This is a genomic window from Verrucomicrobium sp. BvORR034 (genome assembly GCF_000739635.1).
Taxonomy (GTDB): domain Bacteria; phylum Verrucomicrobiota; class Verrucomicrobiia; order Verrucomicrobiales; family Verrucomicrobiaceae; genus Verrucomicrobium.
In genome coordinates, this window is sequence record NZ_BATQ01000082.1 from 1 (window position 1) to 57,671 (window position 57,671).

A 57,671-nucleotide genomic window follows, 5' to 3' on the forward strand; every position below is an offset into this window, starting at 1 on the left:
CACTGGGACATGTCTCCCTACCTCCTGGAACTAAACCTCCGCGTGCTGGATCCCAAGACGCGCAGCCTCATCGTCAAGACTCGCAACTACCGCACCTCCCTGGCTCGCCGCAACCCCAAGACCATGGCCCAGGAAGCCCTCCGCTCCACCTTCGGCCTGCCCAAGAAGCTGACCGTCTGGGTGCCGAGCAAGGAGTGATGGAGTGATGGAGTGATGGTTGGGGCGGGGAGGGGAGAGGTGTGCGTTGGCACCGGCTCATCTCCTCGCAGGCTGCTGGCATGGCCTCCCTTCCTCTGTCCCGCCTATTGCTGCTTTGGCAGAAGGGCCAGAACTTCCTTTTTGAAGTCGGCGACCGGAATGACCCGCCCGCCAAAGTCAGGGGTGGGGTCGGAGTTCATGCCGAAGTCGGACACCTTGCCCTCCTTGATTCGATGCGTGGAGGCTGGATCCAGCGGGTGATACAGGTTGGCCCCCATCGCCTGCAGGAAGACCACGTAGCTCTTGCCCTCCGTCAGGCTGGAAGGGCTTTCATCGTACGTGTACTGGCAAGGCACCATGATCGTCTTGGGCAGCGAGAGGGTCCTGTCCTCGGTGGGCGAGAATGCCGTCTTCCTGCCAGTGTTTTTCCAAACCTCCTCGAGCTCCACGGTCGCAATGCACAAAGGACCGTTGTACAAGCCCTGCGTCTTCTGATCCGCCCCTTCATTGGGCTTCTCCGGCATGATGCGGGTCACCTTGCGTACCGTCACCTTCGCGATGACATCGGCTTGCGAGACCTTTTCGTCGAGACTCAGCGGAACGAAGAAGCCCAGAGCGAACTGGCAGAGCAGGAGGGAGGTGAGGAGGATGGGGACGGGGAGTTTCATTGAGCAATTGGGGTGGCGATCTTTGCCTTTTGGGGATCTGAGATGGCAGGTGCCAAAAAGGGACTTCAAGACAAGCTGTATTGGGGCATGTCCCTTTATCTACTGGTGGTGGGCGTAACCCCAAGACCATGGCCAAGGAAGCCCTGCGCTCCACCTTCGGCCTGCCCAAGAAGCTGGCCGTCTGGGTGCCGAGTAAGGATTGATCAAGGAAAAGTTATTGATGTCTGGAACTTCATCACTATTCTGCGTTCGCGAAAAATTCGATCACCTCCCAAAATGAGCACTAGCTCCTCAAACGAGTGTTGTTATCTTTGTGGTTCAGTTTTTGAACTCACTCGTGACCACATACCCCCTAAGAATTTGTTCTTGCGGCCGCGTCCTTCTAACCTGGTGACGGTTCTGTGTTGCAGGAAATGTAACAATTCATTCTCGAAAGATGATGAGTATTTCCGTATGGCTGTTAGTTCAATGATTAACCGGTCAGGGGATGGTGAGAGGATTTGGTCTGAGAAGGTCGTTGGCTCTACATTAAGAGACAGACGAATCGGTCCCCTGATCGATGAGGTGGTCTCTGAATCTCAACCTTCGTTTGTTAAGACGGAGTTTGGTGCGTTGCCCGCACTGGTGATTCCGTTTCGGTGTGATGAAATTGAACGCGTTCTTATAAGAATGACGAAAGGATTCCTGCGAAAAACATACCCTGATGTTGATGCTTCTCACTTCCAGTTTAAGGTGGGGATGGTTCAGCAGTTCCAAGTTGAAGAAGTGTACGGAAGTTTGAGGAATCTGCACTATTTTGAATTGGGGAATGGGGTGTTCCGAATGTGGTATGGCATTTCCCGAGAGTATGCTGGAATATGGGCCTACCTTTTTTACAATTCTGCCGGGTACTTTGTGTCGCACTGAACAGCACCACGGCGAGGGAAATGCATCACATTCAGAATTCTTTGCGCCCTAACTGCCTCCAATAGCTTGAATGTGTTCTGGGTTCGGCGCTTCGGGTTGAATTGCGGCAAGGACTAAGTGATTGAAAAGCAACGTCAACATTGAAAGCGGAATAGACTGGGCATCTTTTGAGGCCAGGCTGTGGAGCGGATGGCGTGAATCACAAAGTGACTTCAGAATGTCCACTATGCGAACTTTCCCAAGTGTTTTCTGTATCTCCGGCGGAATACTGCGGTTCCGAAACGTCTTGTTCAATTGGTCGAAATTCTGGGAGAGCATGGGGGCATCTCCTACTGTGATATCATGTGCATTAAGTGAGCGTGCTGTTCTCAGCATTTGTGAAATAAGATTTTCAACCGCAAAGTGCTGACGTGCTGGGAGCTTCGGTGAGGGAGGGGGAGTGGCGTTTAGCTTGCAAAGCAGCCTGACAGCCTCATCAATATATTCAAGCCGTTCAAGTATTGAAGGTCCTCTGGTGCTATCGCGTAGTGCTGCGTCGGTGCGATCGGCCGCAGTAAGTATGGAGTTCGCAAGGTCCTCACAACTTACGTCGAGATCATTCACCAATGAATATTCCTCTCTAGAATCTGAGCTTGTTTCAGCTATGAGAATCCTGCTATCTGGAATGGTCGTCTGTATAGGAGACTCGGGGATATCTTTGTCGGTGAGCTTGGGTTCAGTAGACTCTTGGATGGCTGAGCGCGGGTCGGCCATCTCTGTGGAAACTGGGTCGTTGATCTGAAATTTGGCGTTGCCAGTTCCAAGCATCCCGAAATAGTCCGCTCTTCCTCGTAGAATTAGCACCGAAGATAAATCATCTAAAGAGCAACGAAGCAGCTCGATCCGTTGCTGATCATTGCCATCGGCTATCAAAAGGTTGGCTTGAACCTTGGGTTCACCTTTGTCGCGATCCTTGCTGGTTGGGTATGGCACAGCGAGCCAACGTCCGTAGTCGAGGGCGGCTCGGGACGCGTGCAAGCTTCCACCCTTAACATCTGACTGGATCATCACAACTCCTCGGGCCAGACCGGCCTGAGTCCTGTCCCGTTTTACGTATTGTTGATTTTGAACATTTCGCCCAAAGGGATACTCGCTGACAAGTGCTCCGTTGGATGAAAGTATTTCTTCGGCGAGCTTTTTGTGCCTAGAAGGGGCAATCATGTGGAGGCCATGGGCCATAACCGCAACTGTGTGTCCGCCTGCGGATATTGTTGCTTTGTGTGCGACTGCGTCGCAGCCAATCGCCAATCCACTTACGACGCTCCAACCTTGATCGACGAAGAAGTGAGCAATGCGTTCGGTAATCAATTCGCCATGTGCCGTGGGCTCACGAGTTCCAATTATTGCCGCACAATCGCAGGGAGAAGGTGAAAATCTTCCCTGCACATAAATGACGCAAGGATCGTCATGGGTTGCTCGCAAAAGTTGGGGGTATTCATTGTCGCATCGCGACAATATTCTTGCGCCATAGGTACAAGCTTCTCTGATCTGCTTCTCAGCTGCAAATTGGGCGCTTGACCAAGCACTTTCATCTGCCAAAGCCCGCGCCACCTGCGGAATTGTCGCGGCGACGTAGTGTAGGGGTTCAGTCCAGAACTCTCCGATGGAGGCTATCTTGCGCAGAGCGGCTGGACCAACCCCTTTGAGCATCGAGAGCTCAAGTAGTTTTCGAGTTTGCTCCGAGATTGTCATTCTCCTAAGACATTACTGATATTCTTCGCCATGGAAAGACATTTAACATCGCGGGCACCAGCCTGCCTCAAATACTCACGGGCATAGATTAAGGACGCCCCTGTTGTTGTGACATCGTCGATTATCAAGAAGGAATTCCCAGGAGCTGCAAGTTCAGGCTTGGCCACGATCAGGTGATCCCTCACGTTGGCGAAGCGAGTGGGCCTGTCCAGATGCTCGGTGTGATGAGAGCGGACTCCGTCAGTGTACCTGAACATCCCAGGCTCAACCGAGATTCGAGAAGTCCGCATGGGCTTGTCGATTAGCGATTGGCCAAACTGGGCGAGAAATTGCTCCAACCTTGGAGTTCTTCCCGGGCGATGTGGGATTGATGTTACTATCAGTTGCGTTGAGGCCCCAAAGTGCAATTCTATAAATTCTAGGGAAATGAATGAACGCACGGTCTGTATCCAAGAGTCGGGGAATTTGTTTGCATCCTTATGTTCAGCAATTGCCTTCGTCAGTGGATGCCACTTCTTGCGTTCCGCTAGTGACGGGTAGTTGGCAAATGATCTGCCACTTGCGAAGATAGGGTAGGCAGTGGTGTCTCCTCCGATTGATTTCGGTATGAAGTGGTTGATTTTATCGAATCGCGAATGGCGAGGGTATTTAGCTTCCTCCTCAACCATGATTGACTCTAGTTTTGGGAAAAATGGAAAAGGCTCTTCCAGGAAATGTGATAGAGATTCAGAGTCACTTAGCAGTGCATCTGGCATAAGGCTCAAGGCGTTCCAGTTATCCGTTGACCTTTTTGGTGGCCAAGCCCTGCTTTCTAATGCGGCATAGCAGCCGCAATTGTACGATGCCTTAATGTCAACGCTGGAATCGCCCACAAGTACCACATTGTCTAAGTATTCCAAGTTGAAGTGGTCCATAGCTTGGATGATGCCATCGCCGTGAGGCTTGGTGTTTTGTACATCCTCATGTGCAATAACAATGTCCCAGGCGAAGGTGGGGTAAGCCAATTCGAGTATGAGATTTGTGTAGCTTCTTGGCGATCGCGTAAAGACTCCCATCTTCAGTTGAGGGAACTTTTGGCGTATCGCAAGCAGTTCGTTCGTGCTATACACTGCACGTTCTTGGGTGCCAAATTGAGATCGGACTCTATCTAGGTTGCTGCGATCGGCGTTGTTGGCGCATGCTTCTCTAAGGCCCTGAAGGTCTCCGGTCCGTAGAAGCGTGTCATCGAGGTCAAATAGACATAGTTCGATCATCTCAATATCCTCCGGTGATAGTCACAGCTGACTTGTTGTTGATTAGAACTTGGCGGGAGTTGACCTCCAGAACAAGGGGATGCGATGGGTTAAAGTAATGTTGTCCAGTCGTTTCCCGCAGCACTGTAGCAATCCCAACAGACAGATATGCCTGCAATTGTTGGTTTGCCGCAAAGTCGGCAATGTGAAGGGATTGACCCAAATTTGGAGATTACCCAGTCAGAGAGTACTGGGAATGGGTGACCATAGTCGAGGCTGCGAGGTGAGATAATGCAGCAGCCTGATACAGGCATTGGTCCTACCGTTGTGTAACGAGAGACGCCAGACCCGATAATCTCGGGTATGAATGTAATGCAGACGTCATTAGTATGTTCGCGTGAATTTACTGTGTACCAATTGCCATAGTTTAAGGTGAACTCCACAAGTTTTTGGATTTTGCTATGCCCAACTACGTCAAATGAGCAGTTCCATCCTTTTCGTAGCAGAGGAACGTTATTGCCGCTTACGAGTGTCGTGTGCTCATCCCACTTGTCTTGTTGCCATGAGTTTAAGGCTGTTCCGTCCAAATGAGAAAGATCTGCGCCACATTGCGAACAGGGATAGTGGATCGGAGTGTCGCTTGGATGTTGACACGAGAAGCAATAGAACGTCATAAGGGAGTGGTCGGACTGTGATAGAGTGTGCGCAAACCATTGCGTCTGCCAACTTGTTTTTTTGGCGAGCGTTTTACAAGCGGATGAAAATGAATGCCAATGGGCGACGATCCTCGTCACAATGGCGGCAGGGTATACTGCTAGGCTGACTGATCGCCGGCCATTCTTTTGCAACTTTCGATGCCCGTGTTTGGCGAGGTAAATTCCTGTGGAGAATTTTTCCAATGAGGCTAGGTATTGTGGTTCACTTGCCGCATAGGCAAAAGGTCACCGGATGGAAGCGTTGATAATGAGCACATTATGAAGAAAAGCGGCAAAAAGGTCACCACCCCTTCGATCCAGGGGCAAGCCCTAATGAACCTGGGGTCAGTGCTAGAGAAGGAGATTGACGGCATTGGCATGGGGGTTATGCCGGACGGGTCCGCTTATTTGACGGCTCGTGGGTTAGCGAGGATGTGTGGCATCGACCATACCATCGTCCTTGATTTGGCAAACAATTGGGAGTCCTCCCAGTTTAAGCCGCGCGGCACCAAGATCGCCAACCTTCTTCAGGACCAAGGCTATGAGGCGAGCTCCTTATTTGTAGAAGTTGATGCCAACGGATCTAGGCATCATGCTTTCCCTGACGCGGTCTGCATGGCTTTTCTTGAGTACTACGCGTTTGATTCCGGTGCCCAAGTGCAACCTTCGGTGAAGGAACATGCGTTGAAAAATTACCGGCTTCTGGCTAGGTCATCGCTCCGCGTATTCATCTACACGCAGGTCGGCTACGATCCCAACCATAAGATTCCCGACGTTTGGCGGGAATTTCATGACCGGGTTTCTGCAGCTTACAATAGCGTGCCAGACGGCTGCTTCAGTGTCTTTAAGGAGATCTCCGACATGGTTGTAACTATGATTCAAAGTGGAGTGCCGGTGAATGAAAAGACCGTGCCCGACATCAGTGTTGGAAAAACTTGGGCGAACTTCTGGGCGGATCGCTGCCTTGAGAAGCTTCATGGCGAGCGAATTCGATACGAGCACAACTACCCCGACTACTTCCCACAGGCAGCGTCCAATCCCCAGGAAAGCTGGGCTTACCCAGAAGGCGCTTTGGGCTTGTTTAGGAAGTGGATGAGAGAGGTGTATTTTTCGGAGAAGTTCCCAGCCTATATTACTGGGCAGGCTAAGAAGCATGGGCTCCCTCCATCAATCGCCACATTAGCCATCGATGCAGTGAAACCGAAGGCACTCAGAGATTCCGAGTAGCAAACTGCCCTTGCGCATCAACTGCCTGTTAAGCGATGTCGAGTCGTGGATCTGGACGAGAGGGTTGGGCCTGAGGATGTCTCTCGCGGCCCTTCGAGCAGCCGCTCGTGGGGGTGATTTACCCAGGGGCTCCGTCCATTTCTTGGCCTTTGCCCCAAGGGCTGGACTCTTTGGGGCCTTCAGGCCAGAAGCATCTTTTCGACTAGTCGTGATTGGCAGCGGTCAGCGGTTATGGGATGCAATCGCCGGGCTGCCCGGATGCGCTCCGGTCACCCGCGGGGCTGGGAACCCCCGCCTCCTTTAAGCTTCCCGGCGGGCGCTGCGTTGGGAATGTAGCAGAGCCGTCTCGGCTCTTGGAGGTGCTGGGTGATTTGGGGAACAAGAACCGAGACGGTTCTTCTACGTTGGCGGCAGGTGCTGCGTTGGGAGGGGAGAAGCGCCGTCCCGGCTCTTGTGGGCGCTGGGTGATTTGGGGAACAAGAACCGAGACGGTTCTTCTACCTTGGCGGCTGGCGGTGCGTTGGGAGGGTAGAGGAGCCGTCCCGGCTCTTGGGTGTGCTGGGTGATTCGGGGAGCAAGAACCGAGACGGTTCTTCTGCCTTGGCGGCGGGTGCTACCTCGCCGGAACGGACCGCGGCGCTCTTTTCGCGCACGATCGTGTGATGGCGCATGCGGTGCGGTGCTCCTTTCGCACGCATAGAATCGGCAACGAAATCTCCCTCTCTCTATGCCCATGCGCTCTCGATTTGTTCTGCTGTTCCTCTCTGTTCCAGGCTGGCTGGGATGCGCGGTGTTTGCGCTCCTCTCCACAATCGTCGCCCATTCCGCAGATCCAAAAGCAAAAGCAGCAGACGCAGAACCGCCCGTGGCCCAGTGGAAATTCGAGGGCGGGGATGGACTGGGGGTGTGGCAGGGGAAGGGCTCTCGCCAGGTGCCGGGCCCGCAGGGGCCGGGGTATCCGACGTTTGCGGCAGGCAACCGGGCGATGGAGCTGGCTGGGCAGGATGCGGCGTTGGTGGTGCCAGACATGCCGGAGCTGCGATTTCAAAAGGGCAACTCCATCACGATCGAGATGTGGGTGAAGGTGCGCAAGATCCGCGACGGACAGATCGTGCATCTCATGGGCAAAGGGCGCAATGGAACCAGGGAGTTTGGCGACAACAACCAAAACTACGGGCTGCGACTGAGAGGTGGGCAGGGGAGTGCGGCGATCGGGTTTATCTTCACCAGTGCCGCGGCGGACGGGCAGGCGGCCAAGTGGCACCGCTGGTGGAGCAACGCGACGTTTCAGACCGACACAGGATGGCATCACCTCGCGGTGACTTACACGTTTGGCAAAAAGGACAGCCTGCGGGGATACATTGACGGCGTGGAGGTCAAGGGCGCCTGGGATCTGGGCGGTGCGACCGATGCGGGGCCGGTGCGCGATGGCGATACGCTGGTCATTGGCACCGGATACACGCGCGGCACGGCGGAGACGCTGGATGGCTGGCTGGACGAGGTGGCCATCCATCGCACCGCGCTGTCTGCGGCCACCTTGAAAACGCGCTTCGCGGTGGCTCCGGCACCGGCTCCAGAGATCGATCGCAGCAAGCTGCCGGGCGGACGAGTGCTGGTGGAGCTGTGCGAGAAAGGCGTGCCCCAGAAGCCCATGTGGCCCGCGGAATCGCCTGTCGCGACGGAGTCATATGTCGAGGAGGTGTTCGGCTTCTCCGAGCTGCCGCAATACTATGTGGCGACCGGCGTGCGCGGGGATCGCGCGGCGACCTTTATGCTGCGTGCTTCAGCGATGGTGCGGCTGCCGAAGGGTAAAAACCGGCTGCTGCTCCGCGGGCTGGGTGCCGCCCGGTTGTTCATCGATGGCCAGGAGGTGTTGAAGACGCCATTTCCGCAGCGCGACCGGGCAGGCTATGCCCCTCTGACAGATCAGGACAGCTATCTGGAGCTCGGCCCCGATTTCCGCTTCGCGCCGCCGGGAAACAGCGAGGTGACGGGCACCTTCACCGGTGATGGTGAAGAGCGCATGGTGGTGTTGGAGACGGTGGTGGGCGGTGGCTCCGCGGGCAATCCCTTCAGGCCGGAGTTAGGGGAGACGGTGGTGGCCGTTTGTCCAGAGGGAGACACCACCTGGTCTCTGCTGTCCCCTGGTTCGCGGCAAGTACCCTACACCGACGCGGGCTGGGCGGCCTACGAGGCGGAACGGAGCGCCCACTTCGTGAAGGTGAATGCCGAGGCACGCGCAGCGCGACGCCACGAGCATGCGCCCTACTGGAATGCACGACGGGATGCCGCGGCTAAGTGGCTGGCTGCCACGCCAGAAGTGCCGGTGCCGGATCTGCCGCCGGGGTTCCCCATGCACAATACGATTGATCGGTTCCTCGCGGCACGCATCGCCGGGATCGCGGAGGATCGCTCCGCCACACCGGCTGACGGGGTGGACTACTACCGCGATGTGCAGCCGATCTTGGAGGCCAAATGCTACAGTTGTCATCAGGGTGGCAGTGCCAAAGGCAAGCTGGGGCTGGACACGCTCGCGGCAGCGCTGAAGGGCGGCAAATCCGACGGCCCGGCCATCGTGCCAGGCAAGCCTGCGGAGAGTGCCTTGTTCATCCGTGCGACAGCGGATCCGGATGAAATCATGCCCCCAGAGGGCAAAGGCGAGCCGCTCAATCGTGCGGAGCTGGCAACCCTGGAGCGCTGGATTGCCGAAGGGGCACACTGGCCGGACTTGCGCTTTTCCACGCTGAAGATGACGCCGCTTGCCGACGATCTGACGTTTCTCCGCCGCGTGACGCTCGATACGGTGGGCCTGGTGCCGAGCGAGAAGGAGGTTCGCGACTTCACCGCGGATGAGTCGCCAGACCGGCGTGCGAAGGTGATCGATCGTCTGCTGGCGGACCCTCGCTGGGCGGATCGCTGGATGGGCTACTGGCAGGATGTGCTGGCGGAGAATCCTAATCTCCTGAACCCTACACTGAACAACACGGGGCCGTTCCGCTGGTGGATCTACGAGTCACTTCTGGATGACAAGCCGATGGACCTGTTCGTGACGGAGCTGATCCGCATGGAAGGCAGCAGACTCTTTGGCGGACCAGCGGGGTTCGGCATGGCTTCGCAAAATGATGTGCCGATGGCGCAGAAGGCCATGATCGTGAGCAGCGCCTTTCTGGGGGTGGAGATGAAGTGTGCCCGGTGCCACGATTCCCCGGCCAACCTGACCAAGCAGCAGGATCTTTTCGAGCTGGCGGCGATGATGGGGAGAAAGCCGATCAAACTGCCGGAGACGAGCAGTGTGCCGCTGGACAGGATTCATCAGAGTGGGCGTGAACCGCTCATCAAGGTCACGCTCAAGCCGGGCAGCACCGTGGAGCCCAAGTGGCCGCTGGGCCAGATGAGTTCCGAGAGCGCGGCGGCCTCGCTGGCGATGAAGCCGGATGATTCGCGCGACCGGCTGGCGGCACTGCTCACCGCGCCGCAGAACACCCGCTTTGCCCAGGTGGTGGTGAACCGCTTCTGGCAGCAGCTCATGGGGCGCGGCATCGTGGAACCGGTCGAGGACTGGGAGAAGGGGAGGCCTTCGCATCCCGAGCTGCTGGAGTGGTTGGCGCGTGAGTTTGTGCGCTCTGGCTACAGCGCGAAGGCGATCCAGCGTCTCATCCTGAACTCGCACGCCTACCAGCGGCAGGTGGATCCCATGCTGGCTGCCCAGGAGCCCCTCTTTGTCTCGCCTGCGCCACGCCGACTGGCAGCAGAGCAGATTGTTGATTCCCTGTTCACCGCCACGGGCAAGCCCTTTGCGCTTGAGGAGATGAGCCTGGACGTTGATGGCGACCGTCGAGCGGATTTCGCACTGGCGCTGGGCAAGCCGCGCCGTGCCTGGATGCTGGCCTCCACTTCGAATGAGCGTGACCGCCCGAGCCTCATGCTGCCGCGCATTCAGGCGGTGGCAGATGTCTTGGAGATCTTTGGCTGGCGGGGAGCTCGCGTGGACCCGGTCAGCAAGCGGGAGACGGCGCCCAATGTCTTGCAACCCGCGATCATCTCGAACGGCACCGTGGGGGGCTGGCTGACGCGGCTCAGTGATGATCATGCACTCACGCAACTGGCGATGGAAGATCAACCCGTGGATGCGCTGGTGGAGCGGCTCTTTCTGCGATTGCTCACCCGCAAGCCTTCGGCGGAAGAGCGCACCCTCTATGTCTCTCTGCTAACGGCGGGTTATGCGGAACGCATAGTTCCTGTGGAAAAACTTCCCAGAGCAACCCCGCCACCTCGCGTGCGTGAGAAATATGTTAGTTGGTCGAACCATGTGGATGCCGCAGCGAATGTGCTGCGCGAGAAGCACGCCGAGCTGGCCCGCCGTGGCGATGCGCCTACCTCACGCCTGGAGGCTGACTGGCGGGGCCGCCTGGAAGATGTGGTGTGGGCATTGATCAATGCGCCGGGCTGGATCACCGCCCCTTGATGCAGACACACACACATACACACACTCTCTTTCTTTTACTCCTTCCCCCTCGATCATGAATACCACCTCAACCCGCCACCTCAGCCGTCGCCGTTTTCTACAGCAGAGCGCCGCGTTCGCGGCCGCTCCCTTGTTGCCGGGCCTGATGAAGGCGGCCGCGCCGATGCCTGTGGGCAAAGCGGAACACTGCATCTTTATCTGGCTGGGCGGCGGCATGGCGCAAGTTGATACCTTTGACCCCAAACGTCGTGGTAACCCCAAGGCGTCGCCAAAAGTAGCAGGCTCGGATTACGCAGCGATCGACACCTCCGTGCCCGGCGTGCAGTTCACCGAGCATCTCCCCCAGCTCGCCCGTATGGCGGAGCGGATGACGGTGGTGCGTACGGTCAATCATCATGTGGTGGATGAGCACGCCTTCGCCACCAACCTGGTTCATACAGGGCGGATGATCAGCGGCACGGTGATCTATCCTTCCATCGGCTCCATCGTGGCCCAGCAACGCGGCGCGGCCGATCCGGACGTGCCTGCCTACATGCTCATGGGATTCCCTAGTGTGAGCCGGGGTCCGGGATTTCTCGGGGCGCGCCATGGCTATGTCTATCTCACGGACACGGAGTCTGGACCGGCGGGATTCACACGCCCTGAATGGGTGAACATGGATCGCACCGCGCGGCGGCAGGCCTTGCTGAAACCGTTGCTGGAAAAAGCGCCGGAGGGCACCATGGCCGGGGAATACGAAGAGGCGCAACGTGAAGCCTTGCGGCTGGCGGGACCGGGCTTCATGCGGCACTTCAAGCTCGATGAAGAGCCCGGTACCCTGCGGCAGCAGTACGGAGGCGAGTTCGGCCAGCGCTGCCTGCTGGCTCGGCGGCTGGTGCAGGCTGGAGTGCGCTTCATCGAGGTGTCGCAAAATCTGAATTTCATCAACGGCACCGGCTGGGACACGCACAACGAAGGTCAGATCAATCAGCACACGCTCATCCGTGATCTGGACACTGCCGTCTCTGCCTTGCTCCTGGATCTGGAGGAGAAGAAGCTGCTCGACAAGACCCTGGTCGTGATGGCCACAGAGTTTGGCCGCCCTCCAGAGTTCGACGGACGCGGTGGGCGTGGACATCAGGGCACCACCTTCAGCATGGTGCTGGCGGGTGGCGGATTGAAACACTGCGGCGCCTATGGCGTGACGGATGAGCTTTCTAAAAACATCGCGGAGAATCCGGTGTCGATCCCGGACTTTCACGCGACGATTCACGCGGCCATGGGCATCAATCCCCATCGGGCGCTGATGGACGGTTCGCGCCCCATCCCCATCACGGATGAAGGCAAACCTATTGCCTCGCTGTTCGGTTGATGTGTAGAGTGCCTGAATGCCTCCGCGCCCCTGCATGATCGCAATCCGCCTGCCAGCCTTGAGCTGGCTGGCCGTGCTGGGAAGCAGTCTGGTGTGCGCGATGGCGTTCGGCGTGGAGACGCCCTTGAGAACCGCTCTGGAGGTGCGGTCACTGTCGCCGGAGGAAGCGGAAAAAGAGCTGCCCGTGGCGCTGCAGGGGACGGTGATCTTTGTGGACCCGCGAGGATCGGTGCTCGTCCAGGACAAGACGGCGGGAACGTTCTTTCGCGGCTCAGACGTGATGTCGCTGCGGGTGGGGGATGAAGTGGGGGTTCGAGGTGTCACCTCGCCGGGCATGTATCTGCCGGGCATCCAAAAAGCCACTTTTGAAAAGCTGGGGCATGGGGCGACGCCACCTGCTGCCCTGGTGTCCTACGCTGATCTGCTCTCCGGCCGCTATCACTACCAACTGGTGGCGGCGGAAGGCATCGTGCAGTCCGTGACGGCCAGTGGAGACGGGGATCACACGATCCTTCACCTGGCGATGGATCAGGACCTGCTGGAGGTGGATGTCTACGCGCCGCCGAAGGAAAGGCATCTGCTGGTGGACAGCCGGGTGCGAATCGAAGGGCTGGCCGCCGGGACGATCAATCACCGGCGGCAGCTCCTCCAGCCCATCTTGTGGTTGCAGGACTGGAGCTGGCTCAAGGTGTTGAAGGCTGCTCCTCCCGTGCAGGATGTGCCGACCATCTCCGCCAGCAAGCTGCTGGCCTTCAGAGTGGTGGGTCAGAACGGACATCGCGTACGCGTCGCGGGCACGGTCGTCGCTGCCTTTTCAGACGGCACGGTCTTTATTCGCGATGGGACGACGGCGCTCGGTCTGCAACTTCACCCACCCATTTCGTTGAGTGCAGGCGCATGGATCGAAGCCGTCGGCTTTCCGAAGATACAGCGCTTTGGCGCATCCCTGGTCAACACGCACCTCATTCGACAGGGGCCTGGGCCAGAACCTCCCGCGATTGAGTCGAGCCTGACCGATCTCTTGAACGGTGCGCATGACAACGATCTGGTCGCTGTGACCGCGACTCTCACCGGCAGCTTCAGAGCGGAGGAGGGGCAGGTGCTGGTGCTGCAGGAGGGCGGCATCACCTTTCGCGTCTCGGCACCGCTGCTGGAGCATGAGCCGCCAGTCGGCACACGCGTACGTGTCACCGGAATTTGCCAGGTGGACTCTATCAAGATGACTCCTTCAGGCATCCAGTCAGTGCCACGTACGGTAAGCCTGCGCTGCCGCCGTGCTGATGACGTGGCGGTGCTCAACTCGCCCTCATGGTGGACGGTGCGGCGGTTGGCCCTGGTGGTGGGCGTGCTGCTGTTCGCGATGGGGCTGGCGGGGCTGTGGATCACGGTGCTACGGCGTCAGGTGCGGCGTCAGACGACGGCATTGCGCTGGCGGATCGAGCGCGAAGCCGCGCATGATGAGCGGCAGCGGATCGCGCGTGAGTTTCATGATACCCTGGAGCAGGGACTCACCGGGCTGCTGCTGCGGCTCGAGGCCGTGCAGGCACATGGTGTCAATGAAAAAGGGGATCACCTGCTGCGCGCCTCTCGCGGCCTGGTCTCGCAGATGCAGGTGGAGACGCGCAGCCTGGTCTCCGAGTTGCGCGTGCCTTCCCAGGAAAACGCGGACCTCGTGGCGGCGTTGCAGGCCATCGTGGACGAGCACCCTCTGGGCTGTGGTCCCGTTCTGAAACTGGAAGCCAGCGCCCCCATGCCTCCACTTCCATCCCGCACCGTTCATCATCTGCGCATGATCGCGCGAGAGGGGGTGACCAATGCGCTGAAACACGCCCGCGCGGGCTGCATCCGCCTCGCTCTGGCAGTGGAAGGGAGCCGCTTGCGGATGACTATCGCGGACGATGGACAAGGCTTTGACTCCGAGGCGCTGCACGGCGGACAAACGGGACACTTCGGCTGCATTGGGATTGAGGAGCGTTGCGCAAAGTTCGGCGGTATCGCCCTCTGGCGTTCCGCATCAGGGCAGGGCACCACCCTGGAGATCGAACTGACGCTGGAAACCTCCGCCGCGGCTGCCCATGGGCACGCCGCCAAACATTTGCTGCTCCATTCATGACCACTCCGCTGACCGTTCTCATTGTCGATGATCATTTCGTCGTGCGGAGCGGTCTGGCCGCGGCGCTCGAGGTTGAGAGCGACGTCAAGGTCGTCGGCGAAGCGAAGCGTGGAGAAGACGCGCTGGAGGTGTACCAGCTCCGGCGGCCTGGTGTGGTGCTGATGGATCTGCAACTGCCTGGGATCACCGGCGTGCAGGCCACAGCCGTACTGCGGGCTCATGATCCACAGGCCCGCATCCTGGTTTACTCCACCTTTGCCCACGATGACGAAGTGCAGATGGCGCTGGACGCCGGGGCGGCGGGCTATCTACAGAAGACTGCCTCTCGCGACGAGCTGCTGACGGCGCTGCGGCGGGTGGCCGCGGGCGGAAGCTATCTTTCGCCTGAACTGGCGCAACGCCTGGCGGATCTGCGCCTGTGCGTCGGGATCTCCATGCGTGAGCGGGAGATCCTGGAACTGATCGCGAAAGGACACGCGAACAAACAGATCGCCGCATTGTTTGCCATCTCCGAAGACACGGTGAAACGCCATGTGAGCCACATCCTCGAGAAACTCGGTGTGCATGACCGCGCGCAGGCCACTGCGGAAGCCATCCGGCGTGGGATTGTGAGAGTCTGATCCCGACCTCGTCCTTGCGGACGGTTATCCAGGTCTCACGAGCACTTGGGTATGCCGTCAGAGGTGATGAGAAATGCCGGGAAATTGCAGCAATGGATTTTGTCAAGGGACCAGGTGTCCCCAAATGGTGCATGATGAGAGGGAGACGGGGTGGGGTGGTTTTGCCATGATCTTGATCAATATCAAGCAGTGCTTCCACTCCAAAGCGTTCTATGAAACTATCTTTTGCGACCTTGAAAACGGCCAGACCGGCCACATCACGATTCTCCGGTGGAATGAAGGGCAAAGGCTCCTTCTGCCTGACGTTGCTGGCTCTGGCGTGTCTTGTGGTACCGGCTCAGTCTGCGGTGACCCTTGGACTGTGGGATTTCAATAATGCGGCGGAGCTAAATTTCCTGAATACGGCACAGGGGGCTGGACCCTATGCTGGAAGCACCTACTCGAACGCTGCTGGTGCCGTACCCCATCTGACCGTATCGAGCCTCAGCGTGGGTTCGGGCTTGAGAACCAACGGTGGAGCAGGAACGATTAGCAGTGTCGGCACAGCGGTTTCGCCCAGCTACAACGGCGTCATGGGTGTAGGGGGCAGCAATCCGTATGTCTTTCCTTCAGCAGCGGCAGCGACAGCATCGCCCGCCGCCGCGATGACGGCGAGCGACTATTTCTCCGTCACGTTGACCCCTGAGAGCGGCTACGCGCTTAACTTGACCGAGATCAGCTTCTACGCTTGGGCAAATCAAACCAACACGTCAGGCAGCTATACCTATTTTGTGCAGAGCAGCGCGACGGGCAGCACCATCCTTGGCACCACGACCAAAGCCTACAATACTACGGGCGCGGTGGTGGACAATAGCACCGCGCCATCCTCCTCCAATCTCTACTCCTTTGACCTGAGCGCCTACTCGGCTGATCTGATGAACGTCAGCACCCCGATCACGTTCACCGTAGGCGTGTACTCAACGACCAACGGCAGCCTGCGTCTCGACAGTCTTCAGATTCAGGGAGACGTCGTTCCCGAACCCTCCCGGGCTCTCCTCCTCGGCGTGGCCCTGGGCTGCTGCCTGCTGCGCCGCCGTCGTTGAGGGCTGGCTAGGTCGATGATCTCCCTTTTGGCCCTCCTGACGTGGGTCCGGTTGCCGTGCTCCCCACTTTTTTCACCTTTCCGCCAAAAAAGTGTCGACACTTTGCGTCACTTTGTATTTATAGTGTCGACACTTAATGACCCCCATGACAAAAAATCTGCCTCATCCCCGCCGCAATCTGGCCAATGAGATCGTGTCTGTGCTGCGTAGCGACATCATCTCCGGCGTGATCAATCCTGGTGAAGCTCTCGCGGAACCGGTGCTGGCCAAGCGTTTTGGCGTCAGTCGCGCACCGGTGCGTGAGGCCATCATCGAACTGGAACGTGCCGGCCTGGTACAGTTCGAGACGACGGGGAGAACTCGTGTGAGAACGCTGGAGGAAAAGGATCTGGCGGAGATTGTGGAAACCCGGATCGCCCTGGAGTCGATGGGGGCCCGGCTTGCCGCGACTCACTGGGGGCCGGAACACACCCTGCGGGTGCAGCAATTCATCGCCGAGCAGGAGGCGGCCACGACGGACTCAGAGTTCAGCCTGCTGGATATTGCCATGCATGAATACATCATGAAACGCAGCGGCAATGAGCGGCTGGTGGTACTTTGGCAATACATCCGCTGGCAGTTTGAAATGGCTCTGACGTACATTCACCGCCTGCAGATCAACACGGCGCACGACCTCCGCCGCTTCACCGTGGCGGGGCACTGGAAGGTGCTGGAGACACTGGCTGGTCGCAAGCCGGAGGCCGCAGCCAAAGTCATGGCGCAGCATATCATCGGCTCGCTGGAATGGTCCGTCACCGAGACGACGGAACACCCTCCCACGGCTGGCTCCGGTCCTCGTAAGGGTCATGTGGCGAAGATGAAAAAGGGGTCGAGCGCTTCCTCATAAGTCTGACCTGGTAACACCATGCATGGCCAGGCGCCGTTTCTGGTGCCGGCTGACCGTTTGTAGTTTTTTTGTCATGAGACGCCCAGGTTTACATCTTCTCCTCTTGTTGCTCGCTTCTGCCGCATCCCCGGCTGTGGCGACGGACGACTTGCAGCGTGCGACGATGACTTTCTTTGAAAAGGAAGTGCGGCCCATTTTGGTTTCACGATGCTATGACTGCCACAGTGAGAAGAAACAGAAGGGCGGTCTGCGGGTGGACCATATCGGGTACCTGAAGACGGGCGGGGATACCGGACCGGCGCTGGTATCCGGGAAGCCGGAGAAATCCGCTCTCATGGAAGCGGTGCGTTTTACGAACCCGGACTTCCAGATGCCGCCCAAGGAGAAGATGCCGGATGCGGAGATCGCGATTCTGGAAAAGTGGATCAAGATGGGCGCCCCGTGGCCTGAGGATGCCGCGAAGAAGGTGGTGATCACCGAAGGCGGCTTCACGCAGGAGCAGCGGGACTATTGGTTCTTCAAACCTGTGGCAAAGGTGACGCCGCCGGAAGCAGGGAGCAGCTGGGCTCGCAATGAGATTGACCGTTTCATCGCGGAAAAGCATGTGGAGATGAAGCTGGCCCCAGCACCGGAAGCGGACCGCCGGGAACTGGTGCGCCGTTTGACGTTTGACCTTCACGGCCTGCCTCCCACGAAGGAGCAGACAGACGCCTTTGTGCAGGACAATGATCCGAGGGCGTATGAAACGCTGGTGGACACGCTGCTCGCCAGCCCGCGCTATGGTGAGCGCTGGGCCCAGCACTGGCTGGATCTCGTGCGCTATGCAGAGAGCGATGGGTACAACGTGGATTTCTACCGCTCGTCCGTCTGGCCTTATCGTGACTACGTCATCAACTCGCTCAACGAAGACAAGCCTTACGACCAGTTTGTGCGTGAGCAGATTGCGGGCGATGAAATAGCGCCCGATGATCCGCAGGTCCTCATCGCCACAGCGTTCCTGCGCCATCCCATGTATGAATATAACCTGCGGGATGTACGCGGTCAGTGGGAGGTCATTCTGACGGACATGACGGACACGACCGGGGAGCTTTTTCTCGGCCTGAGCATGGGCTGTGCGCGCTGCCACAATCACAAGTTTGATCCCATTCTTCAGAAGGACTACTACGCTCTGCGGGCCTTCTTGACGCCGGTGCACTGGCGTGATGACCTTAAGCTGGTGCCTGCGGCGGTCAGGCAGGCTTATGATGAGCAACAGGCCAAGTGGGAAGAAGCCACTGCCGGGATCCGAGCTCAACTGGAGAAGCTCACCAAGCCAGGCGTGGATGAGGCGGTGGAGCGCTGGCGCGTCAGTTTCCCTGAGGATCTTCAGGCCATGACGCACAAGCCCGTGGCTGAGAGAAACGAACTGGAAAAACAACTGGCCGGTCTGTGCGACCGCCAACTTGAGTATGCACGCAGTACCTTCAACGCGGACTCCTATCTCAAGTCGGCGGAGAAAAAGGAGGAATACAAGAAACTGCGTGAGAGCTTGAAGCAGTATGACCACCTGAAGCCGAAGCCGCTGCTGGACGCGTTTGTCGTCACGGACGCGGGACCCAAGGCGCCCGCAAATCCTCTGAAGACGCGCAAAGGCGAGCAAGACGTGCCGCCTGGCTTCCTCACCATTGTGGATGCCAGCCCGCCGCAGATCACGGCCACTGCGACCTCCACCGGACGCCGCAAAGCGCTGGCGGACTGGATCACACGCCCCGACAACCAGCTCTCCACGAGGGTCATCGTGAATCGCGTGTGGCAGTATCACTTCGGTCGCGGCATCGTGGGGACGGCGAGTGAATTCGGCAAGCTGGGCGAGGCACCGACCCATCCTGAGCTGCTCGACTATCTCACCACGAAATTCGTGTCCGGTGGCTGGCGGCTCAAGGCGTTGCATCGTGAGATCCTGCTTTCCGCCACGTACCGCCAAACCGCGCGTCGTGAGCCTGATGAGGCGACAGCGCAGATTGATCCATCGAACCGCTATTTGTGGCGCTTTCATCCGCGTCGTCTTGATGCGGAACAGGTGCGCGATGCGTTGCTGGCGGTCAGTGGCGAGCTTGACGGGAAATCCGGCGGCCCTGCTAGCGACGGCAATGGCACGCGGCGCTCCGTCTACACGATGAAGAAGCGCAACAGCCCGAACGAGCTGCTGCGCGCGCTGGACATGCCGGGTGGTTTTGCCAGCACGTCTGAACGCCAAAGCACCACGACGCCGACGCAAGCGCTGCAATTGCTCAACGGCGACTGGCTGCTCTCACGCGCCAGCAAGCTTGCCTCCCGCGCGAAAACCATCGACGGTGCCTGGTGGGCGGTCTTGGGGCGTGCGCCGACGGATCAGGAGAAGGCTGCGGCAGAGGGTTTCTTGCAGAAACGGATCGAGGCGGCGGCACGGGTGGTGGCAGACGCGCAGGAAAGTGAGCCCGCGACGGCAGGCTTCAAAGTGAACACCGCCCATGAACGCGTGCTGGTGGAGACGAGCGAGAAGGAAGGCGATGACTTCACGGTCGAGGCCATCGTGAACCTTGCCAGCATCGACGCGGGGGCTGAGTTGCGCACGCTTGTGTCGCGATGGGACGGCGGCAAGGACAGGCCGGAATCCTTCGGCTGGAGCCTTGACGTGACGGGCGAAAAATCGCGCTACAAGCCGCGCCACCTGCTCATGCAGATCGTGGGTCACGATGAGAACTCGAACATCGGCTATCAGGTGGTGGCCTCAAACATCTACCTTGAGACGGGCCGCCGCCATCATCTGGTGGCGCGTGTTTCCGGACCCCGCCGTCAGGTCACCTTCACCGTGCGGGATCTCGATACCCCTGGTGCCGCGGCACGGTCATCCGTGGTGCCTCTGGACGGCCTTTCAAAGATCAGCCAGGGGGCCTCGCCGATTGTTCTTGGTGGCTTGAGCAAACGCACGCCAACACGCCAGTGGGACGGGCAGATTGAGGCGTTGCGCATCGTGGAGGGTTATCTTCATGACGGGGCGCTCAATGCCGAGGCCAGGAACTGGAAAGAGGGCGTGGTCGTCTGGCGCGCCGCGGATCCGCTGGGGGCCTCCTTCACCTGGAGCGGTGCCGACACCAAGTCCGCTCAGGAGAACGATCCCTTCCGCCAGGCCATGAATGATCTCTGCCTCGCTTTGCTGAACACAAACGAGTTCTTCTACCTTCACTAAGTTTAACTCTCGAACCATCCTCTCCACACCGTCATGTCCTGTCATCGCTATGATCAACCCACTTCGCGCCGCGACTTCCTGCAAACGGCCGGTGGCGGCTTCGGTGCCGTCGCGCTTGCCGCATTGATGGGCGGCCAGGCCCAGGGCTCCCAGGCTCAGGCCTCGTCTGGCCGTCTGCCGCATCGTGCTGCGAAGGCGAAGAGCGTCATTTTCCTGTTCATGGAAGGCGGGCCCAGCCACCTGGACACCTTTGACTACAAGCCGCTGCTGAACCAGCTGGCGGGTCAAACACTGCCTCCGAGCTTCGGCACGCCACTCACCGCGGCGGGAGAAGGCAAATCACCGCTGCTGGAGAGCAAACGTGCGTGGAAACAACATGGACAAAGCGGGCTGTGGGTTTCTGACTGGTTCAGCCATGTGGGCAAACATGCGGATGACCTTGCGGTGATTCACTCCTGCACCTCCAGCGGCATCAACCACGCTGGCGGCGTCTGCTCGATGAACACCGGTTCCATCTTTGGAGGTCGTCCGTCGCTCGGCGCCTGGGCTTCTTATGGACTGGGCACGGAAAATCAGAATCTGCCTTCCTTCGTCGTCATTAAGGACAGCGAGGCCACCGTCGTCAACGGCGTGCGCAACTGGGGCAGCGGCTTCATGCCGGCGGTCTATCAGGGGGTAGAGTTCAGCTCCGACGGTTCGCCGATCCGATACCTCGAAAATCCGAAAGGGGTCGATCGTCAACGCCAACGTGACCGGCTTGATTTCCTTGGTGGACTCAACCGCGATTTCAATGCCAGCCGGGCCAGCAACACGGAGCTGGATGCGCGCATCAAGAGTTTTGAGCTCGCCTACCAGATGCAGGCGGAAGCTCCCGACGCGGTCGATCTGAGCAAGGAAACCGCCGCCACGAAGAAGCTCTACGGCATGGACAACAAGGCGACGGCCACCTTTGGCCGCAACTGCCTTCTTGCCCGTCGCCTGGTGGAAAACGGCGTGCGATTCGTGCAGCTCTACAGCGGTGCTGGCAGCAAGTGGGACAGTCACAAGGAGATCGAAAGGAATCACGCGCAACTGAGCCATTCTGTGGACCAACCCATCGCTGGCCTCCTGGCAGACCTGAAGTCCCGCGGCATGCTGGAGGAGACGCTGGTCATATGGGGAGGTGAATTCGGTCGCACACCGATGAGCGAACAGGGTGACGGCCGGGATCACAATCCCACCGGCTTCACCATGTGGATGGCGGGCGGCGGCGTGAAGGCGGGGCAAACCTACGGTGCCACAGACGACCTCGGCCTGCATGCTGTGAAGGACCGTCTTCATGTCCACGACATTCACGCCACGATTCTCCACCTGATGGGCATCGACCACACTCAGCTGATCTATCATCACAAAGGGCGGCCTGAGCGCATCGACCAGAATGAAGGACATCCGTTTACCCGGCTGCTTGGGTCTGACCTTGCCTAGCCTGCCGCCGCTTTCACCACTCACGCCCATTTTACGATCCCACTGCCTATGAACACCAGCACTCTGCGCCAACGTCACCCGCAATACGGCACCTGGCTGCAAACCGGGTCATCCGTCGTCGCCGAACTTGCGGATGCGAGCGGCTTCGACTGGTTGCTCATTGACCTCGAACACGGCTGCGGCGTTGACGCGACGGTGCTGCCGCAACTCCAAGCCATCCGGCGTGCCGCAGGCATCGTCCGTGTGGGCTCGCCGCGTTCTGATCTCATCATGCGGGCGCTGGACTGGGGGGCGGCTGGCATCATGGTCCCGATGGTCTCCACGGCGGAGACAGCAGAGGCGTGCGTGCGGGCGATGCAGTACCCACCACGCGGAGACCGCGGCCTCGCCAGAATGGTGAGGGCCTTTCAATACGGACTCGACAACGAGGCACCGTCCCCCGTCTTTTTTGCCCAGATTGAGACCATTGAAGCCGTGGAAAACGCGCGCGCCATCGCCGCAGTCGATGGGGTGGATGTGCTCTTCGTCGGGCCTATGGACTTGCAGCTCAATCTCCGCTCCTATCCGGAGCAAGCGACTCGCGACTACGCAGCCTGCTTGCGTGAGGTGGCTGAGGCTGCCAAGTCCGCAGGCAAAGTGTGTGGATTGCTCATGCGCCAGTCTGACGATGCGGCGGCGATGCATGCGCTCGGCTTTACCCACCTCGCATTCGAGACAGACATCACGTTCTTGCGCGAGAGCTATCGCCATCTCCTGCACTCCTTGCGGGGCGAAGCTCGCAACGGAACGGGATTTAATGGTTTGAACGGATCGTCAAACGGGTGCCTGCAGCATCCGCAGCGCGCCATGGCAGTGGGGGCGAACGGAAGTGATTCAAACAGGGGACAGGGGTGATGGCGCGGGTCGTTTTTTGATGCTTATGCTGATTTGTTAACAAGCTAATCGATTAAAATATCTTATGACAGCCGCCCTCACATTCTTAAAAGCGCTCAAGCCGGACAGATCACTCCTCTCTGGTGCCATTCTCCTCGCCTTTGCCAGTCTGGCCTACAACGCCGAGGCCGTGACGCTCGCCGTGAGCGGTGGATACGACGAGAATGCTTTTGCGACAAATAGTGTGGACAGCCAGGCTCCAGGCAATGCCATGAGCTCTGGCAGTTTCGGCACCGCTGTCAGCTCGGCCTTCACGGCCGGCAGGGGAGGAGTCATCAACTTTGACCGGCCCAACGGGGGCAACAGCGACGACGACAACAACCCTGCCTCCGAGACGATGATCATCAGCTATGGCAGTGGCAAGAGCTTTAACATCACCAGCAACGCCGCCTACGACATCCATAACTTCTCGAGTCTCACGGCCATTTCTGGGTTCGACAACTCACTCGATGTGCCTGGAGGGAACACCCCGGATCTAACCCATAAAGGCATCGCCCTCACCAGTACTTCCGTTTACTCGTGGACGCTCGATTTCGGCGCGATCTCGGGCGGCATCCCTGGAGAGGCAATCACCACCGCAGGTTTCACCCTGCTGTCACGCAACCTTATCCAGCAAGACGTCACCATTGACTGGCTCCTCAATGGTTCTCCCACCTCAGCGGCGGCACAAACCGACAACATCGCCATCGGCAAAGCCGTGGATGACACGTTCTTTTCTTACACCGCCCCCGCCAACAGCTACATCAGCGGCGTCAGAGTCACATTCGGTGGGACCACCGGAGACCTTCGTTTGGGCATTGATGATCTCGGCTTCGTCACCTCCGCCGTTCCGGAGCCTTCCCGGGTTCTCCTGCTCAGCCTCGCGCTAACTGGCTGCGTCCTGCGCCGCCGTCGTTAGGAAGAGGGGCTTGCCCCCTCCAACACAGGAGCTGCACCATGCGATGTCGCAGTTTCCTAAACCCATCCTCATCATGATCATGAACTCGTTTCCGGTCTCAAGCCGCCTTTGCACCACACGTTCCCAGTCAGGTTTCACGCTGGTGGAGATCCTGGTGGTGATGGCGGTCATGCTGGTGATCCTGGCCATGGCCTTCACGGGACTGGGCGGGACGCTGCGCGGACTGGCGCTGACGGACGCGGGCAACAAACTGACGCAGCTGTGCGATGCGGCACGTCAGCGTGCCATGAGTGCGAATGTCCTGACGGCGGTCGTGGCGTTGACCCATCTGGGCGTGCCAGAGGACGGACGGGCCTTTTGCGTTTTGGAGTGTGCTCCGGGCGGGCCGTGGAAGCAGACCAGGGAGTGGGAACTCTTTCCGGATGGAACCACTCTGGATGTCTCGGCCTCTGGAGACAATCTGGACACCTTTGCCAAGCATTCCCCGGCGGTGTTTCCGTTCAATGGCGGGCAGACGGGCGCTCCGGTGGCTTTCCAGCAGCATGCCATGCTGCCTGCCGGGACGTATGCGGCCAGGATCTTCCTGCCAGGCGGCAATCTGAAAAACGCGAATGAACCTGCCCGATTCCAGATAGTGGAAGGGACCACCTCTGGCGGCCAGACCACTTACAAACATACCGGAGGCGGTCAGTCACCGCTGAACTACTACCGGATCACGCTGATCGGCGCGACCGGAGGCACCAAGGTGGAAAGACCATGACGCTTCCAACAAAACAGAGTCTGCGGCGGGGCTTCACGCTGGTGGAGGTGGCCCTGGCCCTGGCAGTGGCCAGCATGGCGATCATGTCCGTCATGGGCCTGTTGCCGATGTTGCTGGATTTCGAAAGAAAGAACACGGCCACAAGTCTGCTCCCGGCCATGAGTTCGCAGGTCATGGGTCGATTGCGGGAGGAGCCGTATGCCACCACCTTGCCGACCGGGTCCCGGTTTTTGTATTTTACCGATCAAGGGACCTTTACCGCAAATCCCCGGGATGCTGTGTATGAGTGCGAGATCACTCATAAAGCTCTCCCTGTGGAAGCAACCAGGCCGGGCGGAGCGCATCCTCCGACACCGGGAGATCACTGTCATATGGTGCAGATGAAGTTTCACTGGCCAGTCGGTACGCTGGGAGGGGAGGTCCGTATTTTCCAAGCCACACTGGCCAATGATTGAACCGAAGAACACATCTAACTTGCGGGCAGTAAGTCCTCGTACCCGCGCGACCGGAGAAGGCTTCACCCTGGTGGAGATCATGGTGGCTACCGCGGTGCTGGCGTTGTTGCTCGTTTCCCTGGTGCAGGTGGCCAGCGCGGTGGCTGATACGTGGAGCACCGGTCACAGTCGCGCGGAACGGCGGCAACATGGCCGGGCCATTGTGGACTTCATCGGCCGGGAACTTCGCTCTGCGGCGCTTCCTGTGCATCGTGCCGTGCTCAGTGACAAGGCGGACTTGCAGTTTGTCCTGAATCCCACCTCGCTAGGCGCAGCATTGAAGAATCCTCATGCGCTTTTCTGGCAGGCACCCGTTGCCACCGACACCAGCCAGGGGGCTCTGGCCCAGGTGGGCTACTTCGTGCATTGGGATGGCAACAAGCCGATGTTGTGCCGCAAGTTTGTCAATCCAGGCAGCAGTGACTATTTGATCTATGATGCGAACAAGATCGGCTCCTGGATGAATGCGGGCATCACCAATGCCGCGACGCCTGCCGTGCAAAACGGATGGGTGGGACTCTTCGCCGAGGATGTGGTGGGGTTCTGGGTCCGGTGTCTGGACCGGAACGGCCAGCCCATCGTGCAGAACTGCGGCGCCGGACTCTTTGATTCCAGAGTGCCCTACAGCAGCACGGTGGACGGTGTCACCACGGCCTATGAAGCGCCCGTGTTGCCCTTCTGTGTGGAGGTTTCCATCGTCACCGTTGACTCCCGCGCGACAGCGGGGTTCGATGCAAGTACGAAGGCGGCCATCATGGACATGGTGAAGAGTCCTGGCACGGTGAATGCCGCCGCTTTCATTGAGGCATTGAAGACGAAGGCCGAGACCAGGAAAGATCTGCTTCCTGTGCTGCGCAGCGCGGTTCCGTATCAGATCCAAGTCTATCTGGAGAATTCCCCATGAAGCCTGCAACGCACTTTCCTCTGGTGGCATGTCGTGATGGAGCGGCCCTCATCATGACCATCATCATCCTGGCCTTGATCACAGTCATGGTGCTGGGGTTTGCTAATCTTGTGCGGAATGAAACCGCGTCGTCCAGTTCCCACCAGGATCGCGGCCGGGCCTTGCTCTACACGCAGATGGGCACGGACATGGTCACTTCCACCTTGCGCAATCTGACTGCGAATCCCGCGCTCACCTGGGCCAGTCGGCCAGGCGCGCTGATCACCGCGAGTCCCAGCGAGCCCACGATACTCGTCAACCAGACCGACCTGCATTCTGGCATGCCTTCCGCACGCCTGCTGGATGCCGCCTCCGACGTCAAAGCTGTCCTGCGTCCGGCCAACCTGAATGTGGCCACGCTCAATGACGATGGCAGTCATCTTATCACGGACGAGGTAACTGCGGGCTCCACACCGATGGCTTTGCCTGTCCGTTGGGTCTATGTCCGCGAAGATGGCTCCTTTGACTATGCGGAGGAACCGAACCTGACGGATGCAGCCAATCCCATCACCGGGCGATTCGCCTACTGGACCGACGATGAGTCCAGCAAGATCAACATCAATACCGCCTGGAAGCGCAACGCGCCGGGGGACAGCGCTGCTGCGGCGAACTACAACACCTTCCTGCCCACCCATCCCAGCGGAGTGAATTTGGGCAGCCTCTTCACCGCCGCCGATCCGGCGCTCACGCCGGAAGACGCGCGGCTGAAGGCTGATTTCCTGCATGCCGCCATCACTCCCAATCATCGCTATACCGACCTGACCAGCGGTGCCGGGCGCTTCTTCAATGATCTCTCGGAGATGCGTCGCCTGGACCATCTGACGGATTCCCCCGGCGGCTTTGCGAAGGCGCTCTCCAGCGCGAAGTTTCAGCTCACGCACTACAATCACGATCCCGATACGACGTTCTTTAATGAGCCGCGTTTCGTCCTCACCACGCAGGAGAAATATGCGCCCCGCAATCCTGATGGTACCCTCATGAAAGATAAGAATGGCGTGCCTTACTTTCTGGATATCCTCAAAGTGGCCAACAGCGACCCAGGCCAGGCCTCGAAGGAGAACATTGATCGGGTCAAGCTGGACAAGACCATCCGCAAGCTCATCACTTATCTTCAGCGCACGGACTGGCCCATGACGACAGATCCCTCTTCAGGCGCGCGAAGCAGTCTTCAATCCAAGTACTATCCTGCAGCGAATGAACTGCGGCTGGCGCAGCTCGCGCTCAACATCGTGGAATACGTGCGCAGTGCAGAATCCTCCCTGCAACTGGTGGAGCCTATGCGGGCCATCATCGACCTGGCGGGCACCTATGGCGCACGGGGTGCCTTTGTCACCAACGCGCATGTGCCAGATGTCATCAATGTGGGCAACTATGTGGCCAATATCTACAAAGGCAGCACCCGCAGCCTGTTCATCACGGAAGTGTCCGCCTGGGTGGGAGATACCCCGGTGATCAACAGCGGCACCACTTACTGGCCGTGTGAATTGTACTGTGAGATTCATCTGCCCAAGCACGGTGGGTTGGACGAGATCGATCTGGCCAATGTGGATGGGAAAATGGTTTCCGTCGGCTACTCCTACTATCTGAAGGATCCGGGGGAGTTCTTCTCACCGGCGACCTTTGCTCCCTTCACCGGCAAGTATATTCCCTGCCATCCCACCACGATCGTCGGGGGCAGCACGGTGATCAGGGCAGGGGAATACCGGGTGGCGTATCTCAGGGCCCTGATCAAGGTCAAGAACCGTCCCGCCACGATGCCGATGCGTCTGGGGCTGGCACTGGGTCCTAAGTTGACGGCGAGTCAGGTGGCGACAGAAGGCGTCCCTGATCCCGGCTCTGTGTTTGACAATGCCCGTCGTCTGGAACTGGCACCCGCCGGCCAACCGTTCACCATGACGGTTGATGCGCCCACCGTGAGCAAGGAGAACATCCGATCCTATGAGGTCACGGAATACAATGTCAACAGCGTCGCCAGCAGTTGGACGCGGGATGAAAACGGCGCAGCCATCACCCCGGGTCCACATACCTTCGGAAGCGTCAACCGGCGCACCCTTAATGTCCTGGGTAAGGCTGCTGCCTCGCTGGATTTTCCTCCCAGCAGTGCTCCGCAGTTTGACACAGACAAGGACGGTAACGTGACCGATGCAGGCCTGCGCATGCCTTATCCCAAGGGGCACGCGAAGAACCCTGCCGGCATTATCTCTACCGCGGGAGAACTGGGCTACATTCACACGGGCATCGAGTCCGACCGCAACAGCACCCGCGGAGGCGTGCCTTTCCGCACCCTCCGGCTGCAACCCAGCAGGCATGACACCAGCGTGGTACCAGACTGGGCTTTCATGGACTTGTTCTCCGCACCCGTCGTGGTTCCCGCCTCCGCACGCCCCATCTTTGCGCCCAACGATTCCGCCGTTGCAGGGCGAGTCAATGTCAACTGCCTGGTGGAACCCTATGCGGACCAGACACGCCACCCACAACTGGCTGCGGTGCTGGAACGGAATCTCCCGCTCATCGCCGTGTTGGCCGGAGTGCCCAACCCCTCCGAGACGGATCCAGCCCGTCTGCTCAGCACGGCGGATGCACGGGAGATTGCTGCCAGCATCTACCACCGCCGATTTGCCACGGCTGGCAAAAACTACGGTTATGCGGGAGCTTATGATTCGCCGGGCGAGATTGCAGAAATCGCCGGAGTCGCCGACCAAGGAGAGTTGTCCGAGGCCGTCCTACGCGGGATCGCCAGTCTCATCACCACGCGCGGCAGCGTGTTCAGCATTTATACCATTGGTCAATCGCTGCAACAAACGCGGAGCCATGAACTCCGCGTCACGGGGGAGCAGCGTCAACGCACCCTGCTGGAAGCCTTGCGGCAACTGGATCCGGCCACCGGTCTCGCCACACAGGTGAAGTTCCGCAAGGTGAGCCACGGCGATTTGTATCCCTAGTCGTCAACAAGCCAGACGTTGCCAGAGGTCATAGCATACGATGGCCAGGTCACCTACAACCTCTCCGATCGCCGGGGCTTGGACTTCCGCTGCCTTTGTTTCCGCGATGCTTGCACCCTGCAATATGCACTTGAGGTTGAGGTGAGAAAGCATGGCGCTCTCGGCATGTTGATTGGAACGTCTGTGCTGCGCTGGAGACCGCTTGTCTGTAGTGTGAGACCACCAAAACGATGGCCGTGGTTTCTTTCGCCGGGTTGCCACGGCAGTGACAACAATTCAAACTTGTCCAGAATCATCCGACGATTTCCTCACAACGCGCTCCAACGCCCATCCGACAAAGCTACCAGACAATCTTGAGTAAAATTGGAATTTGCCAGGACGATGAGCCATTTCGATCGTCTTTAACCCCATACTTTTTCTCGTCGCTCGGAAGCGGTAGCCAGTAGGTGCAATGTTTCTGCACTGGCGGGCGGCGGCGGACAGATCACGGGTAGACACCCCGGCGTCGCGCCTCCTACCTCATTTTACCGCCCGGAAACATCAGTCCTGAACCATGTTTCCTCATCGAGCTCACCCATCTGACAGTCAGGAAATCCGACGACGTCTTAAGGCTAAGATTAGAAAACCACCACAGAGTAACAATGCTGATGACGGTTCGGGAACTGCATCAATGGAGAGAAACATGACCGGTTGCTGCGTAGTCGTGGTAGGAGAGCCATAATACACTTGCCCCGTAACATCAGTGTCAATGAAAACCGTGTCCAGCAGGGCATGCGCGCCCGGGTCCGAGTGCCACCACGATTTTACGCTTTCGAGGCCGTCTGTGGTGAGCGCGCCCGTCCAGAGATCCATATCCCTGCTATGGATCAAGGCCCAGGCGGCACGCTGAAAATCCCGTGCGACACCTTCTCCAGTCAGATCCGCCTGGATGGCGTCAATATTGTTGCCATAAATATTGATGAGAGAGGTTGCGATTGAATTCCTCGAATCCTCACCGAAGCTGTCCCACATGGATCCGCCCAAGTCGTGAATCTCAGTCGAGATCAAGTATGATTGAGTGCCGCTTGGAGCCGTGGCACCATTGTCCATGCAGAGCCAAAAATAATCGTCTCCAAAGAGCAAGGTGGGTGCCGTGTCTCTATTGGCACCGTAAAGAGGACCAAAGGTCACATCCAGCGTTTGGGCGTTGGAAGATAGACGGGAAAATCCCACTAATACAGCGACCGTTGCAAGCAGCAAATTAGACATTCTCATAAAAATATCTGCATTTGTGCAATGAACTGATTGTATTGAAGCAATCAATGAAATCAAGAGTAATTTTGCCTTTTCAAGGCGAGCGATCCATTGGCCACAGTGATCGAAGACGATCAAGCCTTCTGGTCAAGTAACGGGCTACCTTTAATCCTTTCAACAAGCTGCACTGTTTGCCCGCTTCATGGATGAGTAGCTTTCATAGTCCCGCCTCCTGCATCTGTCGGAGGTTGTCCATTACGCTACGGCGTCGGATGGCTTCGATGTCCGGCGGGCGCTGCGTTGAGAGAATAGAAGAGCCGTCCCGGCTCTTTGGGGTGCTGTGTGATGTGGGGAACAAGAACCGGGGCGGTTCTTTTACCTTGCCCGAGCCGCACGGCCATGAGGCCGAATTTACGGAAGGTTTCGGCGATGTGTTCGTGGGTCATGCCCAAGGTCTTCCCATTCTCCTCGGCGATCAGCAGGCCGTGGCTGAGAGCAAGCTGGCGGGCAAACCATTTGATGCCCCGCAGTGCTCAGGTGGCGATGGCTTCTTCTTCGACGGTGAAATCCGATTCCGCACCCACACGCTGAGACTCATCGTGCACTGTCGATGATCATCCCGCCATCCGGGACCAGGCTATAGCCCGTCACAAACTGCGCATCCTTGCTCGCCAGAAACAGAACAACAGGAGCAATGTCCTCTTCAGGCGAGCCGAAGCGTGAGAGCGCATTGGGAGGCGGCGGCGCATTTGATTCTGCTGCACCCCATGTGTCCGCCACGGGCAGCATGTTGTTTACCGTAATATTGTCGGGACCCCATTCGCGGGCCGCTGCCCTGGTGAGCGCCCGAACAGCTTCCTTGGCCATCGCGTAGGGAGTGTAAGGCAACAGGGCTACGACTCCGGCAGCCGATGCAAAATTGATGACACGCCCCTGCCCACTAGCCTTCAAATGCGGGTAGCAGGCTTGCATTAAACGCAAGTAGGCTATCGGTCCCATTTCGAAATTACGTTGCAATTTCTCGACTGACATATCGATGACCGAGGAGAAGACGGCAGACGGATCGAAGGCGTTATTCACCAGGATGTCAACTCCGCCGAAGGCAGCAACGACCTTGTCCACAGCTTTCTTGATCTGATCGGCATCGCTGATATCGCACGCCACGCCAAGCGCGGTGCCTCCCGCAGCCTCGATTTCAGAGACCACCGCATTCACATTGGCAGGAGTAAGTGATACTACTGCCACCTTTGCGCCTTCAGCCGCAAACAGTTTGGCTGTCGCACGGCCGATGCCGCGACCTGCACCTGTAACAATTGCAATTTTACCTTCTAGTCGGTTCATAGTAGTTTCCTTTTTGTTGTGGATTGTTTTTTGGCCATTCGTGTCTTTTGTTGGCCATGATTGAGGCAACGATCGGATTTTAATCCTTTACTTTCTTTTGTAAAGTAGGCACAATAAAGGAAGCGAGTTTGCAAAAGGAAAGTAATGGCCAAGTCTGAACCTCAAACATCACAAGATCACCTCCCCAAACTTCTCGATCTCCTCTCGGGGGTTTGGACGATGAATATCCTCTATGTGCTGCACAGTAATGGACCGACTAGATTTGGAGAGCTGAAGCGACATCTGGGATCAGTATCCACAAAAACACTCACGGAACGTCTCAGGACGTTGGAGGGTGAGGGGCTTGTTTCCAGACACTATGAGCCCACTGTTCCTCCTCAAGTTACCTATTCTCTTACCCCAAAGACCGGGGAGCTTGAGGTAGCTATTGGAGAATTGCAACGAGTCGCAGATCGATGGTACGGGGGCAGCGGTTCGAAAAGCTGATGCCTGGAGTGCAGACGTCCCTCATTGTGGCTTCTGGACAAGTTCATCTACAACTTGCTGTTGTCTCTGGTCCACACCCTTCAATATCTCACCGCCGTCCGGTCGAAGTCCGCTTTCCACTTGATTCCACTTTAGGAAGAGCGGCGTTATGGGAGCGGTATTTGCCTGGCGAAACTCCCATGACACGGCGGAAAGCTTTGCCGAACGAACTTTCCGACTCGTACCCCGTCGCTAGTGCTACGTCGGCCAGCTTCATCGGTGGGGTTGCTCTCATCATGCTGCCTGCTCTCACCATCCGCCATTGTGTCAGATGGTCCAGCGGTGTTTCCCCGACCAGCCTGCGGAACCGTTCGGCGAAGGCAGAGCGGGACATGGAGACACTGCGGGCCAGGTCTTCCACGGTCCACTGCCGCTCGGGTTCTGCGTGCAACAGTTGGATGGCTTCGCCGATCTGCGGGTCATTCAAAGCATGCAGCCAGCTGGGATGATCCGCAGCGGATGAGGAGCCAATGCGGGACCTCATCGCCTGAACAAAGAGCACTTCCGCAAGGCGATCCACGATGGCGGTTCCTCCTGGCAGGTTTTGAGAGACTTCTGAAGCAATGAATTGCAGGGTGGATTGGAACCAGGGTGTCGCATGACTTCCCGAGCCTTGAAGGTGGACCATCGGGGGGAGGTGTTTGATCAGTAAATTCCTTTCGGGCGAGGCCAACGAAAAACAACCTGCAACAATAGAAGTCGATGGACCCCGGCCCCCATCGAAAGTGATCAATCGTGTACGGTGGAACTCTTCCTGTGAGGCGACCTCAAGCATCGAGCGAACCGATACCTCCGGGCTGCTGCGAATGGTGTAATACTTGGGTGTGGGGAGGAAGACAAAATCCCCTCCAACAAGAGACACCTGCGGTGAGTCATCGACACTAAGAAAGCAAGAACCGCGCGTGACGATGATGCAAACCCCATCGTCGGCGGGAAACCGGAATCCAAAGGGTGCGGAGAACTCAAGGCGACCGTACAACGAGCCCTTCGTCCGCATGAGGGACATCATATGAGCGAGAACATCCATAGTAGGCAAAGCATGGATCAGATCATTGAAAAGTCCATTGAATCTGGACGATTGGACCAGACATCAGGACTTTCAGCCATTGAAAGTCCAGAAAAATCGTCTACTGTCACCAAAGAAAGGACGGTCACTTTATGAACCAATCAACAGACATATCCACCACCGGCGTCACCGCTTCCCCCACCGGCATCAGCTTCGATCTTCACCTCAAAGGGCGTCGAGCCTTGGTCACTGGGGGAACTAAAGGGGTCGGTGCCGCTGTTGTGCAAGTACTGCATGAGGCCGGCGTTAGCATCGTGACCACGGCACGCGAACTGCCGAAGAATCCGACGGCTGGCGTGCACTACATCGCCGCTGACGTGGCGACAGCCAAGGGGTGCGTCACCGTTTCTGAGGAGGTGCTTCGCCACCTCGGCGGGATTGACATTCTCATCAACGTCGTTGGCGGCTCAAGCGCCCCGGGTGGCGGTTTTGCCAGTCTTGATGATGATGTCTGGCAACGTGAGCTTGATCTGAACTTGATGAGCGCAGTTCGCCTCGACAGGGCGCTGCTGCCGCCGATGATCGAACAGGGGGCCGGGGTCATCATCCACGTGACCTCGATCCAGCGCGAGCTTCCGCTGCCGGAATCGACGACGGCTTATGCGGCGGCCAAGTCTGCGCTCTCGACTTACAGTAAAAGCCTTTCAAAGGAAGTCACTCCCAAGGGCATTCGCGTTGTTCGTGTTTCGCCAGGGTGGGTGGAAACAGAGGCCGCCGTCGCATTGGCGGAACGCCTCGCGGTCAGTGCGGGCACCGACTACGAGGGGGGAAAGCAGATGGTGATGGACGCACTCGGCGGCATTCCTCTAGGGCGGCCGGCCAAGCCGAAAGAGGTCGCCGACCTTATTGCGTTTCTCGTATCGCCGCGCGCTTCAGCCATCACTGGGACAGAGTTCGTCATCGACGGCGGCACGGTGCCGACAGTTTAGTGCAAAAGTGTGCCGACAATGTGCAGCAAAAAAGCCAGAACCAAAGCCGAACCATTCACCAGGGAATCTCATGATCGACCACATCATCATCACCGTCAGCGATCTCAATAAGAGCAAGGAATTCTACCAAAAGGCTCTTGCTCCTTTGGGTTACTCCGCCACGCCAGAATACACCTCAGGAAGCGCGAAAGCGAAAGGAGTGGGATTTGGAGTGGAAGGCCAGGGGCATGATTTCTTCATCCAGGAAAACCAGGAATTGATTGCGCCTTGCCATATCGCATTTCGCGTTCCCACCAGGGAGCAAGTGGAAAGCTTCTACAAGGCGGCTATTGCGGCGGGTGGGAAGGATAACGGCGAGCCGGAGCTAACTCCAGACCATGGCCCCGACTATTACTCCGCCTACGTTTTTGATCCGGACGGCTACAACATCGAAGTCGTCTGCTGGCAGCCAGTTTAACTGAATGAATCCACCCCCGGAAACTCTTCAATCCTCTACCCACAATCGAATGAAACATGCATTTCTTGTTATAGCCAGTGTTCTCGCCGCCATGACTTTGACTGCCGGCGATTCCGCCGAGAAGGAAGCGCGCACCGGAGCCGTTAAAGCTACTGCTCCGATCCCGGAACAAAAGGTCCAAGTCGCGAAACCGGCCTACGTTGTCTTCACTCGTGAAAAGACTCTCGACCAGGCCGAGCTGGAGACTTATTGGAAGAAGGTGGCCGCCTCGCTTGAGGGGCACCCCATGAAGGTGCTCTCAGGTTATGGGCCGTATGAAGTGCTGGAAGGCGACAAGACAGAAGGCGTCGTGATTGCGGAGTTCCCCAGTATGGAAGCCGCCAAGGCTTGGTATTACAGCCCCGCCTACCAGGCAGCCCGGGAACACCGGCTCAAGGGCGCAGTCTATCGCGGGATACTCGTCGAGGCAACGACACCTCGGGATTGAGTCCAGTCGAATGGGCGTCACTCATTCTCTGACTTTGAAACGACAAAAAACAGGCGGCACCCTTGAGGTTCCGCCTGTTTCTGCGACGTGAGGTCACTTCACCGCTTTGAGGGAGTTTTGCGCCGCTTTTTCAATCACTGCCGCCACTTCTTTCGGCTTGGTGACGAAAGGTACATGGCTGGCTTCCACTTCCACGATCTCTGCACCGATGCGTGTGGCCTGCTTGCGCAGCAGCTTGGGGGCGATGGCCTTGTCCTGAGTTGCAACGATGAACCAACTCGGCTTGGTGCGCCACGCAGCTTGCGTGAGTTTCGTTCCAAAGATCGCCATGTTGATGGGCACTTGCGAGTCGCGCAGGAAGGCGGCATCCGCATCCGAGGTGTCATTGGCGAAACCTAACTTGAACTTCTCCAGGTTCACGAAGCCAAAACCATCCGGCCCAGGCTCAATGACGAATTCCGGTGGAGCAGGGATTTCTACAAACTGATCGCCGGTGGACTCCCCAACATCCGGCGCGAGCGCGGACACATAGACCAGTCCAACCACCTTCTCATCGACACCGGCTTCGGTGATCACCGTTCCACCGTAGGAATGACCGACAACGATGGTGGGGCCATCCTGGCGTGCAAGAATGCGTCGCAGGGCGGCGACGTCGTCCGCCAGGGAAGTGAGGGGATTTTGCACAATGGACACGCGATAGCCCTTGCGGGTGAGTTCGTCATACACACCTCTCCAGCCAGAGCCATCGGCAAAGGCACCATGCACCAGCACCACGTTTTTGACCTGTGGCACCTTGGCCACGGGTTCTGCGGACGATATTGCCGCGAACGCGTGCATCATGGTGAAAGCGCCAACGGCTGATCGGAGGATTCTGCTCGTCATTTTCATGTCTTCTTTGTGGTTTGTGGTCGATTTTGAGGCTGTGATCCGGGACGCATTGTTCGGTGGTTGTGGCGTGCAGGATTGAGCATCGTTTTACCTGGGAACAATCCAGTGATTAACTTGTGCACGATTAAATCGTGCACGATATGTTGAGCATAAATCTTGATTCGTCAACCCGTCCAGATCAAATTTCCGACGAGAATTTAGATATCCGTTCGCCGCTCACCCATGAAATCACGTAACCCCTCGACGAAGAAGCCAGGAGCAAACGACACTGACCTCGCAACAAATCTCGGAGATTTTTTGTGCTTTGCCGTTTACGCCTCAAACCTGGCGTTCAATCGCGTTTACAAACCCCTCTTTGCCGAGCTTGGACTCACCTACTCACAATATGCTGCGCTAGTCGCCCTCAAGGAAGAAGACGGCCCGACGGTCAGCCAGTTGGGGAAGAAGCTCTTTCTTGAATCGAGCACCCTCACTCCTCTTCTGAAAAGAATGGAAGCATCTGGCTACGTCACCCGCCAGCGGAATCCCAGCGACGAACGCGAGGTGCGCATCACACTGACGGATGCGGGGCACGGTGTCTTCGAAAAAGCCTTCTGCGGGCGCAACCGGGTGATTGCGGCCACAGGGTTGACCCCTGACGAATTTACCCGGTTGCAGAGGGATCTGGTCAAACTGCGCAATAATCTGCTGAAAGCCTCGCAAGCTGGCGATGCCTGAGTTCTATTCGCAGACCATCTCATAAGCCGTCGATGGTGATCGACAGACAGGTGCAGCGGTGAACATTATACAATCGTCCGGCGCTGAAGCGCGACCTCGGTCTTCCCGGCGCGGGTGGGGGTCGGGATGCTGGCGGTGATCGGAGCTGGGGTGCTTCGGGGTTCCTATTTGTCTCCACCTTTTCCAGGGTGGCGGCTCGTGCCTCGCCATACCTTGGGCGCCTATGTCAGCCACCGTTGGCATCAAATGCAGCTACGGGCGACCAGAAATCCGAAACCACGCGGCATGTCATTCTCATCCTGACGCGAAAGCGCGATCCTCTCTCTCTCCGGCAATGGTGCAACCCAGGCTCGCGGGCCATGGGCCGACGTTGTTCGCGGGGCTGTCGAAGTATATCGTCTTGAAACTCGTAGGCCGGAAGGAGTTCCGCTCAGGGGCGGTCGTGATGCGGTATGAGCCGAGAAGGCAGCCATCGAGAATGGAATTTCTGGCGATGGAGGGGAAGTGGGCTGAGGCCCTGCTTCTTTCCAATCTCCTCGGTGATCTGTTTTTCGCTGCGTTCAGTGAGGTTGACGTGCCCACGTCTTGGTTACGGCCGAGAGCGATCGGCATGTAGGATCTCTTCCATTGCCGTCGGGTCGAACATGGAGAACGTTGTTCTCAGCCCGAAAAGTGGCTTTGCCTGACCGCCGGTAACGATGCCAACCAAGTGCCCTTTGCTGCTGACCACGGGCGCGCCGCTCATCCCTCCACGTCCCACGAGCGTGGACTCATAGATCCAGCGCAATGAGCCGTTGTCGAGAACGCGGACATTCGTGATCTTCCCGGCAGTGCGGAAATCACCGTTCCCGAACGAGGTTCTGATCAGATCGTTGAGGTCATATTTGCCACTCGCGTTCAGTCGTGTGAGGCGTATGCCGCTGTTCAGCCCACTTGCTCCGCTGAATACGGCTTCTCCCTCTGCGAGCGGAGACTGCTGTGCGCTGAACCGTGCCGAAGGCCGGTATCCGAATTTCACAATGGCAAGATCCGCCGAGCTATCGTGCCACACGACTCTGCCAGGGTATTCGACGACCCGGAGTGGGTTCGCTGAGGAGACTGAATTCGAGAGGCGAAAATCGCCCTTCTCCACCACATGCCACGCCGTCAGGTAATATCCATCCTCGCTAATCGGTGCCGCCCTTCCCACGGGCAGTATCCCCCCTTTGACCGTTATCAAACCGACCTTGTTCTTGAAGAATCCGTCGATACTTTCACCGGCAATCGGCCGGTCTCCGTATTGGGATACACTCGCCGCCTGGAGAGCTCTCACCTGCGGATTGTCATCACGCCGGTTGCTGAACCCGCTAGCGCTACAGCCAACAAGAGCCGACAACGAAAACAACCATAGCGCGACTCGAAGCGAACTGCTCGCTTTCGGCGCTGCTGCTCTACGCCGTGAGAAGATGGGGTTCTTGTCGCGAGTGCTCACTCACTCAACTATAAATGGGTGACTGTGAGAGCTCAACACTCTGTGTCCAGCAAGGGGCCGCAGGTGTGTCCACGGAATAATGGCGGTGCGGGCGAGCGCACTTTACGAACCTCCTACGGGATTAATCTGGTTTTGGGCCTGCTGGGATCGTTTCTTACGTTTCAGGTCTCTAGAGCAGAATGATCAAACGAGTCGGCACGCAACGCCTCTGAATCTGTTTTGTGTAAGGATTTCTGGCCAGTTCAAGCTTTGCAAAAAATCAGTCGGCGACACCTCGCCGCCCGTAGGGACTGGAGCATCGACAGAGCCAGAATAGTTTGGGGGCAAGATGGATCAAATGGGTGGCGACCAGTGGCACATCCTTTTGAAAATGCCTTGACGCCATCCAGATGGAAGTGTATATGCACACCATGTCCCAACAATTGGATATGTCGTCTGTGGCGAATTGTGTCTGTTTCAACTTGAGTCGGGTGACACGGGTGGCGAGCCAATTCTTTGACGCTGAGATGCGGCGGCACGGCATCCGCACGACGCAGGGGGCGATTTTGCAGGCATTGAATGCCAAGGAAAATTGGAGCATGGCGGAATTGAGCAGTTGGCTTGGAATGGACCGGACTACCTTGGTGAGAAATCTCCGGCCATTGCAACGGGACGGTTGGGTGGAGATTGTGGGTGGTGGGCGGGGCAGCCGGGTGGAACTCCTCATTACAGCGAAAGGCCGGGAAAAAATCAAAGAGGTCATGCCAGCCTGGCGCTCAGCCCAAAAGGCTGCCGTCAAAACCTTGGGTGAACAGCGGTGGTCCGCCATCCTGTCCGATCTTGAAACGGCGGCGCAGGCCCTCAGCAAGTAGTTTTCAAGCCTCGAATATTTAAAGCGATGAGTCGCTTCAACATGTGCATATACACACTACTATGAAAAACACCGACCGACCGACACCCGAAAAATCATGGGTTCTAATTACCGGTGCATCGAGTGGCTTCGGCGAGGAGTTTGCCCGCCAATATGCCACGAAAGGCCATTCGTTGGTCTTGGTAGCCCGACGGCTGGATAGGCTTCAAAGTCTCGCAGAAGCGCTAGGTCGGCAATATCGCGTTGAGGTCATTGTGGAGCAGGTGGACCTCTCAGATATTGCGGCGGTCAGCCAGTTACACCAGCGGCTTCGCGAGCGGGACATCGCGATCGATATTCTTATCAACAATGCCGGACACGGACTACAAGGTCCGTTTTTGGGGGCTCAGTTGGACGCGGCGTTGGCAATGGTGCAGTTGGATGTTGCAAGTCTGACAGCCGTCACGCACGTCTTTGCTCAAGACATGCGGGCTCGGGGAAGCGGGAGAATTCTGCTGGTGGCCAGCCTGTTGGCTTATCAGGGCGTGCAGAATTTCGCCGTCTATTCAGCCGCCAAAGCTTATGTATTACGTTTGGGTGAAGCGCTGCATCGCGAACTCAAACGCGATGGAGTCACCGTCTCGGTGCTCTGTCCCGGTATGTCGGACACAGGATTCGCACAGGCGGCTGAAATGAAGATCACGCCCACGTTGCGTCTTTTGATGATGCAGCCGTCAGCCGTGGTGCGCTCCGGGATCCGCGCGCTTGCCGCGGGACGCATGAGTGTGGTGCCGGGTTTGTCCAACAAGGCCATGGTGCTCTTTACCTGGGCCACGCCACGCTGGTTGCACCAGCGTTTTTTGTCCTACGCCATGAATGCGTGAACCGCGAAAATTTATGAAGAACACACTAATCGGGCTGACGCCTCTTACAAAGTTTACGCCCGCAGTCTCATGGGTGACCATTGGTCTTCCTGCGGGAGTGCTGACGATGGCCTTGATGGTCGCTGGCTGCTCCAAGCCAGCCGCAAAAGATCCCCGTCTGCAGTCTCCGACCGTGGAGGTCTTTAAGGTTGAAGCCGCTGGATCGAAAAGCAATACCTTCACCGGGGTCGTGGAAGCCCGGGTGCAAAGCGATTTGGGTTTTCGGGTCGGAGGGAAAATCCTGGCGCGATCCGTGGATGTAGGACAGCGCGTTCGCAAAGGCCAGATTCTGATGCGGCTGGATGCCGTGGACCTGGAACTCGCATTGGCCGCGCAACAAGCAAACGTCGAGGCGGCCCGGGCCAGATACACGCAAGCCAAGGCGGATGAAACGCGGTATGCCGCGCTGGTCAAATCCAATGCGGTATCGCATCAGGAGTATGATAACGCCCGGGCGATGCTGGAGAGCACCAAAGCACAGTTGGAAGCGGCGGAAGCTCAGGCTAGGGTCAGCAATAACTCCAGCGAGTATGCCGTGTTATCTGCCGATGCCGATGGGGTGATTGTTCGCACACTAAGCGAACCAGGTCAGGTCGTGTCTGCCGGGCAAACGGTGATCCAGTTGGCGCATGATGGCCCGCGGGAAGCCTTGATCAACCTGCCGGAGGGCGTGAGGCCGGATATAGGTGCGACCGCCCCGGCGCGGCTGTATGGGCAGGATAAAACCTATCAAGCCAAGTTGCGCCAGCTTTCCGAAGCGGCTGATCCGGCAAGCCGAACTTTTGAGGCCCGCTACGTGCTCGAAGGTGATGCCGCTTCGACGCCACTCGGCTCGACCGTCACCGTCACCGTCACATTACTCACCGAAAACACCGCTGGCAATGAGTCTGTCCGCGTTCCCATCGGAGCGGTGCATGATCGGGGAACAGGGCCGGGCGTCTGGATCGTGGACGACAAATCGGAAGTGAAGTTCCGCGCCGTGGACATTGCCTCAATCGGACAGGAAGAGGCCGTCGTGTCGCGCGGAGTTGAACTCGGGGAAAAGTTGGTGGCGTTGGGGGCGCATCTTCTGCACGACGGACAAGTCGTTAACCCAGCAAAAGAGGAGAAGGCATATGGGAAGTTTTAATCTCTCCGCACTGGCAGTGCGGGAACGCGCCATCACCCTGTTCTTCATCTTTGCTTCAGCATTCGCTGGCATCTATGCCTATTTTCAGTTGGGGAGGGCGGAAGATCCCTCCTTCACGGTAAAAGTTCTCACGGTTACCGCCGTGTGGCCCGGAGCCACCGCGCAGGAAATGCAGGATCTCGTGGCGGAGCCGTTGGAGAAAAGGCTCCAGGAACTTCGTTGGTATGATAGGGTGGAAACCACCACGCGACCGGGACTGGCGTTGATGACGCTGCAACTGATTGACAAAACGCCGCCCAAGGAAGTGGCCGATCAGTTTTATCAGGCGAGAAAAAAACTGGGGGACGAGGTGCGCAAATTGCCGCAAGGCGCGATCGGGCCTTTCGTCAACGATGAGTATTCGGACGTTTCCTTCGCACTCTACTCGGTGGAGGCTCCCGGTTTTCCCCTTCGAAAACTCACCCGCGTAGCTGAAGATCTCCGGCAGCGATTTCTGCATGTGCCAGGAGTCAAGAAGGTGGACATCGTGGGCGAACAACAAGAGAGGATATTCGTCGAGTTTTCTTATCGGCGACTGACAACCCTTGGCATCTCGCCAGCGGACATCTTTTCTGCTCTCACGCGGCAAAATGCGGTGACCCCTGCAGGATCGGTTGATACGGATGGCGCACAGGTGTTCGTCCGCCTCGACGGGGCTTACACCGACATTGATACAATCCGCAATACCCCGATTGTGGCCGGACAGCAAAGCTTCAAGCTATCGGATATCGCGAATGTCACGAGAGGTTACGAAGATCCGGCGACCTTTGTCATCCGTCACAATGGAGAATCCTCCCTGTTGTTGAGTGTCGTGATGAAAGAAGGCTGGAACGGGCTGGACCTGGGCAAGGCCTTGCAGGAGGAAAGCGCCCGAATTTCCTCCAGCCTGCCGTTGGGGGTTAGCCTGAAAAAAATCACCGATCAGGCCATCAACATCAGTTCGGCGGTGAACGAATTCATGGTCAAGTTCGCCATGGCCGTCGCCGTGGTGATGCTGGTCAGCTTGCTGAGTTTGGGTTGGAGAGTTGGCATGGTCGTGGTGGCGGCAATCCCGCTGACCTTGGGCACGGTGTTTGTGATCATGATGATCACGGATCGGGCTTTTGATCGAATCACACTGGGCGCGCTCATTATCTCGCTCGGACTCTTGGTGGACGATGCCATCATCGCCATCGAATCCATGGTGGTAAAGATGGAAGAGGGAATGGATCGCATCCAGGCTGCGGCTTATGCCTGGAGCCACACCGCGGGTCCAATGCTTGCCGGGACTCTGGTAACCGTCGTCGGCTTTCTGCCGGTTGGCTTTGCCCGTTCAACTGCGGGAGAATATGCCGGAAACGTCTTCTGGATTGTTGGATTCTCTCTCATTGTTTCATGGGTCGTAGCGGTGGTCTTCACTCCTTATATGGGGGTGAAACTTCTCCCTGACATCAAGCCCATCGAAGGTGGCCACGCCGGGATCTATTCCACTCCCGGATACCAGCGTCTCCGCCGTTTCGTCACCTGGTGCGTGAGGCGAAAATATCTCGTCGCAGGAGTTACTGTGGCTGCGTTCCTGATGGCGGGTGGGGGGATGGCCGTGGTGAAGAAGCAGTTTTTCCCAAACTCTGACCGCCCGGAATTGTTGGTCGAGGTTCAGCTTCCATTGGGAACCAGTATCGAGACGACCAGCGCAGCGGCCAGGAAGATCGAACTTTGGCTGTCGGAACAACCCGAATCAGAAATCGTGACCTCCTATATCGGAGCGGGCGCACCACGTTTTTTCTTTTCCTACAATCCGGAACTGCCCGATCCCTCCTTTGCAAAGATCGTGGTGTTGACCAAGAGTGCGGAGGCAAGAGATCAGCTCAAATTGCGTCTCCGCCAAGCTGCCACCGATGGCTTGGCATCGGAAGCCAGGATTCGCGCGACGCAGTTGGTTTTTGGACCCTATTCTCCGTTTCCCGTTGCTTTTCGGGTCATGGGACCTGATGCGGCAAGGCTGAGGGAAATTGGCAGCAGCGTAGAAGAGATCATGCGCCATGATCCAGACATGCGTACGGTGAATGTGGACTGGGGGCAACGCTCTCCCACCTTGCACTTCGTTTTGGATCAAGAGCGATTGCAGCTTATTGGATTGTCACCTGCTGAAGCAGCCCAGCAGTTGCAGTTTCTTCTCAACGGTCAGACGATCACCCAGGTTCGAGAGAATATTCGTGCGGTCAGTCTGGTGGTGAGAAGTGCTGGGTCGGAGCGGCTGGATTCTGCCAGCCTGGAAGATTTCGCCCTCACGAACCGGAACGGAAAACCGATCCCTTTGAGCCAGATCGGGCGGGTCGAAATTCAACCGGAAGATCCACTCATCAAACGGCGCGACCGGATTCCCACCATCACTGTGAGAGGTGACAATGTGGAAGGCTCCCAACCACCGGATGTCTCCTCCCGAATTTGGGGAAAGCTTTCGGCGCTCCGAGCATCGCTCCCGGAAAACTATCGTATCGAGATGGCGGGCTCGATCGAGGAAGCATCGAAAGCCAACTCAGCGCTGGCTCCACTTTTCCCCGTTATGATCCTGTTTATGCTGGCCATCATCATCATCCAGGTGCGCTCATTCTCAGCCATGTGGATGGTCATGCTCACCGGGCCGCTTGGACTCATCGGGGCGGTTCCCGCGCTGCTGATTTTTCAGCAACCATTCGGATTTAACGCCATCCTTGGTCTGATCGGTCTTTCTGGAATATTGATGCGGAACACTCTCATTTTGATCGGTCAGATTCATACCAATCAAGGAGATGGTCTGGACCTTCATCATGCGATTATCGAGGCCACCGTCCAGCGGTCACGACCGGTCATTCTGACAGCACTGGCTGCCGTGCTGGCCTTTATTCCGCTCACCCATTCTGTGTTTTGGGGCTCCATGGCTTATGTGTTGATCGGAGGGACCGCTGTCGGCACAGTGTTGACACTCGCTTTCCTCCCCGCTCTTTATGCCATCTGGTTTCAGGTCCGCAGGGAGAAGGCTGCCCCAACTGCAACCTAAACGGAAGAACGCAAAGCGGCTGTTCCACAGCACATGCTGATCCTTGTATGAGACAGGCACACGGGGACATCTTCCCCGGCTCATTCATTGTTAGAGACTCTTCTCACGTCGACGATCAGCGCACTAATCTTCCTCCCATATGGGAGCATATGGGGAAAGGGGAGAGATTCGACCCCTCGGTAGCTCTTGGTTAGTCGCCCAAGTTTTCGAGTCGTGCACCTCAAACCGGGCTGAGTCATCCGCCTGCCAAGGGAGATTACTTCGGCGGTAGCAGACCGAAGTGACTGTAGGCGACGAAGACTAAGGGCTTGGCCCAGGCGGGTATGTCCGTCAAGGCCTCCGGGGGTGGATAGCTGAGTTGCTTCTCGTCGATCGCCAGCAGCAGTCGGGGCTCCGGGGGCTGGCCCTGGGCAGGGTCCCGCTCGGCGGAATTGTCATAAACCCGCAAGGTTGTTACTGAAGGGATCAGGCGGATGAGATTGGCCATACTGGCGGTCCAGCGCTTGCGGATTTCACGCTCAGGGATGTCATGGCCGCCTTTGCGAATTCTTGCGGCTACGCGCTGCAGATGCAGTTCCACGTTCGCCAGGCCAGCATACCAGATTTGCAGTCTCGCTCCTGTAGCGGCCGCTTCCAACAACAGCCGCGTGATGGTGTTGCCTCCTAGAGTGGTCTCGAAAGTGAAATGCCCGCCTTCGGCAATGGCCTTTTCCAATCGCCGTTTGCCCTCCTGCCAAGCCAGGCCGTTGGATTCGGAAACGTCAAGGCCCGGCTGGATCGTCATCAGCTTCCGCGCGGCTTCATCCGGATTGAAGTACTCAGCGCCTTGCGCCCGCAGATGCGCGCCGCCGATACTGCTCTTGCCAGCGCCATTCACGCCCGCAAGCACGGTAATAACTGCCTGTCGTTCCGGGGTGCTCATTCACCCTGAGCGGCGGCGGCTTTCACAGCGGATTTACCCAGCTCAGTGGGGGTGGCGCTGAAGAGGGAATTCACTCCTCGTTGGGCTGAGGGGGTGTTCATTCTTGCCACCATGGCATCGAACTCTGCGCTCAGCGCTTCAAGAGGCATCTGATGAGTGCGCTGGAGCTCCAAATATTTCGCAGCAGGGAGCAGGACGAACTCTGGCCGGTTGTGACGGGTAATGGCCAAGCCGTTACCCGCCGCCTTGAGCAGGGCCTCACCGATGTGATTTTTCAGACTGCTGGCGCTCATGGCCGGCAGTTTTTTCAAGGTGGCAAGCCCGACGTCAGATGTGGCTGGATCCGCGCTCATATTGGCTATTTTAGCCATTTTATGCAATTTGTCCAATTCGAAGTGTCCGACACGTAGCTTTCCATCTTCACGCCCTGGACGCACCGCCCAATCCCTCTCTGCGCGGCACGTCTCGTCCTTGTTCACCCGCCGGGTTCGGCACCGCCTTCAGCGGGATCGCTCCCGCTGGGTGGGCGTGCACCAAACTGGCCTGGAAGCCTTCGTCGCTCAGCACATCGCGGGCTTTTTCGAACTCGTTGCACCAGGTTTCCTCGACTTCGCGGTCGCGGAGGGGATCGCGGCCGGAGGCATTGAAGGCGACGACGCGGGATTGGACGGCGTTGCCTTGGGCGGGGGCGCTGAGTTCCACGCCGTAGGCGGCGTCGCCGGGCTTGCGGAGGACGATGCGGCCCTGTTCCACCCAGGCGGTGGTCATGCCCTCACGCACCTCATAACCGGCGGCGCTGAGGGCGCGGAGGACAGCGGCGCGTTGCTCCTGGCGGGTTTCCTCGGCAAAGGTCTGATCGACCCAGGAGCGGGCTTCTTGAACGAGGGCGCGGGTGGACTCCAAAGGGGCGGCTGACGGGCCGAGCGCGGCGGTGAGACGTTGCTTCCAGTCGGCGACAGCAGGCGAGTGGAGTTCCTCCATCTCGGCGAGCAGCAGGGCCAGCTCTTTGCGGAGGGCGAGGGCGGCCCGGCGGTTTTGCAGGGAGGAGGACAGCTCCAGCGCTAGGGAATCGAGGAGCAACGCCTGCTGGTCCGCAGGAGAGGTGGTGGTACGCCGGGCCTTTTCGGTCAGGTCTTGAAGTTCGGGTGAGTCCGCGGAGTCCACCACGGCGGAGAGCTCGGCAAGGAGGGCCCAGCATTTTTCCAAACGCAGCTCCTGGGGATCGGCGGGAAGCTGGGGAAGGGGCGAGTTCGATGAAACGGCATCGGGATCCATGAGACCAGTGGCGAGCTCGCGCAGTCGGCTGGAGCTTTCCTGATGCTGCTGCTGTCCGATGAAGTCCAACGCCTCGCCCAGGGCGCTCTGCTGCTCCGCGGGATCCGCACTACGGAGTTGCCCAAGAAGGCGGTCCCGCTCTGGGGTGCCGGGCAGGGTTTGCAGTTGGGCGGTCATCTGGGTCGCCCCCTGCAGGAGCCGATGGGCGCGGCGCAGGCTGGCCGCCTGATCGGCGACCTGACGCTGGCGCAGGCGGCGGGCCTCTTCCTCATAGAAGCCGCACTGTTTGCCCGCTTCCTGGATAAGAGGCTCCCAGAGCCCCGCCTCCTGCATCTGGCGGAGACGGTCCATCACGCTGGAGGTCTGGGACTCCGCCGCCTGCCAGCGATCGCAATCGGCGAGAGCGGCATCGAGCCGTTGGAGCAGGGCCAGGCTTTCACGCTTCTGACGGCGTCGGATGGCTTCGATGTTGATGACTTTGGGGCCGCTCATTGTCGGTAAGTGGTGGGGCGGTAAGTGGTAAGTGGTGGGCCGGGAGTTGTACGGAGTACAGGCTTCAGCCTGCGGAAACTCTCGTGCTTGGTGCTTGGCAGTTGGCGTCGGTCAGTGCCGGTCCGGCGTCCCTCCAGGACGCGAGGTGATGGTAGCTGTGAATCCGGTGGTTGGCACCACCGGCTAAGTTCCATGGTCCCTCCGGGACCGGGGGCGTGCTTGGCAGTGGGCAGGGCGATAGGTGGAGCGGTGGAGGTTTGAAGTTTTCAAGCAGATAGGGCGCGCTGGATGGCGGTGCGGAGGCGTTGCTGTTCTGAGGGGCGGTCGTGATACCAGCGGCGGGAGTTGACCCTGTGCAGGTGGGGGATGGAACTGCGGAGGACGGAGGGACGCCAGAGCTCGCGGGCGCGGGCGGAGGCGAGCACGGGATGATGGTGGGAGTCACACTCAATGCCGAGCCCAAACTGCCCGGTGGTGGGGTGGGTGATGGCGAAGTCCAGGCCGAAGGCATCGCCCTGGGCGGGGACGGGTTCGTGCCCCAACTGGCGGATGAACGCGCCGACCTCCTCCACAAAACGGGAGGCTGCGGCCCTTCTCTGATGCTGGGGGAAGTGCGAGGCGTGCTGCCCGTTGACGGCATGCAGGAGCTGGCGGCTCTGCTCGAACTCACCAGCATGCAAGCGCTCCGCATAGGCGAGCCAGCCCTGGAGGAAATCCCGCGGAGTGGACGGTGGGCGGCGTCCGCCTTGACCTGACCAGGTGCTGACCTCCCCCACGGGCATGGAAGTGATGAGCAGCACCTTCTCCCGCGCACGAGTGACGGCGACATTCAAGCGGCGCTCGCCGCCGTGCTGACCCAGCACGCCGAAGTTCCGACGGAAGATGCCGCGATGATCCCGGCTGAAGGTGGTGGAGAAGATGATCCAGTCCCGCTCATCGCCCTGGACGTTCTCCAGGTTCTTCACGAAGAAGCCCATGTCCTCCCCGTTCTGGGTGCGGCTTAGCTCCTCGATCCAGGCCGTGCGGAAGGCCTCATCCTGCTCGGCCAGATCTTCCATCTCCTGTTCGATCAGCTCCGCCTGCTTGAGGTTAAAGGTGACAACACCGATGCTGGGCCGCTGCTCAGCGGGCTGACGCCAGATCTCCTGAAGGCGGAACACGACGCGGGCGGCCTCGTCTTCATTGGTCTGATCAAAGTACTCGCCCTCCACGCGATCCACCTCCATCGGCCGGGCGCGGAGGATCTCGCTATCGGGGTGGCGGGCGGGGACGCTGAGGCGGTTCGCGTAGAACGCAGCGTTCGAGAAATCAATGAGCTGGCGGTAGCGCGAGCGGTAGTGGATTTCCAGCGTGGCGGTGGGCAGGAGGTTCTGCGCCAGGGTGAGGAGGTCCGGGCAGTCCTTCACCTCGCGACGTCCCGCGGCCTGGGCGAGACGCTCCCTCTCGAGTTCGTCCAGGCCCGCGTCATCAGCGGCCAGCCACGAGTCGGCATCCTCCTCCTCATCCGACTCCAGGTGGGAGCCAAAGAAGCGCGAGGGCGGCATCTGTTTCTCATCCCCGCTGACCACCATGCGCCTGGCGCGGAACAGGGCGGGGAGCGCACTCTCCACCGGGAGCTGGGACGCCTCATCGAAGATGACCACGTCAAACAAGCCGGGCCGCAGCGGGAAAAGGCGGCTGACCATTTCCGGGTTCATCATCCACACGGGGCGGAGGTGGAGGAGACCGAGGGGCTCACCCCGCTCCACCACCTCCCTGAGACGGCGGGCCCGCGGGCCGGTGAACATGACCACGTCATCCCAATGACTGCGCGGGGAGAGCGGAGCATCTGCGGCGCACCGGCTGAGCAGGTGGCGGTTCGCCTCGCGGAACTCCTGGTCCTTCTGCCCCAGCAGGCGTACTTTTTCCTCGAACTCATCGCTCTCGATCAACAGCGAGGGATGGGACTCTTCCAGCAGGCGCTTCCATTCCAGCAGGGCCTCGCGCTGCAGGGTGGCGGTGACCTGATCCGGGAGGCGGGAGGAAGGCAGCGCAGACCAGGTGGCCTCCTTCTCGCGCAGCTTCGCGTACACCGCGAATGCCACCGGGCTGAGCGACTGGGCGCGGGCGCGGAAGGTCTGAAACTCCGGCAGGGTGGGAAAGGCGGCGGCCAGCGGCTCCAGGGGCACGCTGCCCGGCGCATGGGTGTCGATTTCCTCTAACCGGGTGCTGATCCACCCGGGCGTGAACCACGGGCGCAACTGGTCCAGCCTGAGCTTGCTCTCGCAGTCCGCCGGCCACAGGGAGAGGCTGGCGTGGCAGGCGTCCAGTACTGAGGCGCAGAGGGCGGGGTCGCCCCCTTGGAGGAGGGTGCTCGCGGCGAGTTGGACGGGGCAGGATTGCACACGGCGGGCGGCGGCGAGCACGAGCTGCATCTGCTCGATGAGGGGCCGGATCTGGCGCTGCATCACAGGCAGAGGTGTCGCGCTGCCCGGCTCGATGAGGCCCAGCACCTCCAGCCACTGCGTCAGCATGGGCCGGTCCTGGCGCAGCTCGTTTTCCAGCTCGGCGGCCTGGTGGAGCGTGGTGAGATCCACATTGTCCGGGCCCACCCCGGCCTGGGTGAGCCAGCGGTGCAGCTTGTTCCGCGCAAAGAAGCGGGTGGGGTTGAGCTTCTCCCAAAAGGAGGCGGGCGCAGCCAGGCGTGCGGCATCGCGGGAGAGCTGCCGCAGAGGCGCATCGCCGCGCTCAGCGAGCCTGGCGTAGAGCCTGGCATCCAGCGTCCAGCGGGTGAGCACGGCCAGCTTCTGGCTCAATCCCTCCAGCCAGGGGACGAGTTGATTTGCGGAAGAGGATGCGTCCGTGCCCCCCTTGGCGAGATGGGCCGCCCATTGCGACAGGTGGCGGACGACGGGGGCGGGCAGGGCCCGCAGGGCAGCCTCATGCTCGGCAAGCCAGCTTTTCAACTGCTCCGGTGAATCGAGGCTGAAGAAGTGGTCGTGCTGACGCAGGAGGGCATGGCGGTGCCGTTCCGCCTGCTGAAAGGCCTCGAACGCCTGGCGAAACTCGACGAGCGTGGACTCGTTCGTACTGAAATAGCTCAGGTCATGCAGCGGGCTCTGCTCATACTGCGCCCTCAGCCACAGCGGTGTGAGCGGGGCCATCTCTGCGATCATCTGCCAGGCCCCGGCGTGATCGAGTTCGCGGAATAACGCGCCCACGCCCGGATGAGAGGTGATGGGGGAGCGTTCGCTTTCGAGCTGGAGGAGCTCGTCCAGCACCTCGCGGTAGGAGAGGTGGCCAGGTCGGTCGGCGGGCCCCTCATGCAGGGCCAGATGGGCGCTGGTGAGCTCCCTCTCCAGCGAGTCTATATGGCGGGCCAGTCCTTCGCGCTCGCGTTGCAGGCGGGCATTGTCGTGGGGGGAGTGGGCGGGCTGCTCCAGCTGGCCGCGCAGATCCTGCAGGGTGGGGCGCCGGTCAGAGGTGGTGTCCTTCAGGTAGAACAGGCGTCCCCCCAGGCCCTCGGTATCCAGGCGCTTGCGGACCACCTCCAGCGCGGCCTGCTTCTGGCAGACGATGAGGACCCGCTCCCCGCGGCCGATGGCATCGCTCACGATATTGACGATGGTCTGGCTCTTCCCCGTGCCGGGAGGTCCCTGTACCAGCAGGCCGGGGCCGTGACGGGTGCGGAAGACGGCGCTCTGTTGCGAGGGATCTGAGGCCGCGGTGAAGTAGCGGTCCAGCTCCGCGGGCAGAGTGGACGGGGGCTCTGGTGCATCGGTGGCATCCCCCGCGCGGATCGCTGTCTCCAGGGCGGTGCCTTGCAAGGGGATGCCCTTCGAGATCTGGTCGATGTCCTGTGCGATGGTCTGGCCGGAGAAGTCACAATGAAATAACACCGCCGCCGCATGGAGCTGGATGGCACCTGGGGTGCCAGTGACGGTGGCGGGCGGCAGCGGACACAAATCGGGACCCGACTCCATGGCGGGCGGCAGCGTGGCCAGTGGGCTGAACGCATCCAGCACGGCCTGGAGATCGAGGTGGTCCCGGGCGCGGAGGTCATTCAGCATGTCCCGCCAGCTGGGGAAGGCGGGGCCGAGCAGCCCCTCCAGGGCAGGATTCGGGCGGATCTCGCGTTCTTCATCGAACCCGAGCTTCACCGTGCTTCGCTGGCCGGCGGGCATGTCCAGCCGCACCGGCCAGAGCAGCACGGGGGCGATGCGGGGCTTGGCCGACTCTGAGGCGCGTGCGTCCCGCAACACAATGAAGGGGAAGCCGAGGTAGAGCGGATTGATGCCCGTGTCCCGGCGGTAGGAGAGGGCGTTCTGCGCGAGACGGCGCAGGCGTTTCTCGCGGAGCGGCTCTGCCAGCAGCGGGGTGGGATCCAGGCTGAGCGGCAGCTGGAGCCGGGTCAACACGGCATCCAGCAGGGCGAGGGCGGGCCGCCCGGGGCCGCCAAGTTCCGTGAGATCCAGCCGGGCAGAGGTGCGGCCGATGGTCATGCGGATGAGGCCGCCGCGTTGCAGGCCGGTGACGAGCCGGCGGTGGAAGAAGTGCAGGATGTTCCGCACGTACTCCTGCCGGGCGGGCTCACGCCACTCCTCCTGGGGAATGGCCAGCAGCACGAGGGCCCGAGCGAGGGTGATGCGACGGTCCTGACGGAAGTCATCCGCCCACTGATCCGGGATCTGGCGACCGCAGCGGGCGAAGTTTTGCAGCCGCTGATCCACGGCCTTGAGGATCTCCGCCCGGCTGTGTGCGAACCACGCGGCCATGGGTTCAGGAGTAAACGGAACCTGCGCACGATGGGCCTCCCGGCCGGCCTCCTTCAGCACATCCGACGCGGGGCGGAAATGGGCCTGGGATGCGGAGATGAGCAGGATGAGGTCCTCCTCAGTGGGGCTGCGGCGCTGGGCGAGGGAGATGAGGGCGGGGTGCTCTGCCTCCGGGTAGAGACGGCGCTGCTGGGCCCAGCGATTCTCCAGCATGGTCTGGGAGGTGGCCAGCATGGCGGCGGAGAGCTGGGTTTCATCGAACTCCAGATCCAGCTCCCGCACGCGGGTCCGGAGGCGCTCGGCGCGCTCCTTCAGCCGCACGAGCCAGGTCTCGCGGCCCAGTTGCCGCAACCTGTGGGGGAGGGGGCTGTCGAGCCACTGCCAGGCGGTGTCTGGGTGGGAGAGCAACCAGCTCGGCGTGATGATCTCCCCGCGCAGGCAGAGGGGCAGGTGATCATTGAGCAGGAGCAGGGCGGCGCTCAGGCGGGCGTCTTCCGGCAGGGTGGTCTCCGCTGCCACATCGCGCACCTGGGCGGCGCGGGTGAGATCGCGTTCACTGCTTCTTTCCTGCAACCACGTGGAAATCCGGCCGCTCAGGAGGAGATCGCGGGCCTCCTCCCAATGGGCGGCCTCGACGGCGGCGAGGGCGAAACTCTCCGGCGTGGGCCAGGTGCGGCCCCCCAGGCTCAGGGTGACGCCGGAGGACGGGGACTCGTCGCGATGGTCAGAGTAGCCATGCGGGATGCCGCGCTCGCCCTGGAGCCAGCGTTCCACCTGGGGCCAGCTCCAGCGCAGGGAGGGATCCCGGGCGAGCAGCCCTTTCAGCAGCTCCTGCCAGTCCGGTGGCAGGTCAGCTGGCACCTGAAGGCCGCGTGTGACCAGGTGGAGCAGGAAGGCCCGCTCGTGTACGCCCTCGAACCCCCGCCCCTCGGTGAGCATCTCCAGCACCATGACGCCGAGGCTCCACCAGTCCGACGCGGGTGAGCAGGTGCCGGCGATGGTCTCCGGCGCGGCATAGCGGGTGGTCTGCCGGGAGAGCGTGAGTTGCAGATCGAACTCGCTGACGGTGGCAGTGCTGAAGTCTGCCAGCACCAGATCCAGCGGCTCCCGGCTCCGCACCAGCACATTGGCCGGCTTCAGATCCCGGTGGATGATGTGGATCTGGGCCAGGGCGTGCAAGGCGGGGCCGAGCTGGGCAACCACGTGCCGGACGATCTCTGGACGGGCCTTCTCCTGCGGGGGGATGTCGCCCAGCGTGCCGTGCGGATGGTATTCCCAGACTTCATACGCCCGATCCTCATGACGCCCGGAATCGAGCAACCGCACACCGTGGGCGGCATCCAGGGTGCGCAGCGCAGGGTACAAGGAAATTTCCGGCTCGATGCCGCGCCGGTAGTGCTTGAAGACGCCCGTGGCATCCGCCTGGGTGGCCAGGCGCAGGTCAGACTCCCCGGAATGAACCGGCAGCTCCTCGCCCAAGGTCCAGCCATGAACGGTGATCGCTACGGTGTCGGGCGGGGCCGCCTGGGGAGCGGCGGGAGTGATGGCGGGTTCACCGCAATCCAGGCAGAGGAAGTCCCCTGGCTCCAGCGCGTGCCCGTTGCGGCACAGCAGTCCCGTGGAGGTGGTGCACGTGGATGTGGTGGCAATGGCAGAGCTGGCGGTGCCTTCCGCGAACCCGGTGGTGATTTCCTCTGCCGCCGGGGGCTCCTCCCGCGCGGTGGCCGGTGGGGTGGGCAGGATGTCATACAGAGGCCAGCCGCAATGGGCCTCGCTGAAGCGTCCCTGACAGAGGAGTTCTTCAAGCGAGCGGTCAGTCTGGCAGCGGGGGCAGTGGCGAATCATGCGAATACAGGAACGGAAATGGAGGAGGGCCCTTCGAGGCTCCCGTCGGTAGCGGTGGAGGCGTAGCCTGCCTCCGCCAGCGTGCGCTGGATCAGCGCGAGGCTGCCGGGGTCGGGGATGCCGGCCATCCAGAGGGTGTCCCCTTCAAAACACACGTCCAGGGCCTTCGGCAGGGCTTCGCGGAGGGCATGCTGCCACGCGGTGTAGCGCTCGTGGCCCAAGGGGGAGAGCAGGTGCAGGCGTTGATTGTCTGAACCCCGCCAGGCCAGCGTCTGCGGGGCCGAGCGGAGGAAGGGATCACTGATGACGGCGTCTGCCAGGCCGGGCCAGCGGGCGAGGTGAGGGGCGATCTTTTCCCAAGGCTGGCCGGAGTAGATGAGCAGGTCCTTGCCCGGGCCGATCTCGCGGCGCAGGGTTTCCAGCAGGGCCTGCAGGGCGTCCACCTGCTCAAAGGGTTCGCCTCCGGAGAGCGTGATGCCATCGGCCTCTGCCAGCCAGAGAGAGATCGTGCGCATGACCTCCGCCACCGTGGTCTCGCCCTGCCCGTGCGCCCAGGTATCCACACTGATGCAGCCCGGGCAGTGCAGGCTGCAGCCCTGAAACCAGATGCCCACCCGGCGCCCGGGACCGAGCGTGGTCACGGGGAAGTGCAGACGGCTGAGGAAGAGGCGCATGAGGGCGGGTGGGGGAGATTAGAACGTGGCTTGCAGGGTCGTCGCTGCACCGCGTTGCAAGCCCGTGATGCGCAGGGCGGCACCCGCGGGCACGTTTTCATCAAACAAGAGGCGGGCAAGGGGATTCACGAAGTGGACCTCCAGTTGATTGCGAATGCCGCGACCGCCGTTCGAGAGATCCCCCAGGCACAGGGCCTGCAAGGCTGCTCTGGCCTCGGGGGTGATCGCGACGCTCACGCCCTGGGATTGCTGTGCCTTTTGCGTCAGGCCATCGAGCATGGAATCAAAGATCTCCACCGCCACCTCGTCGCGGACGAAGTCGAAGACCATGATGTTCTCCCCCAGGCGGTTCAGGATCTCAGGCCGTCCCAGGGTGAGCTTGAAGTGCCGGGCGATCTCCTCCTTCACCTTGGCCTGGACGGTCTCATAGGGTTCGTCCGGCAGGACATTGGGCACCCGCTCGCCGTGGGCGTCCAGACGGTAGATGCCCAGGTTCGAGGTGAATACTAGAAATGCCTCTGAGAAGTACACCCGCTCTCCGCGCCCGGAGGTCAGGACGCCGTCGTCCAGCACCTGGAGGAACTTGTCCAGGATGCGGGGGTGGGCTTTTTCTATTTCATCGAACAGGACCACGCTGAAGGGCTTCTGCCGTACGGCATTGGTCAGCTCGCCACCCACATCATAGCCCACGTAGCCGGGCGGTGCGCCGATCAGCCGCTGGTCACTGTGCTCGGCGGAGAACTCGCTCATATCAAAGCGGATGCAGGCAGACTCATCGCCGAAGAGCAGCTCGGTGATCGTCTTGGCCAGCTCCGTCTTGCCCACGCCGGTGGGCCCGGCCAGGAAGGCGACCCCGCGGGGGCGTCCGCCGCCGCCTTCCTTGGCCCCCAGGCCGGACACGGCCCGCTTCACCAGATCCAGCATGTGAGTCACGGCGTGGGCCTGCCCTTTGACCCGGCGGTGGATCAACTCGCCGGCCTGGCTGAGTTTTTCACGGTTCACCCGCTTCCACGGGTCCTCGGTGACGCCCAGCTTGTAGCGTCGCACGCCTTCCCCGATGTCTGCGAGCGTGAGCCCCTCGCCCCGGCAGAGCTGGGCAATACCCACCAGGTCACTGACCCAGAGGCCCTCGGTCGATTCCACAAAGAGATTCACCATCCGCGGTACCTGGTCGGCGGCCAGATCGCCCCGCAGCGTGTTCGCCAGATTCTCCACCACCAGACGGCGCACCGAGTGATCGGGTGTCGGCACTGGGATGTGCCGCATCTTCGGATTCCCCAGGAGGAACCAGTCTGGGAGGTCGCCCTCCTTGTCCACGATCCAGACCACGGGGTTGAAGAACGGCCTGCCCTCCGGGCCCAGCGGTCGAGGCAGGATCTGATGAGAGAGCACCAGCGCCCGGGTGAAGCCGCGCTGCTCCGCCTCGGAGGGCAAGTCAGCCCGAATGAGCAGGCGCGAGGCGAAATCGGCAAAGAGCACGATGGGCTCCCCGGGATGCCGCACGATGACCTCCAGCAGGTCAAAGAAGCGCTCCGGCGTGGCGGCTGCGCGGCCATTCTCCGCCCAGGTGAGGCCCAGGAGCTTCGCAAAGAACTCCCGCTCTGCCAGCGGATCCAGGCCGGGGATCATCGGCACCGAGAAGCCTTGGGCGGGATCGTAGGTCAGGAAATGCGCCATGCCCTCCCGCTGCAACTCCATGCCCAGGCAGGAAACCAGCGGTAACGGTGCCACCAGCCCCGGCTGCAGTTCCACCGGGTACAGGTCCCGCACATTCCCAGAGAGCACAAACTGGCTCCGCAGTGGGAGAAAGCGGATCAAATCACGAAGCCAGCGAGGTTGGATTTTTGGCATCCGACATCATAAAAAGAGGGGAGGCGGGGTGCAACGGAAGACGTGGGGGCGACACAAGACTTGAAGACGCAAGACCTGAGGCGCTGGGTGGGCTTCTACCTTGAAGACATGGCGGAGAGCAAGGGAGACGGGGGGCAGGCCTGCTCTTGGGCGCCGCCCAGCTTCAATGTGATGGCAGACCGGGGATGAAGATCTCCTTCGGAAAGAGCAGGACAAGTGTCTGGCGTAAACTTTCGAGCACATAGGCGTCAAGCCGCCCTTCACGGTTAAGCAGCCATTGCATGGTGGCTCCGGCTAACATCGCCTGCAGGAGGCGCGATGCCGCCTTGGATTCGTCCGGAAGACCCTTCGGGAATCGGGCCTGAATTTCCGCTTCCACATACGCATTGCGCCTCTGGGCCAACTCTCTCAAGAGAGGATCTTGAGCCTCATGCCAGGCTATCTGAAGATGAACCTCGTAGCTGTCGCCAGGGCCGAATATCTTGCATAGTTCTTGGATGAAGATCCACAACCCTTGTGGTCCCGTTACGACGGGTAGTTTTTCGAAAAACTCCTTCGTCACTTTCACGGAGCGTTCCAGGGCGCACCGGAGCAAAGTGTCGCGGTTTTCAAAGCGTTGGATCAGCGCAGCACGAGAGATGCCCACCTCCTTGGCGACGTCGTTCAGCGTTAAGGAAGATGGCCCCCGTCGTTTTAAGACGACTCTCGTCGCATCCAGAATGGCTTCGTCAGTATGCAGTTTGGGCCGGGGCATTGAGAATATTTTGAAGGGGTGTTTCGCGCATTCTGGGAATCCGATTCCTGGCAGGTTAAGGGATTTATACAGGAGGATGCAGACTGGGGAAGGGCACGATTTCGAAATCCAGTTGAATGTAACCGACGTGACGGTTATATTCAATGAGCCTCCAATTTTGTATGAACCTATCTCCAACTTCTGCCTCGGAACGCGACCTCGTTTCTGCTTTGGCGCTGCGACACGGGCTTGAGCTTTCGGCCAATCTGGACATCAATGAGCTAGGTCTCGATTTTCGTGTCGTGACGGCCGCTGATCGTTCCGGCACGCCTTGGGTGCTGAGAATACCTCGGAGAGCAGATGTCATAAAAAAAATCCACCGTGAATCAAGGACTTTGGAGCTGTTGAGAAGGCAAGTGCCGTTTGCCGTTCCCGATTGGCGCATTGTGTCCGACGAACTCGTGGCCTATCCCCGGCTAAACGATCCCACAGCGATCCATATTGAAGCATCCTCTGGTGAGGTGATCTGGAATATCGACCGGAACACGGATGGATTTGTCGCTTCGCTTGGCAGTGCGTTGGCGGCGTTGCATCAGATTCCTGCGGAGCAAGCCGTCCAAGCCGGATTAAAGAACTCGTCCCCCGACGATCTACGCAGGCAAGTGGCCTGCGACATTGAGGTGGTGAACGGCTCGTTTAGCATAGATCCAGGCTTAAAACAACGCTGGGCAAACTGGCTGAACGACGACACCTCATGGCCGGACTTCACGGTGGTAGTTCATGGGGATCTTTATGCAGGCCACCTGCTAGTCAATTTCCAGGATGCGGTCACCGGGATGATCGACTGGACCGAGGCCGAAATAAGTGATCCCTCGATCGACTTCACCTCCCACCTGCTCCTGTTTGGTGAAGGAGGCTTGGAGGGTCTCATTCACCACTACGAAACAGCAGGCGGTAGAATCTGGCCCCGCATGGCGCATCATACAAAAGAACGCCTTTCGTTGACCCCAATTAGATATGCCTTGTTCGCGCTAGAAAGCGGTGAGCAGGTTCACATGGATGCCGCCAGGGCTCAGCTTCTTCCGCCGTGAGGGCTTGCTGGCTTGCTGTTAAGCGATTGAAGAACCATGGCGGTGCGGGCACTCATACTTTACGAACTTCCTTCGGGATCAAGCTCGTTTTGGGCCTGCCCTACTACCAGCACAATCTGGCTCCTTTCGTGACGGAGCCGTTCCACTTCTCCCTTAAATTCACCT

General features: G+C 59.5%; 43 protein-coding genes and 2 pseudogenes (1 of these 45 running past the window's edge). 30 read left to right on the forward strand and 15 right to left on the reverse strand.

Going from position 1 to position 57,671, the window contains the following annotated elements; genetic code table 11:
* Positions 1–198 (forward strand): annotated as a pseudogene (locus BV034_RS14095) (hypothetical protein); the annotation flags it as partial.
* Positions 199–302: 104 nt separating this feature from the next.
* Here BV034_RS14095 and BV034_RS14100 read toward each other — a convergent pair.
* Complete coding sequence (locus BV034_RS14100; protein ID WP_050027648.1) at positions 303–866, reverse strand: hypothetical protein; 564 nt, start codon at positions 864–866, stop codon at positions 303–305.
* Positions 867–1,319: 453 nt separating this feature from the next.
* Between BV034_RS14100 and BV034_RS14105 the strand changes: the two genes are divergently transcribed.
* On the forward strand, positions 1,320–1,772 hold the full coding sequence (locus tag BV034_RS14105) for a hypothetical protein (RefSeq protein WP_265592988.1): 453 nt from the start codon (positions 1,320–1,322) through the stop codon (positions 1,770–1,772).
* Positions 1,773–1,820: 48 nt separating this feature from the next.
* Here the strand turns inward: BV034_RS14105 and BV034_RS34200 are convergent, their stop codons facing one another.
* Entirely contained in the window at positions 1,821–3,503 is a 1,683-nt protein-coding gene (locus tag BV034_RS34200) for a DNA-processing protein DprA (RefSeq protein WP_063768786.1), read from the reverse strand.
* The gene (locus BV034_RS14115; RefSeq protein WP_050027650.1) at positions 3,500–4,756 is read right to left on the reverse strand and encodes an HAD hydrolase-like protein; all 1,257 of its coding nucleotides are present in this window, start codon (positions 4,754–4,756) and stop codon (positions 3,500–3,502) included. The genes BV034_RS34200 and BV034_RS14115 overlap by 4 nt, the downstream gene beginning before the upstream one ends.
* Before the next feature lie 953 nt (positions 4,757–5,709).
* Between BV034_RS14115 and BV034_RS14120 the strand changes: the two genes are divergently transcribed.
* The 15 genes from BV034_RS14120 (at position 5,710) to BV034_RS14195 (ending at position 28,816) form a co-directional block, all read left to right on the forward strand.
* Entirely contained in the window at positions 5,710–6,657 is a 948-nt protein-coding gene (locus BV034_RS14120) for a hypothetical protein (protein ID WP_050027651.1), read from the forward strand.
* A gap of 733 nt (positions 6,658–7,390) precedes the next feature.
* Positions 7,391–11,122: a DUF1553 domain-containing protein gene (locus BV034_RS14125; RefSeq protein WP_265592990.1), complete on the forward strand. Its 3,732-nt coding sequence runs from the start codon at positions 7,391–7,393 to the stop codon at positions 11,120–11,122.
* 55 nt (positions 11,123–11,177) lie between these two features.
* Positions 11,178–12,473: a DUF1501 domain-containing protein gene (locus tag BV034_RS14130; RefSeq protein WP_050027653.1), complete on the forward strand. Its 1,296-nt coding sequence runs from the start codon at positions 11,178–11,180 to the stop codon at positions 12,471–12,473.
* A gap of 34 nt (positions 12,474–12,507) precedes the next feature.
* On the forward strand, positions 12,508–14,586 hold the full coding sequence (locus BV034_RS14135; RefSeq protein WP_081887819.1) for a sensor histidine kinase: 2,079 nt from the start codon (positions 12,508–12,510) through the stop codon (positions 14,584–14,586).
* Positions 14,583–15,206 (forward strand): response regulator transcription factor, encoded by a 624-nt coding sequence (locus BV034_RS14140; RefSeq protein ID WP_050027655.1) that lies wholly within the window; start codon positions 14,583–14,585, stop codon positions 15,204–15,206. Before BV034_RS14135 ends, BV034_RS14140 begins: the two co-directional genes overlap by 4 nt.
* 212 nt (positions 15,207–15,418) lie before the next feature.
* A complete protein-coding gene (locus BV034_RS34735; protein WP_081887807.1) occupies positions 15,419–16,288 on the forward strand; it encodes a PEP-CTERM sorting domain-containing protein in 870 nt (289 codons plus the stop codon).
* A 145-nt stretch (positions 16,289–16,433) separates the two neighbouring features.
* Positions 16,434–17,174, forward strand: a complete 741-nt coding sequence (locus tag BV034_RS14155; RefSeq protein ID WP_081887820.1) for a GntR family transcriptional regulator — start codon at positions 16,434–16,436, stop codon at positions 17,172–17,174.
* A 103-nt stretch (positions 17,175–17,277) separates the two neighbouring features.
* A complete protein-coding gene (locus BV034_RS14160; RefSeq protein ID WP_265592991.1) occupies positions 17,278–20,382 on the forward strand; it encodes a DUF1549 domain-containing protein in 3,105 nt (1,034 codons plus the stop codon).
* Positions 20,383–20,415: 33 nt separating this feature from the next.
* Positions 20,416–21,846, forward strand: coding sequence for a DUF1501 domain-containing protein (locus BV034_RS14165; protein ID WP_050027659.1), 1,431 nt, complete (start codon positions 20,416–20,418; stop codon positions 21,844–21,846).
* A gap of 48 nt (positions 21,847–21,894) precedes the next feature.
* Complete coding sequence (locus BV034_RS14170) at positions 21,895–22,740, forward strand: aldolase/citrate lyase family protein (protein ID WP_050027660.1); 846 nt, start codon at positions 21,895–21,897, stop codon at positions 22,738–22,740.
* A 64-nt stretch (positions 22,741–22,804) separates the two neighbouring features.
* Complete coding sequence (locus BV034_RS14175) at positions 22,805–23,677, forward strand: PEP-CTERM sorting domain-containing protein (protein WP_050027661.1); 873 nt, start codon at positions 22,805–22,807, stop codon at positions 23,675–23,677.
* A gap of 79 nt (positions 23,678–23,756) precedes the next feature.
* Positions 23,757–24,437, forward strand: coding sequence for a type II secretion system protein (locus BV034_RS14180; protein ID WP_265592992.1), 681 nt, complete (start codon positions 23,757–23,759; stop codon positions 24,435–24,437).
* Positions 24,434–24,892, forward strand: a complete 459-nt coding sequence (locus BV034_RS14185; RefSeq protein WP_050027663.1) for a prepilin-type N-terminal cleavage/methylation domain-containing protein — start codon at positions 24,434–24,436, stop codon at positions 24,890–24,892. The genes BV034_RS14180 and BV034_RS14185 overlap by 4 nt, the downstream gene beginning before the upstream one ends.
* 19 nt (positions 24,893–24,911) lie before the next feature.
* Complete coding sequence (locus tag BV034_RS14190; RefSeq protein WP_265592993.1) at positions 24,912–25,835, forward strand: prepilin-type N-terminal cleavage/methylation domain-containing protein; 924 nt, start codon at positions 24,912–24,914, stop codon at positions 25,833–25,835.
* Entirely contained in the window at positions 25,832–28,816 is a 2,985-nt protein-coding gene (locus BV034_RS14195) for a hypothetical protein (RefSeq protein ID WP_050027665.1), read from the forward strand. The genes BV034_RS14190 and BV034_RS14195 overlap by 4 nt, the downstream gene beginning before the upstream one ends.
* Positions 28,817–29,401: 585 nt before the next feature.
* On the opposite strand, the gene BV034_RS14200 is transcribed toward BV034_RS14195, so the two are convergent.
* Positions 29,402–30,187, reverse strand: a complete 786-nt coding sequence (locus BV034_RS14200; RefSeq protein WP_265592994.1) for a PEP-CTERM sorting domain-containing protein — start codon at positions 30,185–30,187, stop codon at positions 29,402–29,404.
* Between the two features lie 134 nt (positions 30,188–30,321).
* On the opposite strand from BV034_RS14200, the gene BV034_RS14205 reads away from it, so the two are divergent.
* Entirely contained in the window at positions 30,322–30,663 is a 342-nt protein-coding gene (locus BV034_RS14205; protein ID WP_265592995.1) for a hypothetical protein, read from the forward strand.
* Here BV034_RS14205 and BV034_RS14210 read toward each other — a convergent pair.
* On the reverse strand, positions 30,644–31,390 hold the full coding sequence (locus BV034_RS14210) for an SDR family oxidoreductase (RefSeq protein ID WP_050027668.1): 747 nt from the start codon (positions 31,388–31,390) through the stop codon (positions 30,644–30,646). The two genes, BV034_RS14205 and BV034_RS14210, sit on opposite strands and share 20 nt — an antisense overlap.
* 144 nt (positions 31,391–31,534) lie before the next feature.
* Here BV034_RS14210 and BV034_RS36815 point away from each other — a divergent pair, with 144 nt between their 5' ends.
* The gene (locus tag BV034_RS36815; RefSeq protein WP_081887808.1) at positions 31,535–31,876 is read left to right on the forward strand and encodes a helix-turn-helix domain-containing protein; all 342 of its coding nucleotides are present in this window, start codon (positions 31,535–31,537) and stop codon (positions 31,874–31,876) included.
* A gap of 88 nt (positions 31,877–31,964) precedes the next feature.
* Here the strand turns inward: BV034_RS36815 and BV034_RS14215 are convergent, their stop codons facing one another.
* The gene (locus tag BV034_RS14215; protein WP_050027669.1) at positions 31,965–32,942 is read right to left on the reverse strand and encodes a cupin domain-containing protein; all 978 of its coding nucleotides are present in this window, start codon (positions 32,940–32,942) and stop codon (positions 31,965–31,967) included.
* 185 nt (positions 32,943–33,127) lie between these two features.
* Here BV034_RS14215 and BV034_RS14220 point away from each other — a divergent pair, with 185 nt between their 5' ends.
* The 3 genes from BV034_RS14220 to BV034_RS14230 all read left to right on the forward strand — a co-directional run bounded on the left by BV034_RS14220 (position 33,128) and on the right by BV034_RS14230 (position 34,854).
* A complete protein-coding gene (locus tag BV034_RS14220; RefSeq protein ID WP_050027704.1) occupies positions 33,128–33,910 on the forward strand; it encodes an SDR family oxidoreductase in 783 nt (260 codons plus the stop codon).
* 70 nt (positions 33,911–33,980) lie between these two features.
* Positions 33,981–34,367, forward strand: a complete 387-nt coding sequence (locus BV034_RS14225; protein ID WP_050027670.1) for a VOC family protein — start codon at positions 33,981–33,983, stop codon at positions 34,365–34,367.
* A 160-nt stretch (positions 34,368–34,527) separates the two neighbouring features.
* Complete coding sequence (locus BV034_RS14230; RefSeq protein WP_050027705.1) at positions 34,528–34,854, forward strand: DUF1330 domain-containing protein; 327 nt, start codon at positions 34,528–34,530, stop codon at positions 34,852–34,854.
* A 93-nt stretch (positions 34,855–34,947) separates the two neighbouring features.
* Here BV034_RS14230 and BV034_RS14235 read toward each other — a convergent pair whose 3' ends face one another.
* Positions 34,948–35,694 carry an alpha/beta hydrolase gene (locus BV034_RS14235; RefSeq protein ID WP_265592997.1) on the reverse strand — a complete coding sequence of 249 codons (747 nt, stop codon included), beginning with the start codon at positions 35,692–35,694 and terminating at the stop codon, positions 34,948–34,950.
* A 270-nt stretch (positions 35,695–35,964) separates the two neighbouring features.
* On the opposite strand from BV034_RS14235, the gene BV034_RS14240 reads away from it, so the two are divergent.
* Positions 35,965–36,459 (forward strand): MarR family transcriptional regulator, encoded by a 495-nt coding sequence (locus tag BV034_RS14240; RefSeq protein WP_081887809.1) that lies wholly within the window; start codon positions 35,965–35,967, stop codon positions 36,457–36,459.
* A gap of 334 nt (positions 36,460–36,793) precedes the next feature.
* Positions 36,794–36,925 (forward strand): annotated as a pseudogene (locus BV034_RS36820) (deaminase); the annotation flags it as partial.
* 123 nt (positions 36,926–37,048) lie between these two features.
* Here the strand turns inward: BV034_RS36820 and BV034_RS14250 are convergent.
* The gene (locus tag BV034_RS14250; protein WP_265592998.1) at positions 37,049–37,771 is read right to left on the reverse strand and encodes a serine protease; all 723 of its coding nucleotides are present in this window, start codon (positions 37,769–37,771) and stop codon (positions 37,049–37,051) included.
* A gap of 764 nt (positions 37,772–38,535) precedes the next feature.
* Between BV034_RS14250 and BV034_RS14255 the strand changes: the two genes are divergently transcribed.
* The 4 genes from BV034_RS14255 (at position 38,536) to BV034_RS14270 (ending at position 43,869) form a co-directional block, all read left to right on the forward strand.
* Complete coding sequence (locus tag BV034_RS14255) at positions 38,536–38,781, forward strand: MarR family winged helix-turn-helix transcriptional regulator (RefSeq protein ID WP_265592999.1); 246 nt, start codon at positions 38,536–38,538, stop codon at positions 38,779–38,781.
* A gap of 61 nt (positions 38,782–38,842) precedes the next feature.
* A complete protein-coding gene (locus tag BV034_RS14260) occupies positions 38,843–39,643 on the forward strand; it encodes an SDR family oxidoreductase (protein WP_050027675.1) in 801 nt (266 codons plus the stop codon).
* Positions 39,644–39,656: 13 nt separating this feature from the next.
* Complete coding sequence (locus tag BV034_RS14265; RefSeq protein WP_081887811.1) at positions 39,657–40,811, forward strand: efflux RND transporter periplasmic adaptor subunit; 1,155 nt, start codon at positions 39,657–39,659, stop codon at positions 40,809–40,811.
* Positions 40,798–43,869, forward strand: a complete 3,072-nt coding sequence (locus tag BV034_RS14270) for an efflux RND transporter permease subunit (RefSeq protein ID WP_050027676.1) — start codon at positions 40,798–40,800, stop codon at positions 43,867–43,869. Before BV034_RS14265 ends, BV034_RS14270 begins: the two co-directional genes overlap by 14 nt.
* 256 nt (positions 43,870–44,125) lie before the next feature.
* On the opposite strand, the gene BV034_RS14275 is transcribed toward BV034_RS14270, so the two are convergent.
* From BV034_RS14275 to BV034_RS14305, 7 genes are all read right to left on the reverse strand, one after another.
* Positions 44,126–44,791, reverse strand: a complete 666-nt coding sequence (locus tag BV034_RS14275; protein ID WP_050027677.1) for an AAA family ATPase — start codon at positions 44,789–44,791, stop codon at positions 44,126–44,128.
* Positions 44,788–45,144 carry a type II toxin-antitoxin system prevent-host-death family antitoxin gene (locus BV034_RS14280; protein ID WP_050027678.1) on the reverse strand — a complete coding sequence of 119 codons (357 nt, stop codon included), beginning with the start codon at positions 45,142–45,144 and terminating at the stop codon, positions 44,788–44,790. Before BV034_RS14280 ends, BV034_RS14275 begins: the two co-directional genes overlap by 4 nt.
* Before the next feature lie 67 nt (positions 45,145–45,211).
* Positions 45,212–46,558 (reverse strand): hypothetical protein, encoded by a 1,347-nt coding sequence (locus tag BV034_RS14285; protein ID WP_050027679.1) that lies wholly within the window; start codon positions 46,556–46,558, stop codon positions 45,212–45,214.
* Between the two features lie 266 nt (positions 46,559–46,824).
* The gene (locus tag BV034_RS14290) at positions 46,825–53,157 is read right to left on the reverse strand and encodes an AAA domain-containing protein (RefSeq protein ID WP_050027680.1); all 6,333 of its coding nucleotides are present in this window, start codon (positions 53,155–53,157) and stop codon (positions 46,825–46,827) included.
* Positions 53,154–53,831 (reverse strand): 4Fe-4S single cluster domain-containing protein, encoded by a 678-nt coding sequence (locus tag BV034_RS14295; protein ID WP_050027681.1) that lies wholly within the window; start codon positions 53,829–53,831, stop codon positions 53,154–53,156. The genes BV034_RS14290 and BV034_RS14295 overlap by 4 nt, the downstream gene beginning before the upstream one ends.
* A gap of 18 nt (positions 53,832–53,849) precedes the next feature.
* Positions 53,850–55,682, reverse strand: coding sequence for an ATP-dependent Clp protease ATP-binding subunit (locus tag BV034_RS14300; protein WP_050027682.1), 1,833 nt, complete (start codon positions 55,680–55,682; stop codon positions 53,850–53,852).
* Between the two features lie 163 nt (positions 55,683–55,845).
* Positions 55,846–56,436 (reverse strand): TetR/AcrR family transcriptional regulator, encoded by a 591-nt coding sequence (locus BV034_RS14305; RefSeq protein WP_050027683.1) that lies wholly within the window; start codon positions 56,434–56,436, stop codon positions 55,846–55,848.
* A gap of 161 nt (positions 56,437–56,597) precedes the next feature.
* Between BV034_RS14305 and BV034_RS14310 the strand changes: the two genes are divergently transcribed.
* Positions 56,598–57,506 carry a macrolide 2'-phosphotransferase gene (locus BV034_RS14310; protein WP_050027684.1) on the forward strand — a complete coding sequence of 303 codons (909 nt, stop codon included), beginning with the start codon at positions 56,598–56,600 and terminating at the stop codon, positions 57,504–57,506.
* Between the two features lie 26 nt (positions 57,507–57,532).
* Positions 57,533–57,671: the 5' end (the start) of a hypothetical protein gene (locus BV034_RS14315; protein WP_050027685.1), read on the forward strand. It continues 350 nt past the right edge of the window; only the first 139 of its 489 coding nucleotides appear in the window; the start codon lies at positions 57,533–57,535; the stop codon falls past the right edge of the window.

What these genes read in the sequence shown, in the direction of transcription:
- BV034_RS14100 (WP_050027648.1), bottom strand. Translation starts at nt 866, where the DNA reads ATGAAACTCCCCGTCCCCATCCTCCTCACCTCCCTCCTGCTCTGCCAG.
- BV034_RS14105 (WP_265592988.1), top strand. Translation starts at nt 1,320, where the DNA reads ATGGCTGTTAGTTCAATGATTAACCGGTCAGGGGATGGTGAGAGGATT.
- BV034_RS34200 (WP_063768786.1), bottom strand. Translation starts at nt 3,503, where the DNA reads ATGACAATCTCGGAGCAAACTCGAAAACTACTTGAGCTCTCGATGCTC.
- BV034_RS14115 (WP_050027650.1), bottom strand. Translation starts at nt 4,756, where the DNA reads ATGATCGAACTATGTCTATTTGACCTCGATGACACGCTTCTACGGACC.
- BV034_RS14120 (WP_050027651.1), top strand. Translation starts at nt 5,710, where the DNA reads ATGAAGAAAAGCGGCAAAAAGGTCACCACCCCTTCGATCCAGGGGCAA.
- BV034_RS14125 (WP_265592990.1), top strand. Translation starts at nt 7,391, where the DNA reads ATGCGCTCTCGATTTGTTCTGCTGTTCCTCTCTGTTCCAGGCTGGCTG.
- BV034_RS14130 (WP_050027653.1), top strand. Translation starts at nt 11,178, where the DNA reads ATGAATACCACCTCAACCCGCCACCTCAGCCGTCGCCGTTTTCTACAG.
- BV034_RS14135 (WP_081887819.1), top strand. Translation starts at nt 12,508, where the DNA reads ATGATCGCAATCCGCCTGCCAGCCTTGAGCTGGCTGGCCGTGCTGGGA.
- BV034_RS14140 (WP_050027655.1), top strand. Translation starts at nt 14,583, where the DNA reads ATGACCACTCCGCTGACCGTTCTCATTGTCGATGATCATTTCGTCGTG.
- BV034_RS34735 (WP_081887807.1), top strand. Translation starts at nt 15,419, where the DNA reads ATGAAACTATCTTTTGCGACCTTGAAAACGGCCAGACCGGCCACATCA.
- BV034_RS14155 (WP_081887820.1), top strand. Translation starts at nt 16,434, where the DNA reads ATGACAAAAAATCTGCCTCATCCCCGCCGCAATCTGGCCAATGAGATC.
- BV034_RS14165 (WP_050027659.1), top strand. Translation starts at nt 20,416, where the DNA reads ATGTCCTGTCATCGCTATGATCAACCCACTTCGCGCCGCGACTTCCTG.
- BV034_RS14170 (WP_050027660.1), top strand. Translation starts at nt 21,895, where the DNA reads ATGAACACCAGCACTCTGCGCCAACGTCACCCGCAATACGGCACCTGG.
- BV034_RS14175 (WP_050027661.1), top strand. Translation starts at nt 22,805, where the DNA reads ATGACAGCCGCCCTCACATTCTTAAAAGCGCTCAAGCCGGACAGATCA.
- BV034_RS14180 (WP_265592992.1), top strand. Translation starts at nt 23,757, where the DNA reads ATGAACTCGTTTCCGGTCTCAAGCCGCCTTTGCACCACACGTTCCCAG.
- BV034_RS14185 (WP_050027663.1), top strand. Translation starts at nt 24,434, where the DNA reads ATGACGCTTCCAACAAAACAGAGTCTGCGGCGGGGCTTCACGCTGGTG.
- BV034_RS14195 (WP_050027665.1), top strand. Translation starts at nt 25,832, where the DNA reads ATGAAGCCTGCAACGCACTTTCCTCTGGTGGCATGTCGTGATGGAGCG.
- BV034_RS14205 (WP_265592995.1), top strand. Translation starts at nt 30,322, where the DNA reads ATGGCTTCGATGTCCGGCGGGCGCTGCGTTGAGAGAATAGAAGAGCCG.
- BV034_RS14210 (WP_050027668.1), bottom strand. Translation starts at nt 31,390, where the DNA reads ATGAACCGACTAGAAGGTAAAATTGCAATTGTTACAGGTGCAGGTCGC.
- BV034_RS36815 (WP_081887808.1), top strand. Translation starts at nt 31,535, where the DNA reads ATGGCCAAGTCTGAACCTCAAACATCACAAGATCACCTCCCCAAACTT.
- BV034_RS14215 (WP_050027669.1), bottom strand. Translation starts at nt 32,942, where the DNA reads ATGGATGTTCTCGCTCATATGATGTCCCTCATGCGGACGAAGGGCTCG.
- BV034_RS14225 (WP_050027670.1), top strand. Translation starts at nt 33,981, where the DNA reads ATGATCGACCACATCATCATCACCGTCAGCGATCTCAATAAGAGCAAG.
- BV034_RS14235 (WP_265592997.1), bottom strand. Translation starts at nt 35,694, where the DNA reads ATGATGCACGCGTTCGCGGCAATATCGTCCGCAGAACCCGTGGCCAAG.
- BV034_RS14240 (WP_081887809.1), top strand. Translation starts at nt 35,965, where the DNA reads ATGAAATCACGTAACCCCTCGACGAAGAAGCCAGGAGCAAACGACACT.
- BV034_RS14255 (WP_265592999.1), top strand. Translation starts at nt 38,536, where the DNA reads ATGGACCGGACTACCTTGGTGAGAAATCTCCGGCCATTGCAACGGGAC.
- BV034_RS14260 (WP_050027675.1), top strand. Translation starts at nt 38,843, where the DNA reads ATGAAAAACACCGACCGACCGACACCCGAAAAATCATGGGTTCTAATT.
- BV034_RS14265 (WP_081887811.1), top strand. Translation starts at nt 39,657, where the DNA reads ATGAAGAACACACTAATCGGGCTGACGCCTCTTACAAAGTTTACGCCC.
- BV034_RS14270 (WP_050027676.1), top strand. Translation starts at nt 40,798, where the DNA reads ATGGGAAGTTTTAATCTCTCCGCACTGGCAGTGCGGGAACGCGCCATC.
- BV034_RS14275 (WP_050027677.1), bottom strand. Translation starts at nt 44,791, where the DNA reads ATGAGCACCCCGGAACGACAGGCAGTTATTACCGTGCTTGCGGGCGTG.
- BV034_RS14280 (WP_050027678.1), bottom strand. Translation starts at nt 45,144, where the DNA reads ATGAGCGCGGATCCAGCCACATCTGACGTCGGGCTTGCCACCTTGAAA.
- BV034_RS14285 (WP_050027679.1), bottom strand. Translation starts at nt 46,558, where the DNA reads ATGAGCGGCCCCAAAGTCATCAACATCGAAGCCATCCGACGCCGTCAG.
- BV034_RS14290 (WP_050027680.1), bottom strand. Translation starts at nt 53,157, where the DNA reads ATGATTCGCCACTGCCCCCGCTGCCAGACTGACCGCTCGCTTGAAGAA.
- BV034_RS14295 (WP_050027681.1), bottom strand. Translation starts at nt 53,831, where the DNA reads ATGCGCCTCTTCCTCAGCCGTCTGCACTTCCCCGTGACCACGCTCGGT.
- BV034_RS14300 (WP_050027682.1), bottom strand. Translation starts at nt 55,682, where the DNA reads ATGCCAAAAATCCAACCTCGCTGGCTTCGTGATTTGATCCGCTTTCTC.
- BV034_RS14305 (WP_050027683.1), bottom strand. Translation starts at nt 56,436, where the DNA reads ATGCCCCGGCCCAAACTGCATACTGACGAAGCCATTCTGGATGCGACG.
- BV034_RS14310 (WP_050027684.1), top strand. Translation starts at nt 56,598, where the DNA reads ATGAACCTATCTCCAACTTCTGCCTCGGAACGCGACCTCGTTTCTGCT.